This window comes from Pseudomonas sp. BF-RE-25 (assembly GCF_019956105.1).
In the GTDB taxonomy this organism is placed as follows: Bacteria; Pseudomonadota; Gammaproteobacteria; order Pseudomonadales; family Pseudomonadaceae; genus Aquipseudomonas; species Aquipseudomonas migulae.
Map to the genome: position 1 here is coordinate 1 of NZ_JAHBDB010000025.1, position 57,671 is coordinate 57,671.

At 59.4% G+C, this 57,671-nt stretch carries 50 protein-coding genes and 2 pseudogenes (1 of these 52 running past the window's edge); 25 read left to right on the forward strand and 27 right to left on the reverse strand.

Going from position 1 to position 57,671, the window contains the following annotated elements; translation table 11 throughout:
- Positions 1–13 precede the first annotated feature (13 nt).
- The 3 genes from fecA to KGB24_RS13225 form a co-directional block, all read right to left on the reverse strand.
- On the reverse strand, positions 14–2,347 hold the full coding sequence (fecA, locus tag KGB24_RS13215) for a TonB-dependent Fe(3+) dicitrate receptor FecA (RefSeq protein WP_223415069.1): 2,334 nt from the start codon (positions 2,345–2,347) through the stop codon (positions 14–16).
- A gap of 201 nt (positions 2,348–2,548) precedes the next feature.
- Positions 2,549–3,487, reverse strand: a complete 939-nt coding sequence (locus KGB24_RS13220; protein WP_223413687.1) for a FecR domain-containing protein — start codon at positions 3,485–3,487, stop codon at positions 2,549–2,551.
- Entirely contained in the window at positions 3,484–3,972 is a 489-nt protein-coding gene (locus KGB24_RS13225; protein ID WP_192227764.1) for a sigma-70 family RNA polymerase sigma factor, read from the reverse strand. Before KGB24_RS13225 ends, KGB24_RS13220 begins: the two co-directional genes overlap by 4 nt.
- Positions 3,973–4,154: 182 nt before the next feature.
- Here KGB24_RS13225 and KGB24_RS13230 point away from each other — a divergent pair, with 182 nt between their 5' ends.
- The 6 genes from KGB24_RS13230 (at position 4,155) to KGB24_RS13255 (ending at position 10,547) form a co-directional block, all read left to right on the forward strand.
- Positions 4,155–4,448, forward strand: a complete 294-nt coding sequence (locus KGB24_RS13230) for a DUF3649 domain-containing protein (RefSeq protein WP_223413688.1) — start codon at positions 4,155–4,157, stop codon at positions 4,446–4,448.
- A complete protein-coding gene (locus tag KGB24_RS13235; RefSeq protein WP_223413690.1) occupies positions 4,445–6,025 on the forward strand; it encodes a PepSY-associated TM helix domain-containing protein in 1,581 nt (526 codons plus the stop codon). Before KGB24_RS13230 ends, KGB24_RS13235 begins: the two co-directional genes overlap by 4 nt.
- Entirely contained in the window at positions 6,026–6,352 is a 327-nt protein-coding gene (locus KGB24_RS13240) for a DUF3325 domain-containing protein (RefSeq protein ID WP_223413692.1), read from the forward strand.
- 4 nt (positions 6,353–6,356) lie between these two features.
- Positions 6,357–6,920, forward strand: a complete 564-nt coding sequence (locus KGB24_RS13245) for an RNA polymerase sigma factor (RefSeq protein WP_223413693.1) — start codon at positions 6,357–6,359, stop codon at positions 6,918–6,920.
- Positions 6,917–7,903 (forward strand): FecR family protein, encoded by a 987-nt coding sequence (locus KGB24_RS13250; RefSeq protein ID WP_223413694.1) that lies wholly within the window; start codon positions 6,917–6,919, stop codon positions 7,901–7,903. Before KGB24_RS13245 ends, KGB24_RS13250 begins: the two co-directional genes overlap by 4 nt.
- 214 nt (positions 7,904–8,117) lie before the next feature.
- Complete coding sequence (locus KGB24_RS13255) at positions 8,118–10,547, forward strand: TonB-dependent siderophore receptor (protein WP_223413695.1); 2,430 nt, start codon at positions 8,118–8,120, stop codon at positions 10,545–10,547.
- A gap of 125 nt (positions 10,548–10,672) precedes the next feature.
- On the opposite strand, the gene KGB24_RS13260 is transcribed toward KGB24_RS13255, so the two are convergent.
- Positions 10,673–11,548: a helix-turn-helix domain-containing protein gene (locus KGB24_RS13260; RefSeq protein ID WP_008025337.1), complete on the reverse strand. Its 876-nt coding sequence runs from the start codon at positions 11,546–11,548 to the stop codon at positions 10,673–10,675.
- A 138-nt stretch (positions 11,549–11,686) separates the two neighbouring features.
- Here KGB24_RS13260 and KGB24_RS13265 point away from each other — a divergent pair, with 138 nt between their 5' ends.
- Positions 11,687–12,589 (forward strand): DMT family transporter, encoded by a 903-nt coding sequence (locus KGB24_RS13265; RefSeq protein WP_223413696.1) that lies wholly within the window; start codon positions 11,687–11,689, stop codon positions 12,587–12,589.
- A gap of 28 nt (positions 12,590–12,617) precedes the next feature.
- Here the strand turns inward: KGB24_RS13265 and KGB24_RS13270 are convergent, their stop codons facing one another.
- The 4 genes from KGB24_RS13270 to KGB24_RS13285 all read right to left on the reverse strand — a co-directional run bounded on the left by KGB24_RS13270 (position 12,618) and on the right by KGB24_RS13285 (position 16,334).
- On the reverse strand, positions 12,618–13,127 hold the full coding sequence (locus KGB24_RS13270) for a DUF2165 family protein (protein WP_223413697.1): 510 nt from the start codon (positions 13,125–13,127) through the stop codon (positions 12,618–12,620).
- 172 nt (positions 13,128–13,299) lie between these two features.
- Positions 13,300–14,274, reverse strand: coding sequence for a 2-hydroxyacid dehydrogenase (locus KGB24_RS13275; protein ID WP_223413698.1), 975 nt, complete (start codon positions 14,272–14,274; stop codon positions 13,300–13,302).
- 365 nt (positions 14,275–14,639) lie between these two features.
- Positions 14,640–14,945: a DUF6124 family protein gene (locus KGB24_RS13280; protein WP_192417328.1), complete on the reverse strand. Its 306-nt coding sequence runs from the start codon at positions 14,943–14,945 to the stop codon at positions 14,640–14,642.
- A gap of 420 nt (positions 14,946–15,365) precedes the next feature.
- Entirely contained in the window at positions 15,366–16,334 is a 969-nt protein-coding gene (locus KGB24_RS13285; protein ID WP_008025343.1) for a LysR family transcriptional regulator, read from the reverse strand.
- 263 nt (positions 16,335–16,597) lie between these two features.
- Here KGB24_RS13285 and KGB24_RS13290 point away from each other — a divergent pair, with 263 nt between their 5' ends.
- From KGB24_RS13290 to KGB24_RS13305, 4 genes are all read left to right on the forward strand, one after another.
- Positions 16,598–18,097 (forward strand): efflux transporter outer membrane subunit, encoded by a 1,500-nt coding sequence (locus KGB24_RS13290; RefSeq protein WP_223413604.1) that lies wholly within the window; start codon positions 16,598–16,600, stop codon positions 18,095–18,097.
- A 139-nt stretch (positions 18,098–18,236) separates the two neighbouring features.
- The gene (locus KGB24_RS13295; protein ID WP_223413603.1) at positions 18,237–20,429 is read left to right on the forward strand and encodes an FUSC family protein; all 2,193 of its coding nucleotides are present in this window, start codon (positions 18,237–18,239) and stop codon (positions 20,427–20,429) included.
- Positions 20,419–20,619, forward strand: coding sequence for a DUF1656 domain-containing protein (locus KGB24_RS13300; RefSeq protein WP_008025348.1), 201 nt, complete (start codon positions 20,419–20,421; stop codon positions 20,617–20,619). The genes KGB24_RS13295 and KGB24_RS13300 overlap by 11 nt, the downstream gene beginning before the upstream one ends.
- Before the next feature lie 25 nt (positions 20,620–20,644).
- On the forward strand, positions 20,645–21,493 hold the full coding sequence (locus KGB24_RS13305) for an HlyD family secretion protein (RefSeq protein WP_223413602.1): 849 nt from the start codon (positions 20,645–20,647) through the stop codon (positions 21,491–21,493).
- Positions 21,494–21,628: 135 nt separating this feature from the next.
- On the opposite strand, the gene KGB24_RS13310 is transcribed toward KGB24_RS13305, so the two are convergent.
- The 3 genes and pseudogenes from KGB24_RS13310 to KGB24_RS13320 form a co-directional block, all read right to left on the reverse strand.
- Positions 21,629–22,027: a DUF4440 domain-containing protein gene (locus KGB24_RS13310; RefSeq protein ID WP_223413601.1), complete on the reverse strand. Its 399-nt coding sequence runs from the start codon at positions 22,025–22,027 to the stop codon at positions 21,629–21,631.
- A 121-nt stretch (positions 22,028–22,148) separates the two neighbouring features.
- Entirely contained in the window at positions 22,149–22,973 is an 825-nt protein-coding gene (locus tag KGB24_RS13315; protein WP_223413600.1) for an SDR family oxidoreductase, read from the reverse strand.
- A 33-nt stretch (positions 22,974–23,006) separates the two neighbouring features.
- Positions 23,007–23,188, reverse strand: a pseudogene (locus tag KGB24_RS13320) (hypothetical protein).
- Between the two features lie 321 nt (positions 23,189–23,509).
- Here KGB24_RS13320 and KGB24_RS13325 point away from each other — a divergent pair.
- On the forward strand, positions 23,510–23,806 hold the full coding sequence (locus tag KGB24_RS13325; RefSeq protein WP_223413599.1) for a hypothetical protein: 297 nt from the start codon (positions 23,510–23,512) through the stop codon (positions 23,804–23,806).
- Between the two features lie 102 nt (positions 23,807–23,908).
- On the opposite strand, the pseudogene KGB24_RS13330 reads toward KGB24_RS13325, so the two are convergent.
- Positions 23,909–24,213: pseudogene (locus tag KGB24_RS13330) on the reverse strand (SDR family NAD(P)-dependent oxidoreductase); the annotation flags it as partial.
- Positions 24,214–24,244: 31 nt separating this feature from the next.
- On the reverse strand, positions 24,245–24,709 hold the full coding sequence (locus KGB24_RS13335) for a hypothetical protein (RefSeq protein WP_008025356.1): 465 nt from the start codon (positions 24,707–24,709) through the stop codon (positions 24,245–24,247).
- Positions 24,710–25,246: 537 nt separating this feature from the next.
- Here KGB24_RS13335 and KGB24_RS13340 point away from each other — a divergent pair.
- The gene (locus KGB24_RS13340; protein WP_223413598.1) at positions 25,247–25,870 is read left to right on the forward strand and encodes a hypothetical protein; all 624 of its coding nucleotides are present in this window, start codon (positions 25,247–25,249) and stop codon (positions 25,868–25,870) included.
- A gap of 95 nt (positions 25,871–25,965) precedes the next feature.
- On the opposite strand, the gene KGB24_RS13345 is transcribed toward KGB24_RS13340, so the two are convergent.
- The 13 genes from KGB24_RS13345 to yaaA form a co-directional block, all read right to left on the reverse strand.
- Positions 25,966–27,417 (reverse strand): mannose-1-phosphate guanylyltransferase/mannose-6-phosphate isomerase, encoded by a 1,452-nt coding sequence (locus tag KGB24_RS13345; RefSeq protein WP_008025357.1) that lies wholly within the window; start codon positions 27,415–27,417, stop codon positions 25,966–25,968.
- Positions 27,418–27,607: 190 nt separating this feature from the next.
- Positions 27,608–28,264, reverse strand: a complete 657-nt coding sequence (locus KGB24_RS13350; protein WP_008025358.1) for an alginate O-acetyltransferase AlgF — start codon at positions 28,262–28,264, stop codon at positions 27,608–27,610.
- A gap of 14 nt (positions 28,265–28,278) precedes the next feature.
- Complete coding sequence (locus KGB24_RS13355) at positions 28,279–29,454, reverse strand: alginate O-acetyltransferase (protein ID WP_008025360.1); 1,176 nt, start codon at positions 29,452–29,454, stop codon at positions 28,279–28,281.
- Between the two features lie 11 nt (positions 29,455–29,465).
- Complete coding sequence (locus tag KGB24_RS13360) at positions 29,466–31,031, reverse strand: MBOAT family O-acyltransferase (protein WP_008025362.1); 1,566 nt, start codon at positions 31,029–31,031, stop codon at positions 29,466–29,468.
- Positions 31,032–31,237: 206 nt separating this feature from the next.
- Complete coding sequence (locus tag KGB24_RS13365; RefSeq protein WP_223414592.1) at positions 31,238–32,359, reverse strand: mannuronate-specific alginate lyase; 1,122 nt, start codon at positions 32,357–32,359, stop codon at positions 31,238–31,240.
- A gap of 7 nt (positions 32,360–32,366) precedes the next feature.
- Positions 32,367–33,815 (reverse strand): alginate O-acetyltransferase, encoded by a 1,449-nt coding sequence (locus KGB24_RS13370; protein ID WP_192227782.1) that lies wholly within the window; start codon positions 33,813–33,815, stop codon positions 32,367–32,369.
- Between the two features lie 10 nt (positions 33,816–33,825).
- Positions 33,826–35,397 carry a mannuronan 5-epimerase AlgG gene (gene algG / locus KGB24_RS13375; protein ID WP_223414591.1) on the reverse strand — a complete coding sequence of 524 codons (1,572 nt, stop codon included), beginning with the start codon at positions 35,395–35,397 and terminating at the stop codon, positions 33,826–33,828.
- A 26-nt stretch (positions 35,398–35,423) separates the two neighbouring features.
- A complete protein-coding gene (locus KGB24_RS13380) occupies positions 35,424–36,908 on the reverse strand; it encodes an alginate export family protein (RefSeq protein WP_223414590.1) in 1,485 nt (494 codons plus the stop codon).
- Positions 36,905–38,410, reverse strand: a complete 1,506-nt coding sequence (gene algK / locus KGB24_RS13385; protein WP_223414589.1) for an alginate biosynthesis TPR repeat lipoprotein AlgK — start codon at positions 38,408–38,410, stop codon at positions 36,905–36,907. The genes KGB24_RS13380 and algK overlap by 4 nt, the downstream gene beginning before the upstream one ends.
- Before the next feature lie 9 nt (positions 38,411–38,419).
- Complete coding sequence (locus tag KGB24_RS13390) at positions 38,420–39,589, reverse strand: alginate biosynthesis protein Alg44 (protein WP_008025372.1); 1,170 nt, start codon at positions 39,587–39,589, stop codon at positions 38,420–38,422.
- Between the two features lie 36 nt (positions 39,590–39,625).
- Entirely contained in the window at positions 39,626–41,107 is a 1,482-nt protein-coding gene (alg8, locus tag KGB24_RS13395; RefSeq protein ID WP_392885477.1) for a mannuronan synthase, read from the reverse strand.
- A gap of 179 nt (positions 41,108–41,286) precedes the next feature.
- The gene (locus KGB24_RS13400; protein WP_223414588.1) at positions 41,287–42,603 is read right to left on the reverse strand and encodes a nucleotide sugar dehydrogenase; all 1,317 of its coding nucleotides are present in this window, start codon (positions 42,601–42,603) and stop codon (positions 41,287–41,289) included.
- Between the two features lie 823 nt (positions 42,604–43,426).
- Positions 43,427–44,206: a peroxide stress protein YaaA gene (yaaA, locus tag KGB24_RS13405; protein WP_223414587.1), complete on the reverse strand. Its 780-nt coding sequence runs from the start codon at positions 44,204–44,206 to the stop codon at positions 43,427–43,429.
- 265 nt (positions 44,207–44,471) lie between these two features.
- Between yaaA and KGB24_RS13410 the strand changes: the two genes are divergently transcribed.
- The 12 genes from KGB24_RS13410 to cyoE all read left to right on the forward strand — a co-directional run bounded on the left by KGB24_RS13410 (position 44,472) and on the right by cyoE (position 56,238).
- The gene (locus KGB24_RS13410; RefSeq protein WP_223414586.1) at positions 44,472–45,596 is read left to right on the forward strand and encodes a polysaccharide deacetylase family protein; all 1,125 of its coding nucleotides are present in this window, start codon (positions 44,472–44,474) and stop codon (positions 45,594–45,596) included.
- Positions 45,597–45,931: 335 nt separating this feature from the next.
- A complete protein-coding gene (locus KGB24_RS13415; RefSeq protein WP_008025381.1) occupies positions 45,932–47,326 on the forward strand; it encodes a PhoH family protein in 1,395 nt (464 codons plus the stop codon).
- 241 nt (positions 47,327–47,567) lie between these two features.
- A complete protein-coding gene (gene moaC / locus KGB24_RS13420) occupies positions 47,568–48,041 on the forward strand; it encodes a cyclic pyranopterin monophosphate synthase MoaC (protein WP_008044525.1) in 474 nt (157 codons plus the stop codon).
- Complete coding sequence (gene moaD / locus KGB24_RS13425; protein WP_008025385.1) at positions 48,038–48,280, forward strand: molybdopterin converting factor subunit 1; 243 nt, start codon at positions 48,038–48,040, stop codon at positions 48,278–48,280. The genes moaC and moaD overlap by 4 nt, the downstream gene beginning before the upstream one ends.
- Positions 48,281–48,283: 3 nt before the next feature.
- Complete coding sequence (gene moaE, locus KGB24_RS13430; protein ID WP_008025387.1) at positions 48,284–48,736, forward strand: molybdopterin synthase catalytic subunit MoaE; 453 nt, start codon at positions 48,284–48,286, stop codon at positions 48,734–48,736.
- A 308-nt stretch (positions 48,737–49,044) separates the two neighbouring features.
- Positions 49,045–49,821 carry an ABC transporter substrate-binding protein gene (locus KGB24_RS13435; RefSeq protein ID WP_008025389.1) on the forward strand — a complete coding sequence of 259 codons (777 nt, stop codon included), beginning with the start codon at positions 49,045–49,047 and terminating at the stop codon, positions 49,819–49,821.
- A 235-nt stretch (positions 49,822–50,056) separates the two neighbouring features.
- Entirely contained in the window at positions 50,057–50,566 is a 510-nt protein-coding gene (locus KGB24_RS13440) for a disulfide bond formation protein B (protein WP_032828589.1), read from the forward strand.
- 828 nt (positions 50,567–51,394) lie between these two features.
- Positions 51,395–52,339 carry a ubiquinol oxidase subunit II gene (gene cyoA, locus KGB24_RS13445; RefSeq protein ID WP_008025394.1) on the forward strand — a complete coding sequence of 315 codons (945 nt, stop codon included), beginning with the start codon at positions 51,395–51,397 and terminating at the stop codon, positions 52,337–52,339.
- Positions 52,340–52,342: 3 nt separating this feature from the next.
- The gene (gene cyoB / locus KGB24_RS13450; RefSeq protein WP_008025397.1) at positions 52,343–54,373 is read left to right on the forward strand and encodes a cytochrome o ubiquinol oxidase subunit I; all 2,031 of its coding nucleotides are present in this window, start codon (positions 52,343–52,345) and stop codon (positions 54,371–54,373) included.
- A 3-nt stretch (positions 54,374–54,376) separates the two neighbouring features.
- Positions 54,377–55,003, forward strand: coding sequence for a cytochrome o ubiquinol oxidase subunit III (locus KGB24_RS13455; RefSeq protein ID WP_008010573.1), 627 nt, complete (start codon positions 54,377–54,379; stop codon positions 55,001–55,003).
- Complete coding sequence (cyoD, locus tag KGB24_RS13460; RefSeq protein WP_008025399.1) at positions 55,004–55,339, forward strand: cytochrome o ubiquinol oxidase subunit IV; 336 nt, start codon at positions 55,004–55,006, stop codon at positions 55,337–55,339.
- An 11-nt stretch (positions 55,340–55,350) separates the two neighbouring features.
- Positions 55,351–56,238: a heme o synthase gene (cyoE, locus tag KGB24_RS13465; RefSeq protein ID WP_008025400.1), complete on the forward strand. Its 888-nt coding sequence runs from the start codon at positions 55,351–55,353 to the stop codon at positions 56,236–56,238.
- Positions 56,239–56,504: 266 nt separating this feature from the next.
- On the opposite strand, the gene KGB24_RS13470 is transcribed toward cyoE, so the two are convergent.
- On the reverse strand, positions 56,505–57,671 hold the 3' portion of the coding sequence (locus KGB24_RS13470) for a PLP-dependent aminotransferase family protein (protein ID WP_223414585.1). Its footprint extends 252 nt past the window's final position; the window shows 1,167 of its 1,419 coding nt (coding positions 253–1,419); the start codon falls outside the window, past its right edge; it ends in the stop codon at positions 56,505–56,507.

A 57,671-nucleotide genomic window follows, 5' to 3' on the forward strand; every position in this document is an offset into this window, starting at 1 on the left:
GAGCGGCTTCAGATCAGAACGCTACCGACGTCTGCACATACACCGTCCGCGGTTCCCCGACGTACTTGCCCTTGTTGTTGTCATCGAACGAGCGTGTGAAGTACTGGTGGTTGAAGATGTTTTTCACCCCCACCGCCACATTCAAATCCGACAACTTCGGCCCGAAGTCATACGCCGCGCGGCTGCTGAACAGCATGTAGCCAGGAATCGTGCCCGTGCTGCCGTCGGCACTTTCTTTCGACGTATTGGCGTTGTCGGCAAACTGGTCGCTCTGATAGCTGCTGTCCAGGTTCAACTTCCACGCGCCTTCGGTGTAACCGACGCCCACGGTGCCCTTGTGTTTTGAGGAGAACGGCACACGATTGCCCTTGTTCGGCCCGTCTTCGCGGATGGTCGCGTCCACATAGGCATAAGTGGCGTAGACATCGAAACCGGCCAATGCCGGGCTCACATCATCGAGTGCGTAGTTGACGCTGGTTTCGATGCCCTGATGGCGAGTCTCGCCCCGGGCGATCACCGAATCGTTGGTCTGATTACTTTCGTACTGATTGTCGAAGTTGATCAGGAACGCGCCGATTTCCGCGCGTAACGCACCGTTGTCGTAGCGGGTGCCCAGTTCCCAGGTGCGCGCCTTTTCCGGTTTGACTTCGCCGCTGGTCACGCGATTTGGCATCTGGCTGTATTGCACGCTGCCGAACGAGCCTTCGGTGTTGGCGTACAAGTTCCAGCTGTCGCTCAGGTGATAGAGCACGTTCAGCGCCGGCAGGGCGGTGTTGTAGTCGCCCTTGTATTTCTCGTTCGTCAGGTTGTTGGTCTGTTGCGATTCGATCATTTCGTAGCGGATGCCCGGCGTCACTGTCCATTTGCCGATGTCGATCCGGTCATCGACGAAGAACGCGTTGGCCTCGGTGCCGCCGCGCGTATCGCGGTCGTTGCGGCTGTTGGTGGTCGGGTATTGGTTGCTGGCAATCGGCGTGCGATAGCGCAGTTCGTGGCCGGCCTCGTTGATGTAGCGATAGCCGACACCGACTTCATGGCTGGTCGGGCCGACATCAAAACCCTGGGCGAAGCGGGTTTCCAGACCACGTACCCAGTATTCGCGCGGTGACAGCGACAGGAACGTGCCCTGATCCAGATAGCCGCTGCGCAGGGTTTTGGTGAAGAAGGTGTTGGCGGTGAATTCGCGGCGATCTTCCTGGTAGCGATAGCCGAAGTTGAACATCGTCCGGCGACCCCAGAACTGATCTTTCGGGCGGGTCGACTGGTACGGGTCGGCATCATAATTGGCGACGTTCAGGCCACCGGGCATGTCGGCCTTGCCTTCGTAATACTGGGCCATGGCGTTGAAGCTGTTGGCGCCGTCGAGCTGGTATTTGCCTTTGAGAATCAGGTCGTCGATCTCGGTGTCGCTGTGTTCACGCCAGTCGCCACCGCGTGTGCCGGAATACAACAACGCGCCGCCCAGGCCATTGTCGCCAGTGCCGCCGGCCAGCAGGTTGCCGGTGGTCTTGAAACCGTCGTGGCTGGAGGAGGGGCTGGTTTCGGTCTGGAAACCGCCTTTCACTGTGGGCTCATCGGGAATCGCGCGGGTCACGAAGTTGACCACGCCGCCGACGTTTTGCGGGCCGTAACGCACCGCGCCGCCGCCGCGCACCACGTCGACCGCGTCCATGTTGCCCATGCTGATCGGCGCGAACGACAACTGTGGCTGACCGTAAGGCGCGAAGGGCACCGGGATGCCATCCATCAACACCGTCGAGCGCGACGCCAGGCGCGGATTGAGACCACGAATCCCGAAGTTCAGCGCCATGTCATGGCTGCCGGTGCCGTTGTTGTCCGGCGCGTTGACGCCGGGGATGCGGTTGAGCACGTCCCTGGCCTGGGTTGCGCCCTGGCGTTCGAATTCCTCGCGGCGGATCACGTCACGCGCGCCGGGATGCTCGAAGACGTTGATTTGCTGCGCATCGCCGAGCCAGTCGCCGACCACTTTCGATGTGTCCAGCTCCAGCGCAGCATTGCCCACCGGTTGCAGGCTGAACGCATTGTTGCCTTCGGCGCGGGCCTGCAGGCCGGTGCCTTCGAGCAAGGCGTTCAAGCCCTGTTCGGCGGTGTAGTTGCCCTCCAGGCCACGACTCTGCACACCGCTGGTGACTTGCGAACCAAACGAAATCAACACGCCGGCTTCACGGCCGAACTGGTTGAGGGCGTTTTCCAGCGACGATGGCGCGATGTGGTACGGCTTGGCGTCGTCTGCGTGGACGAGTGGCAACGCGCCGAAGCTCAGGCTGGCGCCCAGCAAGAGTTGGCGCAAGGTGCGGGCCAGCGGGGTGAGGCGGGTGGGGTGCATGGAGGACGATCCTGAGAAGGTGGAATCAAGGTGGCTTTCCTTCTCTGTCACGCCAGATCTGAAAAACGGCTCACGTTTAACGAATATTTTTTATGACCCTGTAGGAGTGAGCCTGCTCGCGATAGCGGTGGATCAGTCAATACAAGTGTCTACAGATCCACCGCTATCGCGAGCAGGCTCACTCCTACAGGGGGTTGTGTTTCAGGCTTTGGCCTCGACGGTTACCCAATACCGCGTAAAGCGCTTCACCTTCACCGGCAAACTGATTTCCAGCAGATCCAGAATCCGCTCGCTGTCGTCCAGTGGATAAGTCCCGGATATCAACAAGTCCGCAACTTTCGCATCGCAGTTCAACTGCCCGCGACGATAGCGGCCAAGTTCCTCAAGGAAATCGCCAAGGCGCATGTGCGCAGCCACCAGCATGCCGTCGGCCCAGGCACCGCTGTTGGCATCCAGAGGCACGGTGTTGCCGATTCCGCGAGCATCAAAACTCAACTGCCGGGCGCTTTGCAGTACCCAGGGTGAACCGCCATCTGGCGTCAATTCAACACGGCCTTCAAACACCGCGACCTGGGTGCGATCCGCAAACTGCCGAACGTTCAGGCGCGCCCCTTCGGTTTTCAACAAGCCTTGTGCCGTGCGCACTTGAAACGCTTTGGACGCCGTCAGCAGCATCTCGCCTTCAAGCAAACGGATCAGCCGTTGCTGACCCTCGACCTGCACATCCGCCGAACTCGCGGTGTTGAGTTGCAATTGGCTGCCGTCTGCGAGCGCGATCTTGCGCCGCTGGCCAATGGGGCTGCGGTAGTCGGCCAGCAACGGTGGCAGCAGGTTGTGCTCGCGCATGCCCCAGGTGACGGCCGAACCGGCACCAAGAATCAGCAACAACTTCAGCGCCTGACGCCGGCTGCTGGACGTCGGTGCATTCAGGGCCGCATGCGCCAGCGGCGAAGACAAACCACGCAGGCGCTGGTTGACCCGCTGAATATGCTCCCACGCCCGTTGATGCTCGCTGTGCGCATCGAGCCATTGCTGCCAGGCGTTTTGCTGGCGCAGACTCAATGGTCCTTGCTGCATTTTCATCAACCACTGCACCGCCTGCTCGGCGACTTGCGGTGAAAAATCCGGGGTGCCGTTCATAGGGCGAAGTAGCAGCGCATCGCCGCTTTATTCAGGTGCCGCTTGACCGTGGCGATGGAAATTCCCAGCTCGGCGGCGATCTGTGGATACGTCAGGCCATCGACCTGGGCCAGCAGAAATGCGCGCTTGACCAGGCGCGGCAAACCGTCGAGCAACTGGTCCAGTTCCATCAGGGTTTGCAGGATGATCGCCCGTTCTTCTTCCGACGGCGCGACCCTTTCCGGCATCTGCGCCAAGGCATCGAGGTAGGCGCGCTCCAGATCCTGACGGCGGTAGTGGTTAAACAGCACGCGTTTGGCGAGGGTGGTGAGGAAGGCTCGCGGCTCGATGATCTGCGGCGTGTCTCGTGCGGTCAGCACCCGCATGAACGTGTCCTGGGCCAGATCCGCCGCGCTGTCCGGGCAGCCGAGCTTGCGCCGCAACCAACCGGTGAGCCAGTTGTGATGGGCGTGATAAAGGACTTCGACGGTGTGGGCTGGCTGCAACGGTAACTCCGAGCGCGGTTTAATGCGTTAGAGAACAAGAATTGTTCGCATTGTAGAGGCGCGAACCCGCTCCGGCAATCGGCGCTGATCGTATCTCTTTTGCGTATGAGAATATTTATCATTAATATTGCAGCCCTGGCCTCGTGATTTTCCCCTGGCCTCACCGGTTTCAAGGTCGAAACATGAAAGTAATCCCCGTGTCCTACCGATTGGCTGTCACCTCCCGGGTGCTGGCCGCCGTGCTGGGCGGCTACATCGTTGCGGCGCTGGCCAGTGTCAGCCTGACGCTGTTGGTACCCATGGCCCGCGCCGATGCCGTGGTGACCGGGATGATGACTTCGTTTCTGGCCTACCTCGGCGCGGTGATCTGGTGCTTCGCCTGCCGCAGCGCATGGCGGGCCTGGCTCGGGTTGATCGTGCCAAGCCTGGTGCTTGCGGCGATTTCGGGCCTCGCGTACTGGATGGGCCGCTCATGAAAGAGGGCTTTCGTCAGGCCATGGCCTGGTTGCACACCTGGGCCGGGTTGATCTTCGGCTGGTTGCTGTTTGCGATTTTCCTCACCGGCACACTCGCGTATTTCAAGGACGAGATCAGCCACTGGATGCAGCCGGAAATCCCTGCGCGTTCGGTGACCTCCGAAGCCAGCCTGACCGTGGCGCAAAACTACCTTCAGCAACACGCCGGCGGCGCCTCGCGCTGGCTCATCGACCTGCCCGATGCCCGCGAACCCGGCCTGTCGGTACGCTGGCAGCAAACCCCGGCCAAACGTGGCGAACGCGGCCAGTTCACAGAAAAACTCCTCGACCCGCAAACCGGCGCCGAAGTGCAGGGCCGGGCAACCACCGGCGGCGAGTTTTTCTACCGCTTCCACTTTCAGCTGCAAATGCCCTATCCGTGGGGCCGCTGGTTGTCGACCATCGCCGCCATGGTGATGTTCGTCGCGCTGATCAGCGGGATCATCACCCACAAGAAAATCTTCAAGGACTTCTTCACCTTCCGCCCGCGCAAGGGCCAGCGTTCCTGGCTCGACGGGCACAATGCGGTGGGTGTGCTGGTGCTGCCGTTTCACCTGATGATCACCTACAGCAGCCTGGTGATTTTCATGTCGATGGTGATGCCGGCGAGCATTCTTGCCGCGTACAACGGTGATGCGCGGGCGTTTTACGATGAGGTGTTCCCGGCTTCCACGGCACCGGAACGTGCGGACAAACCAGCGCAGTTGGCGCCGTTGGCACCGCTGCTGGAAAAGGCGCGCGAGCAGTGGTCGGGTGGGCGCGTCGGGCGGCTGACGGTGAACAATCCGGGCGATGCGAATGCCTCGGTGGTGCTCGTGCGTGACGGTGCCGACCGTGTAGTCCACGACTTCGGCAGCGCGGTGACCTTCAACGGCGTGACCGGGCAATTGCTCGGCACGACCCCGGAGCAATCGCTGCCGAGGGCGATTGCCGGCAGTTTCTATGGTTTGCACATGGGCCATTTCGCCGGCCCGGTGCTGCGCTGGTTGTACTTCATTTGCGGGTTGGCCGGCACGGCGATGATCGGCACCGGGCTGGTGATCTGGCTCGGCAAGCGTCAGCTCAAACACGCGAAAAGTGCGGTGATGCCGTTCGAACTGCGACTGGTGGAAGTGCTGAATATCGCCAGCATGTCCGGGTTGATGGTGGCGGTGGCGGCGTTCTTTTGGGCCAATCGGGTGTTGCCGGTCGACATGGCCGGACGTGCGGATTGGGAAGTGAACAGCTTCTTCATCGTCTGGGGTTTGAGTGTGCTGCATGCCATGGTCCGCCGGGGCCGCACGGCGTGGATCGAGCAATTGGCACTGGTGGCATTGCTGTTTGGCGCGATGCCGCTGCTGAACGCCATGACCACGCCGTATCATTTGGGCGTGACGTTGGCGCAGGGCGATTGGGCGATGGCCGGTTTCGATCTGACGTGCCTGGGCAGTGGTGTGTTTTTCGCCTGGGCTGCGTGGAAAATGCAGCGTTCGGGACAGGCCAGGATCGTCATCCGGCAGCGTGCACAACCGATCACCCTTGAGCGAGAGGCGAACTGAATGTTGCTGTCGCTGTTGCTCTGTTACGGCGGTTTCACCGCACTGTGTTTATCGATGGACCGGCATCATGCCGAACTGTTGGGCGGCAAGCCGACGACCCGTCGTCGCCGGTTATTGAAACTGGGTGGCTGGCTGTTGCTGGTCTTGTCTCTGTGGGCGGCGGTGTCTTCGACTGGCTGGGGACTTGGCCTGGTGGAATGGTGTGCGGTGTTGATGCTCAGCGCGTTGCTGCTGGTGCTGTTGATGCCGTATCGCCCGCGCCTGGCGCTGTCGATAGCTGCTTTGAGCCTGCTCGTCAGCCCCGTTGCCGCGTTTGCGCAGTACTGACCCGATGATGACTAGCCCTCCCGATTCCCATGACAACGAACCTCGCGGAGCACGTGCGCATTTCCTGCAAGTGTTCTTGTCCCAGCGTTCGCAGATGGAAGCGCTGGTGAACCGTCGCGTCGGCTGTCGGGCAACGGCGGCGGACCTGGTGCAGGATTTGTTTTTGCGCTTCTGGCGTCGGCCGCTGGTGCAGGTCGAAGAGCTCAGCACCTACCTGTTGCGTTGCGCGGGTAACATTGCCATCGACCACTTGCGCAGCGAAGGCACGCGGGTGCGGGTCACTGAAGGCTGGCAACCGGATCTACCGGACAGCCACGGCAGCGAGCCGCAAGCCGCGCTGGAGGCCGGCAACGATTTGCGCCATGTCGAAGCGGCGTTGCGTGCGTTGCCCGAGCGCACGCGGCAGATCTTTTTGCTCAATCGCATCCATGGCCGCAAATACGCCGAGATCGCCAAGGCCATGGGTTTGTCCCAAAGCGCCGTGGAAAAACATATGATGCGCGCCCTCGAAGCCTGCAAGGCCAGCCTGCGGGACCCCGAACCGCGCACGCCAGGGAAAGCACCGTGAATCACATCGAACGCGTCATCCCGACACCCGCTCAGGAACAGGCCGCTTTCGCCTGGCTGAGTCTGTTACATGACCAGCCGAGCAGCGGTGATCAGGCCACCTTCAGCCATTGGCTGCAGGCCGATCCCGCGCATGCCGAGGCCTATGCCCAGGCGCAAGTGGTGTGGGAATTGAGCGAAGGTCCGGCGCGGACGTTGGCCAACGAAGACGCGTTTGCCTTGCAGGGTTACCTCAATGCGATGAATCGCTCGCGGCGCAGCAGCGTTCGGCGCTGGTCCGGAGCGTTGGCAATGGCGGCGTGCCTGTTGTTGATGGTCAGCCTCGGTTCAGGCTGGCAGCCGATGCGCTGGGTGGATGATCTGGGTGCTGACTATGTGTCGGCACCGGGGGAAGTTCGCACCGTCACGTTGGCGGATCAATCCCAGGTCACGCTGGATGCCGACAGCGCCATCGCGGTGGATTTCAGTCGCGGTGAGCGTCACGTGCAGTTGCGTCGCGGCGCCGGATTTTTCAGCGTGACGCACACCGGCGAACCGTTTGTGGTTGAGGCTGAAAAGGGCCAGGCGCGGGTGCTGGGGACGCAGTTTGAAGTGAGTTTGCAACCACACGGCGCGCAAGTGACGGTGTTGTCCGGCCGGGTCGGCGTGACGGCGGACAAGCATGCCGAGCAGCAGGTTCTGACCGCCGGCCAGCAAGTGGCTTACGGCGACGGTACGGCGGAAAAACTGCATGCGGTGGACAGCGAAGCGCAGTTGGCGTGGCGTCAGGGCTGGCTCAATTACTACAAGGCGCCACTGGCCGACGTGGTGCAGGATTTGCGACGTTACTACCCGGGGCGGATTGTGCTGCTCAACGACGAGCTGGCGGCGCGGCGGGTCAGTGGCAGTTTTCCGAGCAAGGATCCGCAGGCGGTGTTGAGTTCGTTGCAGGGGGTGATGGGGTTTGAGCAGCATGCTGTGGGGCATTTGATTATTTTGCGTTGAGGCGTCCGGCCTCTTCGCGGGCAAGCCTCGCTCCTACAGGTTTCACGATCCCTGTAGGAGCGAGGCTTGCCCGCGAAGGCGTCAAATCAAACACCCCATCACTCAAATAAAAATATTTTCAAAATCTTGGTGAGGTAAACCCAAGCCCCATCCGTGTAGTGACTGAAACTGCGAGTCATTCGCATCCGTAGCGGTTCTACACAGGTCATGAGCAATGAAGTCCAGGGCAAAATCGGGTTCGGTCAAACAGTGGTTGGGTGCTTCGGCGCTGAGCATTTCGGCATTGGCATTGCTGCCATTGAGCGTGGCATTGGCCGCTGAAGCGGGCTCGACGCAGCAGCGCACGCAGTTCAGCTTCGCGATGGCCGCCAAACCGCTGCCCCAGGCCCTGAGCGACTTCAGCCGGATCACCGGCATCAGCGTGGTCTACACCGATGAAGCGCCGTACGGCATGACCGCGCCAGCGGTCAGCGGGCAGATGAGCGCCGAACAGGCGATCCAGCGTTTGCTCAGCGGTTCGGGTTTGACCTTCCGTCGTACCGATGCGCACACCATGGCGCTGGAACCGCAGCCCACCGAAGGCGCCTTGAACCTCGGCGCCACCACCATCACTTCGGTGATGGATCAATCCATGAGCTACCAGCCGCCGCCGACCAGTTCGGTGATGCGCTCCTCGGCCTTGCTCCAGGAAATCCCCCAGACCGTCAACGTCATCCCGGCCCAGGTCATTCGCGATCAGGCGCCGCGCAACCTCGATGATGCGCTGGCCAACGTGAGCGGCATCACCCAGGGCAACACGCTGGGCAGCACCCAGGATTCGGTGATGACCCGCGGCTTCGGCGACAACCGCAACGGCTCGATCATGCGCGACGGCATGCCGGTGGTGCAGGGCCGTGGCCTCAACGCCACAGTCGATCGGGTCGAAGTGCTCAAGGGCCCGGCTTCGTTGCTCTACGGCATCCAGGACCCGGGCGGCGTGGTCAACATGGTCAGCAAGAAACCTGAGCTGGAACAGTACAACGCGTTGACCGTGCGTGGCTCGACGTACGGCGACGGCAAAAACGGCAGCGGCGGCAGCTTCGACAGCACCGGCGCACTCGGTGATTCCGGGCTGGCCTACCGCATGGTGCTGGACCACGAAGACGAAGATTACTGGCGCAATTTCGGCACCCACCGCGAAACCCTGGTGGCGCCGTCCCTGGCCTGGTTCGGTGAAAGCACCAAGCTGTTGTTCGCCTACGAACACCGTGAATTCCTCACCCCGTTCGACCGTGGCACGCTGATCGACCCACGTGACAACCATCCGCTGGACATCTCCCGCGAGCGTCGCCTGGACGAGCCGTTCAACAACATGGAAGGGCGCTCGGACCTCTATCACTTCGAGGCCGACCACGAGCTCAACGACAACTGGAAAGCGCACTTTGGCTACAGCTGGAACCGTGAAACCTACGACGCCAGCCAAGTGCGCGTTACCGCCATCGACACCAAAAAAGGCACGCTGACCCGCAGCATGGACGGCACGCAAAACGCGATCAGCACCGACCGCTTCACCACGGCCAGCCTCGAAGGCAAAGTGAATGCGCTGGGCATGCAACATGACCTGGTGTTCGGCGTCGATGACGAGTACCGCAAGATCTACCGCGAAGACCTGATCCGCCAGAAAAGCCTGACCACCTTCAGCTACCTCAACCCGGTCTATGGCCGTGAAGTCGCCGGCACCACCGTCAGCCCGGCGGACAGCGCGCAGACCGATCTGCTGCGCAGCGATTCGCTGTTTCTGCAGGACTCGATCCACCTCACCGACCAGTGGATTCTGGTGGCCGGCGGCCGTTTCCAGGAGTACGACCAGTACGCCGGCAAAGGCGTGCCGTTCAAGGCCAACACCGACAGCAACGGCCAGAAATGGGTGCCGCGTGCCGGCCTTGTCTACAAGTACACCGACGCGTTGTCGTTCTACGGCAGCTACACCGAATCGTTCAAACCGAACTCGACCATCGCCCCGTTGAGCGGCAGCAGTACCGTGCTCGACGGCAGCATCGCGCCGGAAGAAGCCAAGTCCTGGGAAGTCGGCGCCAAGCTGGATATTCCGGGGCGTGTGACGGGTAACGTCGCCCTGTTCGACATCAAGAAACGCAACGTGCTGGTGGCCAACGCCGAAGGTCCGGTGACCCTTTACAGCGCCGCCGGCGAAGTGCGTTCCCGTGGGCTGGAAGTGGATCTGAGCGGTCAGCTCAGCGATCGCTGGAGCATGATCGGCAGCTATGCCTACACCGATGCCGAAGTCACCGAAGATCCGGACTACAAAGGCAAAAAACTGCAAAACGTGGCGAAGAACACCGGCTCGCTGTCGGCGGTCTATGACTTCGGCACCATTGTTGGTGGCGATCAATTGCGGGTCGGCGCGGGCGCGCGGTATGTCGGTGAGCGGGCGGGTAACGCGGTGAACGATTTTGATCTGCCGAGCTACACCGTGGCCGATGCATTCGCCACCTACGACACCAAGGTCGAGGGGCAGAAGGTCAAGTTCCAGCTCAACGTGAAAAACCTGTTTGACCGCACTTACTACACCTCGGCGGCGAGCCGGTTCTTTGTGTCGATGGGGGATTCGCGGCAGGTGTCGTTGTCCAGCACCTTGGAGTTCTGACGGTAGACCGCGTCATCGTTCATCGCCGGCAAGCCAGCTCCTACAGGAATCGTGTCGAGCCCAATTTTCGCGATCAACACACATCCCTGTAGGAGCGAGGCTTGCCCGCGAAGGCGGCTTCCGGGTCAGCGCAAAAACGCCTGCCGATACTCGCCAGGCGTCCCACCGAGAACCTGCCGAAACCGATTGGTGAAATGACTCGCACTGGCAAACCCGCACGCCAATGCAATCTCCCCCAACGGCTGCGATGTCGAACGCAACAACTCCCGCGCCCGGCTCAGCCGCCTTGCCAGCACATACTGATGCGGCGGCAAACCAAAGCTCTCTCGAAACATCCGCGCAAAGTGATACTCCGACAGCGCACACAACCCCGCCAACTGCCCGAGGCTGATGGCTTCGGCCAACTGATTGTCGATGAACTCGACCAGCTGTCGCCGCTGGTGCGCCGCCAATCCGCCCTTGAGCCGCAAGCCGTCGCGCATCCCGACCTGGCCGAGCAACACGTGGCTGAGCATTTCATGGGCCAGGCTGCTGGTCAGCAGGCGTTCGCCGGGTTCATCCCAGTTGAGCGTGAGCATCTGGCGAAAGCGCCGGGCTTGCTGCGGGTCGTCGAGAAAAGTCCCTTCGCGCAACTGCAATTCGCGAGGTTCGCGGTCCAGCAGCGTGACGCAACCGAGGGCGAATTGTTCAGGGCTGAAATACAGATGGGCCAGGCGAATGTCGCCATTGATCACCCAGCCTGACTGATGGTCGGCCGGCAGAATGCACAGTTTGTCCGGACCGCCCTTGGTGCCGGGCTGGTCGCGGCGAAAAGTGCCGGTGCCGCCCGCGATGTAACAGGACAAGGTGTGATGGCTCGGCGCTTCGTAGTCCTGGGCGTCGTGATGGTTGCTCCACAAGGCTGCAGCCATGCCGTCACCGAGCTCGGCGCTGTGCTCGAGGCGAGCATTGGGCGAGCGGTTGAGGGCTTGAAAGACTTGCAGTGATTCCAGTGCGGGCATGAGCGGTTCTCTCCAACGCTTTGCATCCTACTCCGTAGACGTTGGCCTGCCAGCCTCTGCGCCGACAAAAGCGCAAGTTTATGCAAGTGCGAAAAAGTTTGGCGCAGGACACTGGGCACCTATTGAGGAGCCTTCGCCATGAACCTTTCGCTGTATTTGCTGACCGTGCTGATCTGGGGCACCACCTGGATTGCCTTGAAATGGCAACTGGGCGTGGTGGCCATTCCGGCGTCGATCGTCTATCGCTTCGGCCTCGCCGCGCTGGTGCTGTTCGTGATGCTGTTGCTCAGCCGTAAGCTGCAAGTGATGAACCGTCGCGGGCACCTGATCTGCCTGGCGCAGGGCCTGTGCCTGTTTTGCATCAACTTCATGTGCTTCCTGACGGCCAGCCAATGGATCCCCAGTGGCCTGGTAGCCGTGGTGTTTTCCACTGCCACGCTGTGGAATGCCCTGAATGCGCGGGTGTTCTTCGGCCAGAGAATCGCCCGCAACGTCCTGTTGGGTGGCGCGCTCGGTTTGTTCGGGCTGGGTTTGCTGTTCTGGCCGGAGCTGGCCGGCCACACCGCCAGCCCGGAAACCTTGCTGGGCCTGGGCCTGGCCTTGTTGGGCACGCTGTGCTTCTCGGCGGGCAACATGCTGTCTAGCCTGCAACAGAAGGCCGGGCTCAAGCCGCTGACAACCAATGCCTGGGGCATGGCCTATGGCGCGGCGATGCTGTCGGTGTGGTGCCTGGTCAAAGGCATTCCGTTCGAGATGGAATGGAATGCGCGTTACATCGGCTCGCTCCTGTACCTGGTCATTCCGGGTTCGGTGATCGGCTTCACCGCCTACCTGACGCTGGTCGGGCGCATGGGCCCGGAGCGCGCAGCCTATTGCACGGTGCTGTTCCCGGTGGTGGCGCTCAATGTGTCGGCGTTTGCCGAAGGCTACCAATGGACCGCGCCGGCGCTGATGGGCCTGGTGTTGGTGATGCTGGGCAACGTGCTGGTGTTTCGCAAACCCAAGGCACCGATGGTGCAGGGGAGCGGCAAGCTGGCTTGAAGATGTTACGGATCGGGTGCGTGTGCACTCAGCGCTCGATCCGGATGGCCACATAGATCATTAACGGCATGATGAAATCAACGATATGTCGGGCCCAGTCTTTATAGTTCCACTGTTGTGATTCATCCATGTTGAACCATTCGACACCCACCACCTGAAAACACACGTAGTAGATAAATACGGCAATCAGTAAGCCAATCAGTGCATATTTCTTTGCCTCATGAAACTTTTTGGCGCTGGTGTTTATATTTTTGAATAGTTGGTAAGTACCCATCATGCAAAAAGCGGTGAAGAGGACTTCGAGTGTAATGATCAGCCAGTAAATCCTGTGATGGGCCATGGGTGAGTTAATGGCGCGATAACTGTACTTCTCGCCCTCGCGGGTGGTGTCCATGCTGAGGATGTGGGCGATGTATTCGTAGTTGGTAGGGTAGTCGGTGAAGTTGCTAAACAGTATTAAAAAACCAAAGAAGCTTATAAACAGCATCAGTGTGGCTTTGCTGATTCTAATTGTTTGATCGGTCGTCAAGTGGTTCAAGGTAATAGTTCTCCAGAACGGGTTCCCGTCAGGGCGGGTAAGTAATGAGAGTCTATAGCGAAGTGTATTTGTTGAGGGGTGGACTAAATTACAAGTTGTGTATTTGTTGTCTTGTAACGTGTGAGGCTTAGTTGTAAACGGGCAGGCGCTTTAATCGCCTGCCCGTTTTTTTTCAGCCTTTCCAGACTTGCGGGTTCACCAGGTCCTGCGGTCGTTCACCCAACAAGGCGCTGCGCAGGTTGGCCAAGGCGCGATTGGCCATCGCTTCACGGGTTTCATGGGTGGCGGAGCCGATGTGCGGCAAAGTCACTGCGTTTTTCAATTGGAACAGCGGCGATTCGGCCAGCGGTTCTTTCTCGTAGACATCCAGCCCGGCGCCACGGATCTGGTTGTTTTGCAGCGCTTCGATCAGCGCGGGCTCGTCCACCACCGGGCCGCGGGCGATGTTGATCAGAATCGCGTCCGACTTCATCAGCGCCAGTTCACGGCGGCTGATCAGGTGTTTGGTCTTTTCGCTGAGCGGCACTACCAGGCAAACGAAATCGGCTTCGGCCAGCAACTCATCGAGGCTACGGAACTGCGCACCGAGCTCTTGCTCAAGTGCAGTTTTGCGGCTGTTGCCACTGTAGATAATCGGCATGTTGAAACCGAGCCGACCGCGCCGGGCGATGGCAGCGCCGATGTTACCCATGCCGACGATGCCCAGGGTCTTGCCATAGACATCGGTGCCGAACAGCGGGGCGCCGACGGTGGCTTGCCATTGACCTGCCTTGGTCCAGGCATCGAGTTCGGCGACGCGGCGGGCGCTGCTCATGATCAGGGAGAAGGCCAGGTCGGCGGTGCTTTCGGTCAGCACATCCGGCGTGTTGGTCAGCATGATCCCGCGCTCGTTGAAATACACGACGTCGTAGTTGTCGTAACCCACCGAGACGCTGGACACCACCTCCAGGCTGCTCGCGTTCTCCAGTTGTGCGCGACCGAGCTTGCGACCCACGCCAATCAAACCGTGGGCATGGGGCAGGGCCTCGTTGAATTGGGCGTTGATGTCGCCTTTTTTCGGGTCAGGCACGATGACGTCGAAATCCTGCTGGAGGCGTTCGATCATGGCGGGAGTGACGCGGCTGAAAGCGAGGACGGTCTTTTTCATGGGAGGCGGGCTCGTCGGGCGTGGAGAATGCCAAGCACGCTAACATTCTTCCGCGCTTTTGTGCGAGTGCCCGGATGGTTCGGATGCACGCATTTCCCCCCTGTTGGATGGGTGATGCGCAAAAGGTACTTCGTACACGAATTTGTAGGAGCCGGCTTGCTGGCGATCCAGGCATCTCGGTCTGCCTGATGCACCGCGTCGCATGGATCGCCAGCAAGCCGGCTCCTACAGGTGATGGGTGATGCGCAAAGGGTGCTTCGTACTCGAACTTGTAGGAGCTGGCTTGCCGGCGATGGCGGTGGGTCAGGCACACCGTGTTGTAGCGATCGCCAGCAAGCCGGCTCCTACAGATTGCGGGTGACGGCCTAATCCTGCGGGTCGATGTTATCCAGCGCGCGGTTGACGGCCAGTTCACCGAGCATGATGACTTGTTGAATGCCTAGCAGGGTGTTGCGGTGGGGGCCGTCGAGAAATCCGGCGAGGTCGCTGGCCATGACGCTGGCCGAGGCGAGGGATTCGCTGGCGTGGACCAAGAGGGTTTCGGTGTTGATGTCGGGGACGACGGTGAATAGATGGCTTGGGGTGTGAGGCGGGATCAAGGCTTTCAGGGTGAATGAGTTTTGGGGGGAGGTGATATCCGCATCTGGCGGATTGGGTGAGGGCTTTTTCATGAGGGTGTCGCTCCATGCTGGGATTAAGGAGCTGCCAATTTCGTTTCCAGGCGAAAGGTGGCAGCTGTGCGCAGGCTGGAAAACCGGTCAATCCCACCAAAACCCGGCAGACCCGAAGGTCTCCCGCGCACAGCCGCCATAACATTGCGGGCAGAAAAAAGCGCCGCAGTATGACATGTGCAGAGGAGGGATTAATCAGGTTTCCAGGCCCGACCGCTGATTCGTCAGCGACTTCAGAGCCTATCCATTTAACGTCTTACCCGACAACCGACAGAACGCGTCAGAACCATCCTAGGACACCACGCTTTTTGTAGGAGCGAGCCTGCTCGCGAAAAACCTGAGAACACCGCGGGGTATCTGGATCACAGCGTTATCGTTCACGACCATCGCGAGCAGGCTCGCTCCTACAGTAATTGGTGGTCAGTTTGCCAATCGCGCCCCACCCAGGCTCCCGCTCAACTCATACGCCGCCAGTTCCGCCTGATGCGCCGCCAATATCTCCGGCAACGACCCGCGCAAATACTCGACCCAGGTTTTGATCTTCGCATCCAGATACTGCCGCGATGGATAGATCGCATACAGATTCAGTTCCTGCGAGCGGTAGTTCGGCATCACCCGCACCAGCGTGCCGTTGCGCAAGCCTTCGATCGCCGCATACACCGGCAACACGCCGACGCCCATGCCGCTGATGATCGCGGTTTTCATCGCATCGGCGGAGTTCACCAGAAACGGCGAGCTGTTGATGGTGACCATTTCCTGGCCTTCCGGGCCGTCGAAATTCCATTTTTCCAACGGAATCACAGGGCTCACCAGGCGCAGGCACGCATGGTTCAGCAAATCGCTGGGCTTGTGTGCGCAGCCGTTGGCTTTCACGTAGGCCGGGGAGGCGCAAACGATGCTGTAGGTGATGCCCAGGCGCTGGGAGACGAAGCCCGAGTCCGGTAGTTCGCTGGCAAGGACGATGGACACGTCGTAACCCTCGTCGAGCAAGTCCGGCACACGGTTGGCCATGGTCAGGTCGAAGGTCACGTCGGGATGGGTCTTGCGGTAGCGGGCGATGGCGTCGATCACGAAGTGCTGACCGATGCCGGTCATGGTGTGCACCTTGAGTTGCCCGGCCGGGCGCGCGTGGGCATCGCTGGCCTCGGCTTCGGCCTCTTCGACGTAAGCCAGGATCTGCTCGCAGCGCAACAGATAACGCTTGCCGGCCTCGGTCAGGGCGATGCGACGAGTGGTGCGGTTGAGCAGGCGGGTTTGCAGGTGGGCTTCCAGGTTGGAGACCGCGCGCGAGACGTTGGCCGTGGTGGTGTCGAGTTGCACGGCGGCGGCGGTGAAGCTGCCGGCCTCGGCCACGTAGCTGAAGGCGCGCATGTTTTGCAAAGTGTCCATGGGGTGCTCTCGGGTGCGATGGCAAATTGTGACACGAAGTTTCAGAGTCTGAGACCCCGACCAAGGGATTATCGCGTTAACGGTAACAAAGATTCACAGGAATCCCAGCTTATCGCCATCAAACCCGCCCCCTAGAATTACCCGGACTTGTAGGAGCCGGCTTGCCGGCGATGGCATCACCGCGGTCTGTCAGATAGACCGCGACGATGCCATCGCCGGCAAGCCGGCTCCTACAACCGCCTCTCATTCAGGAATTTTCAGCAGTGCCGCGTCGCATCAGCAGAGCGCTTCAGACGCTCAGTGTTTTGGCTTTAACCCTGGCAATCAGCGGCTGCATCGGAACCGCAGGTATTGCCCCGCAGGGCAAGGCACTGGAGGCCAATTCACTGGCCACCGACGACGCCATCCAGAGCGCCGCGCAGGACGCTCACTGGCCCACCGCACAATGGTGGCAGGCGTATGGCGACCCGCAACTGAACCGCTGGATCGACCTCGCTCTGCAAGGCAGCCCGACCATGGCCATGGCGGCGGCGCGGGTGCGTCAGGCCAAATCCATGGCGGGCATCGCCGAGTCTGCCGAGTCGCTGCAGATCAATGGCGGGTCCACCCTCAAGCGCCACAACTGGCCCACCGATCAGTTCTACGGGCCGGGCGAGCTGGCCAACGCGACGACGTGGGACAACAACGCCGCGCTGGGCTTCAGCTACGCCCTCGACCTCTGGGGCCGTGAAAGCAACGCCACCGAGCGCGCCGTCGACATGGCGCACATGAGCGCCGCCGAAGCGCGTCTGGCCCAGCTCGAACTGCAGAACAACATCGTTCGCGCCTACATCGAACTGTCGCTGCATTACGCGCAACGGGACATCGTCGCCGCGACCCTGCAACAACAGCAGCAAATTCTCGACCTCGCGCAGAAACGCCTGAGCGGCGGCATCGGCACCCACTTCGAAGTCAGTCAGGCTGAAACGCCGCTGCCGGAAACCCACCGCCAGCTCGATGCGCTGGACGAAGAAATCGCCCTCAGCCGCAACCAGCTTGCCGCACTCGCAGGCAAAGGCCCGGGCGACGGTGCACAGTTACAGCGACCGACGTTGGCATTGGGCACAGCGCTGAATCTGCCATCGTCGCTGCCGGCGCAATTGCTCGGCCAGCGTCCCGACGTGGTCGCCAGCCGCTGGCAAGTGGCGGCTCAGGCGCGGGGCATCGATGTGGCTCACGCGGGTTTTTACCCCAACGTCGATCTGGTCGGCAGCCTCGGCTACATGGCCACCGGCGGTGGTGCGCTGGAGTTTTTGACCGGCAAGAAACTCAACTACAGCGTCGGCCCGGCGATCACGTTGCCGATCTTCGACGGTGGCCGGTTGCGCGCCGAGTTGGGGGAAGCCTCGGCCGGTTATGACATCGCCGTGGCCAAGTACAACCAGACGCTGGTCAATGCGCTGAAAAACATCTCCGACCAGTTGATCCGCCGCGAATCCATGGACAAGCAGCAAACCTTCGCCGCCGAATCCGTGGCCACCGCGCAGAAGACTTACGACATCGCGATGATCGCTTATCAACGCGGGCTCACCGATTACCTCAACGTGCTCAATGCCCAGACCTTGCTGTTCAAACAGCAGCAGGTTCAGCAACAGGTTCAGGCCGCGCGGCTGAGTGCTCACGCCGAATTGGTGACGGCGCTCGGTGGTGGACTTGGTGCGGGTAATGACGTGCCGAATGCTGAGAAAACCCAGCCCCCGAAAACCCCGGTTCTTTTGCGTTGAACACAAAACCTGTAGGAGTGAGCCTGCTCGCGATGAGGGAGTGTCAGCCAATGATGATGTCGCCTGACACACCGCTATCGCGAGCAGGCTCGCTCCCACAGGTTCTGTGTGTTAACCGAATCTCACTGAGCAGGATTTCATGACTCCCTTGCCCGCACCGCTGCGCTGGCTGTATTCCCTTGAATGGCGCCGTGGTTTCTTTGACTGGGCACGCAGCGACGGCGTGACCTGGGTCTACATTTTCAAGGTGTTGTTCGCCGCGTTCCTGACCCTGTGGCTGGCCATGCGTCTGGAATTGCCGCAACCGCGCACGGCGATGATCACCGTGTTCATTGTCATGCAGCCGCAAAGCGGCCAGGTGTTCGCCAAGAGTTTTTATCGTTTCCTTGGCACGCTGACCGGGTCGGCGGTGATGGTCGCGCTGATTGCCTTGTTCGCACAGAACACCGAGTTGTTCCTCGGTTCGCTGGCGATCTGGGTCGGCATCTGCTCGGCCGGTGCGGCGCGTTCTCGCAACTTCCGCGCCTACGGTTTTGTGCTGGCCGGGTACACCGCCGCGATGGTCGGCTTGCCGGCCCTGGCGCACCCGGAGGGCGCGTTCATGGCAGCGGTTTGGCGCGTGCTGGAAATCTCGTTGGGGATTCTCTGCGCCACGCTGGTCAGCGCAGCCATCCTGCCGCAAACCGCCAGCGCGGCGATGCGCAACGCCTTGTATCAGCGCTTTGTTGTGTTCGCCTTGTTTGTCACCGATGGCTTGCGCGGTCGCAGCAAACGGGACGCTTTTGAAGCGAGCAACGTGCGCTTCATCGCCGAGGCGGTCGGCCTGGAAGGGCTGCGCAGCGTCACCGTGTTCGAAGACCCGCACATGCGTCGGCGCAACGGTCGGCTCAGTCGCTTGAACAGCGAGTTCATGGGCATCACCACCCGGTTCAATGCCCTGCACCAACTGCTCGAACGCTTGCGCAGCAGTGACGCCGATCATGTGGTCGCGGCAATCAAGCCGGGCTTGCAGGACCTCGCGGAAGTGCTCGACGGTTTCAGTGGTCGCGCGTTGACCAGCCCTGACGCCGCACGTTTGGTGATTGCGCTGAGTGCCTACAAGGAAGCGCTGCCGGCGCGTGTCCGCAGCCTGCGCGCGACGTTTCAGGAGAGCGAGCCAAGCGACGCCGAGCAGCTCGATTTCCATACCGCGTATGAGTTGCTCTATCGCTTCGTCGACGACCTGCACGGTTATGCACAGACCCACGCGTCCCTGGCTGATCACAGTCATGAACGGGAGCAGTGGGACGAGCCTTTCACCCCACAAACCAACTGGATGGCGTCCGCCGCTTCGGGGATTCGCGCGGCGTTTATTCTGGTGGTGTTGGGCAGTTATTGGGTCGCCACCGCGTGGCCGAGCGGGGCGATGATGACCCTGATTGCCGCCGCCACCGTGGGCCTTTCGGCGGCAACGCCGAACCCGAAACGCATGGCATTCCAGATGGCCTGCGGCACATTCCTGGGTGCGCTGATCGGCTTCGTCGAGATGTTTTTCATCTTCCCGTGGATCGATGGTTTTCCGTTGCTGTGCGTGATGCTCGCGCCGGTGATCGTGCTCGGTTCGTTCCTGACCTCGCGCCCGCAATACGCCGGTGTCGGCCTCGGTTTGCTGATCTTTTTCAGCACCGGTTCGGTGCCGGACAACCTCACCATCTACAACCCTTACACCTTCATCAACGACTACATCGCCATGGTGCTCGGCATGCTGGTATGCGCCGCTGCGGGGGCGATCATCCTGCCGCCGAACAGTCGCTGGTTATGGCGCCGGTTGGAGCAGGACCTGCGCGGGCAAGTGGTGTATGCGATCAGCGGCAAACTGAAGGGCCTGGCGTCGAGTTTCGAAAGCCGCACGCGGGACTTGCTGCACCAGGCTTATGGCCTCGCCGCCGGTCAGCCGCAGGTGCAACGGGACTTGCTGCGCTGGATGTTCGTGGTGCTGGAAGTCGGTCACGCGATCATCGAGTTGCGCAAGGAACAGGCGATTTTGCCGGTGCACCCGGCGTACGCCGAATCGCAGCCGTGGCGCCAGGCCATCCGTGTGATGGGCCGTTCGCTGGTGCGGCTGTTTCTGCAACCGGGCCAGAGCAATCTGCAGCGCTGCCTGATCGCGGTCGATCATGCGATCAGCCGCGTGCAAGCCACCGACGAGCCCTTCGCGCCGCACTTCGACACCTCGGCGTTGCGCCGGGTGAAGAGCTACCTGCATTTCATCCGCACCTCATTACTCGACCCGCAATCACCGCTTGCCGCCTACGCAATGACCACGCCCCAAGGACTTGAACATGCCTCGTGAAATCGCCTTCCACGGCGTGTACATGCCAACCATGACGCTGATGTTTTTCATCGCCGCGGTGCTGGCCTGGGCGCTGGACCGGTTCCTGTCCGGGTTCGATCTGTACCGTTTTTTCTGGCACCCGGCGCTGCTGCGCCTGAGTTTGTTTACCTGTCTGTTTGGTGCTTTGGCGCTGACTGTCTACCACTGACTCTCTATCTCTGAAGAAGGCTCTGATGAAAAAGCTTTTCAGCCTGCTCGCCACTCTGCTGGTGCTGGCCCTCGCGCTATGGATTGGCCGAACCCTGTGGGTGCATTACATGAACACGCCGTGGACCCGCGACGGCCGGGTGCGCGCCGACATCATCAACGTCGCCGCCGACGTCACCGGTGAAGTGGTGGAAGTGCCGGTGCGCGACAACCAACAGGTGAAGAAGGGCGATCTGCTGATGCGCATCGACCCCGAGCACTACCGCATCGCGGTCAAACAGGCGCAGGCACTGGTGGCTTCACGCAAGTCGACGTGGGAGATGCGCAAGGTCAACGCCCATCGCCGCGCCGACATGGATGCCTTGGTGATCTCTAGGGAAAACCGCGACGACGCCAGCAATATCGCAGACTCGGCCCTCGCCGATTACCAGCACGCGCAAGCGCAACTGGAAGCCGCCGAACTGAACCTCAAACGCACCGAAGTGCGCGCGGCGGTGGACGGTTACGTGACCAACCTCAACGTGCATCCCGGCGACTACGCACGCATCGGCGAAGCGAAAATGGCCGTGGTCGATATGAACTCGTTCTGGGTCTATGGCTTCTTCGAAGAAACCAAACTGCCGCACGTGCGAGTGGGCGATAAGGCCGACATGCAGCTGATGAGCGGCGAAGTGCTCAAGGGGCATGTGGAGAGTATTTCTCGCGGGATCTACGACCGCGATAACCCGGAAAGCCGTGAGCTGATTGCGGACGTGAACCCGACGTTCAACTGGGTGCGCCTGGCACAGCGAGTGCCGGTGCGGATTCACATTGATGAAGTGCCGGAAGGGGTGTTGTTGGCGGCGGGGATTACGTGCACGGTGGTCGTTAACTAACTTTTAGACCGAGTCGCGCCCATCGCGAGCAGGCTCACTCCCACAGTAGATTGGCGGTGTTGCACGAATCAGCGTTCGAACGCGGTCAATGTGGGAGTGAGCCTGCTCGCGATGCAGGCGCCTCGGTCTTACAGTTCACTCCTTGCAAAACGTCTCATGCAAATGCCGCCAAACCACCTTGCCACCGGCCTGCTTCTCAAACACCACCGTCGAACGCCGGTCCGTCTGCTGGCCGGTCGCATCGGTCTGCTGCTCGCGATAACTCACGGTCGCACCGTTGTCGGACAGCGCAATGCCACGCAACTCGCTGAGCTCAATCCTGAACCCGAGCTTCTTCCCGCCCGCCATCCGGAACAACTCGCCAAGCGCGTCGAAATCCAGCACCCGGCCCAACGGCGAGACCATGGAAAACTGCGGTGAAAAACGGGCGAGCAATTGTTCAAGTTCGGTGGCGTTTCGTTCTTCGGCCAGCCATTGCTCGATGGCGACGTGGGCCTGGATCACTTCGTCGAAGTATTCGGTGTAGTCGGTCATTTTACTTCCTGAAGATTTTGCAGAGGCTGTTCTGACGCTTTCGCGGGCAAGCCTCGCTCCTACAAGGCTCGCGCAATACCTGTAGGAGCGAGGCTTGCCCGCGAAGAACGATAACTCGGTCTCAAAGCTGCCCGCGCAACCCGAACCGCTTCATCAACCCCGACTCCAGCAACCCTTTGGGCAGCAACCCCGCCAACAACGGCAACGCCCGGCTGCCATTGCCCAAGCGAATCAGTCGCGGCGGTTTGTCCTGCTGCACCGCCTTGAGCAAACCGACGGCAAACTCACTGGCCGGCGTCGGGTTGTCCTGGGACGCCTTGGCCCGCGCACGAATGCCTTCGCGCAGCGGAAACCACGGTGACTGTTCGCTGATCAACTGTTCCGCCTCGGCCCCGGCATTCTTGGCAAAACTGGACGCAATGGCGCCCGGTTGCACCTCCATCACCCGCACGCCAAACGGTGCGAGTTCCATGCGCAGTGCATCGCTCAAGGCATGCACTGCGGCTTTCGAGGCGCAGTAAGCACCGGCAAATGGCGTGACCAGAACCCCGGAAACGCTGCCGATGTTTACCACTATCCCTTTGGCCCGGCGCAGCACCGGGAAGAGCGCGCGTGTCACACCGACAATCGCAAACACATTGGTTTCAAACTGCCGCTGCATGGCCGGCACACCACCGTCGAGCAGCGGCCCCATGGCGCCATAACCGGCGTTGTTGATCAGCACATCGAGGCCGCCATGTTGCTGGTTGATCTGCCCGGCCAACGCTTCAAGTGCCACGCCATCGTTGACGTCCAGTTGCACGGCGGTGAAACCGGCCGCCGTCAACGCGGCGACGTCTTCAGCCTTGCGGGCGCTGGCCCAGACTTTATAACCGGCACCTTTAAAGGCATCCGCCAGAGCGCGGCCAATGCCGCTGGAACAACCGGTAATCAACGCAACGGGCATGGCGCGGTCCTTGTGCAAAGGGAAGAGTGGGGATCAGTCGGAGAAACTACCCTGCAAACGCTCGGCGCGAAACTCCAGGGTTTGCGGGCGATAACCGGGACGCAGCGGCACGATGCCCAAGCCTGCGGCAGCCGCCAGGGAAACCGGCAAGGCTTGGGTGGGGTAGCGCTGCAACAGGCCAGCCAAGTAATGATCAGCAGGACTCCGTTAAACATGAAGCGAAATCTCGGGGGAGAGACGGTTATCGTACCTAAGCTGAGGTGAGATTAGCCATGGGCGAATATGTGATTGTTTTTGCCGGTTCGGCGAGCTTAATGAAAATACTAAATCCGTTAGGAGTGGAAAAAACATTAGTCATGATTAAGCGGAGAATTAATGAAGGCTATAAGCGTGCTTGTTGGTGTTCAGGGTAAGTGGTCTATGTCAACTAGCAGTTCTGATAGGTTGACGTTTCGTTTGGGGGGGTTAAATCTGGTGGTGTCACATGTGCCGAATAATCACACGCTTTCTCAAACGAAATACAAGTGAGGTGAATCATGGGTGTTGATGAACTAATTTTTCGGGGTGGCTCTGAAGGCTATCAAACATCGGCTATCGATCCTGGCAAGAGTATTGTGGCGGGTGCAGTAGTGCCTTTTCATGCGTTTTTTTCCAATTACGACGGGGCAGTATCCTGGTATGTTTATTCGTATGATGATGAACCTGCCGGGCACATTACACCGGATGGTGTGTATACGGCTCCGCTTGCTGGCGAAGCGTTAAGAGTTACTTTGCTCGCCAGAACCGATGATAAGCGTGAAGTTGCGACAGTGGTTACTATCGAGCCGAGATAACGAGCGTAAGCGTCTTTTAATCCTCGGCGATAGCGGATGTAGTCTGTGGTCGCCGAGGGTTATCTTTATTCTAAAAAGTAATCGCTGCGCGTTGGTTTTTTACGCGAAAACCATTGTTTCGAACTGGCGCTGCATCGCTGGCACACCACCGTCGAGCAACGGTCTCATGGCGCCATAACCGGCGTTGTTGATCAGCACATCGAGGTCGCCATGTTGCTGGTTGATCCGTTCGTTCAATTGTTCAAGCGCACACCGCCATTGGTGTTCAGTTGCACGGCGGTGATACCGGCAGCGGTCAATAGCGCCACGACTCAAGCCTTGCGCGCACTGGACCAGGCTTCGTATCCGGCCTGTTTGAACACATCGGCCAAGGCGCGGCCAATGCCGCCGGAACAACCGGTAATCAACGCAACGCTTGTGTAGAAGAGACAAGGGTAATCAGTCGGAGAAACTACCCTGCAAACGTTCGGCGCGAAACTCCAGGGTTTGCGGGCGATAACCGGGACGCAGCGGCGGCATGGGCAGGCAATCTTCCCAGTTCGCCCCGGCTTGCAGTTCGCCTGGGCCGCGATAACGCGGCGCGGCGTATTGATTGTCGGCGAGGTTGACCGTATCGCCCGGCGCGTAGGCAGCAACGCGCCAGCGCAGTTCGGTCAGCGGCACGTCGTTGCCGTTGTTCATCTTCAATAGCAAAGGGCGATCCGCCGGGCAGTGCTCCGGCGCGTAAGTGATGCGCAACTCAAGGCGCGCCAATTGCTTGACCTCGCGATTGTCCAGCCAGACCACCCAAGTGGCCACCAGCCCCAGTCCGATGGCGGCCGCGACTGAAACCGGCAGCGCCTTGGCGGGATATCGCAGCAGCAGGATGAGCCAGGTGATGACCAGCAGGACGCCGATGAACATGACGCGAAACCTCGGAGGAGAGAAGGTCATCCTACCTAAGCGTGGGAGGGGTTGGCGATGGGCTTTATTTCTGCGGTGAATTAACGGGCCTCATCGCGGGCAAGCCCGCTCCCACAATTGAAATGCATTCCCCTGTGTGAGCGAGCCTGCTCGCGATAAGGCCGGTCGAGGCGACACAAAACCCAGGCAAAAACCGCCCCAACCTGCGGCGGACAGGTCATGCAAAGGGCTTGGCAGAGGTTTCTTGTTTTACTTACTCAATCACTGCGCGGTGGCATTACAGCAATACGCCGCTTGTGAACGAGTTGCAGTGGTGGGGAGGATTTTTAAAACACTCGATACATTGGCCTCAGGGGGGCGCAGTATAAGTTGTTGGTTTGTATTGAGTTTTTACGTCATTTATAGCGCTATTTAGATCTGACTTGGCTGTTTGTCAACTAACAGTTCTGCTAGTTGACCAATTGAGTGTTGAGCTTGTTAATGATCGTGGACGAAGTGATGTGTATGTGAATTGTAATGGTTTAATAGGAGGTGTTTATGGAAAGCGTAGCTGGAAGTAATACAGAAATTTCCGAAAGTGACAGTTTGTTGTTCATTGGGTCTTTCCCCCAGATCGTTCATCCAGGAGGGAAAATAGATTTTACAGCATTGGGTAGTTTAGTTTCTGAGACTGATGTCACTTGGTCGTTGGAGTCAATCACGGGTCCGGTTCGTGGTGAGATTGGAGCGGATGGAGTTTATAGAGCGCCTATAGATGTGCCTGTTGGAGCATATTTTTATGTTGTTGCTAAGTCTAAAGATAGCAGTAGGTCCACTGCAGTTCACGTGCAGCTGACTGCAGGAGATGCAACTACTCATCCTGAGAATGTGCCCGATTTTACAGATTTCCTAGCGGTAGATTCACATACCTATATTAATGCTGGTGGGACGATGGGGTTTAATGTTGTAGGTAAGAATGGCGGATCAACTCCTATGCGCTGGTCCGTACATTATATTGGCGGACCGTCAAAACCAGATGATATTGGCAGTGTTAATGGTCATGGGATTTATCGAGCACCATCGGTTGTTGGTTTTGATATGGTGGTGGCAGTTGTAGGTGCACCTCTCTTTGGTGGTGGAGCACCTACGGGTGGGGTGGTAAGAGTTAAGCCTACTATGTAATGAACATCTGAACTGGCATGAAAAAAGCCCCCGACCAACCCGCTGCGGATGGGGACGCAGCGGACTGGACGGGGGCTTCTCGTTTTACTGAACGCTTACTGCGCGATGGTTTTCACCGAAACACCGCGCTCGATCGGCGTAGACCGACCATAGATATCTTCAAACCGCTCGATATCGTCCTCACCCAGATAGCTGCCCGATTGCACTTCAATAATCTCAAGTGGAATCTTGCCCGGGTTGCGCAAACGGTGAACCGAAGCGATCGGAATGTAGGTCGACTGGTTCTCGCACAGCAGGAACACGTTCTCGTCGCAGGTCACTTCAGCGGTGCCGCTGACCACGATCCAGTGTTCGGCGCGGTGGTGGTGCATTTGCAGTGACAGGCACGCGCCCGGTTTGACCGAGATGTGCTTGACCTGGAAGCGACCGCCCATGTCGACCGAGTCGTAGGAACCCCACGGACGATAGACTTCGCAGTGGTTCTGGGTTTCGGTGCGGCCCTGTTCGTTGAGGGTGTTGACCATCTGTTTCACGCCTTGGACCTTGTCCTTGTGGGCGATCATCATGGCGTCCTTTGTTTCGACGACCACGATGTTTTCCAGGCCGATCACCGACACCAGTTTGCCATTGCCGTGGATCATGCAGTTTTTGCTGTCCTGAATGACCACATCGCCTTTGGTGACGTTGCCGTTGGCGTCTTTCTCGTTTACTTCCCACAGCGACGACCAGCAACCGACATCGCTCCAGCCGGCAGTCAGCGGTACGACGCAGGCGCGCTGGGTTTTTTCCATGACCGAGTAATCGATGGAATTGTCCGGACAGCAGGCGAAGGTGGCTTCGTCGATGGTGACGGTGTCGGCGTCCTGTTGGCTGCGTTCCAGGGTCAGCAGGCAGGTGTCGTAGATGTCCGGATCGTGCTTTTTCAGCTCTTCCAGGAAGCGGCTGGCGCGGAACAGGAACATGCCGCTGTTCCAGAAGTAACCGCCAGACTGGACGAACTCGGTGGCGCGTTTCACGTCCGGTTTTTCAACGAAGTGCGAGACGCGGCTGACGCCTTCCGGCAGCAGCGAGTCGTTGGTCGACTTGATGTAGCCGTAGCCGGTTTCCGGTTTGGTGGCCGGGACGCCGAACAGCACCATTTCGCCGTTTTCGGCGGCGACGGTGGCCAGGGCCAGGGCGCGTTGCAGGGCTTTCTGGTCTTCCAGTACGTGGTCCGCCGGCAGCACCAGCATCAGCTCGTCACGACCTTCGTTGACCAGCATCATCGCGGTCAGGGCCACGGCCGGCGCGGTGTTGCGGCCGAACGGCTCCATCAGGATGCGCTGGGTTTCCAGCTTACGGTTGCTCAATTGCTCGTTGACGATGAAGCGGTGGTCTTTGTTGCAGACCACGATCGGGGTGTCCATGCCTTCGAACACCAGGCGTTCCAGAGTTTGCTGGAACAGCGTGTGTTCGCCGGTCAGGGCCAGGAATTGTTTAGGAAACTGCTTACGGGAAAGCGGCCAAAGACGTGAGCCACTACCACCTGACAAGATCACCGGAATCATGTTGTTACTCCTTGAAAATCGTATGGGTCAGAGCTACTGCGTTCTGTCGTTTCACTCTTGTTTTTGTTTCGTGTCCCGACTGACACCTCGGTCCCTTGTAGGAGCATGGCTTGCCAGCGAAGGCGGTCTCGAGGGCCTCTTCGCCGGCAAGCCGTGCTCCTACAGGGCACGGGTCAACCGGGCAAATGTATTAGCGCGTCGAAACCGGGCGTTTTACCCAGACTGGCGACAGGCTGCTGCCGTTGCCGGTGACGTACAGCACCGCCGCTTCACCGCGTTCCAGGGCAACCGGTTTCACGTCGCCCACTTTTGTGGCGCCATCGTATAGCGCCAGGCTGACTTTGACCGGGTTGATTTCACGCTCGCCACGGCCCTTGGCGGCCACGGACGGGACCACTTCGGTCTTGCCGTCGGCGGTTTTCAGGGTCAGGGCCTTGTCGCTCAGGTTCTGTACGCGAACCAGGGATTTCTGCTTGTTCTTGAACGGCGGCTCTTCGATCAGTTGCGGCGCGCCGCTGGCGTTGTTGACCAGGGTGTAATAGTGATCGCCGGCCAGTTTCACCGGCAGGGTCTGGCTGCCGACCTTGGCGCTGTAGTCGCCGCCCGGCATGAAGCTGAAGTCAGTACTGGACAGCGGCGCAACGTCGCTCAGGCTGGTGCTGCCGACGGTGGCGCTGACTTCAGCGTTGCCGGCGTTATAGACCCGTACGAAGCTCGAACCTTTAGGCGCGGTCGGACCGTAGAGGGCCGAGTCACCGGCGGCGAAGGCGTTCATGGACAGCACGCTGAAGGTTGCGGCCAGAGCAAAGGTCTTGGCGAGACGGCGAGGAGTAGTAGTGAAAGTCATGGTGTACCTCTCTTTCAGTTTTGCGCCCGGTCGGGCGTCTCGGATTTAGTGTTTACGGCTACGTTTTGTTGGCGAGCGCCGGCTTCTTTGAGCGCTGCGACCCACTGCGGGTCGGCGTCGCCGATTTCGTTGTTTACAGGCAGATAACGTTCAGGAAACTCCCAGATCAGCACCTGTGGCGGGCTGTTCTTGAAGGCATCGCTTTTCAGGTAGCTGAGCATCGGCAGAATCGGGCCGTGGCCGTCTTCGGCGTAATTGACCACGTCGCTGTTCAGCGCCTCTTTCAGCGCGCCGACGAAGTTCCAGTTCGGGTTGGCGCTGTAGCTGGTGCCGATCAGGGCCACCGGCACTTCGGTATTGGCGAACAGCGCGTCATCACCGCCAGCCTGATCGTCGGCCACCACGGTGTTGCGCTTCTGCAACGGCTCGGTCGCCGGCATCAGGTTTTCGAACAGTGGGTCGAGCGGCAGGAACAAACGCAGGTCACCCTTGTGGGTCACTTTCTCTGCCGGCTCGGTGACGAAGCGTTGAGGCTCGCCGCTGAGCGGGGTTTTCTCGGCGATGGTCTTGGCCAGGGTCTGGGCGGCGATTTGCGCGCCTTCCGGGGTCCAGTGGGTGTCGGTGCGCAGGAACACTTGCTGACCGTCGAGCTTGGCCTTCAGCAGGGGGCCGTACAGGTCGGGTGCGAGGATCTTGTTGGCCGCCAGACGAGCGTGGAAGTCCTCATAAAGATTGGCGTGAATGCTCGAAGGCTTCACTTCGCCCAGGTGTTCCGGATACAGGCGAGTCTTGGCCGGCACGATCGCCATCACCAGTTTCACGCCTTTCTCTTTCAATTCCTGGCGCACGCCTTCGACCAGCGCGTAGTTGCCTTGCAGGTTCAACTCTTCGTTGACGATCGGGTTGAATTCTTCGTCGCTGTACAACCACTGATCGCGACCGAGCACGACGCCCGGACGACCTTCGTTGAACAGTTTGAAATCCAGCGCGGCCCAGAGGTTGGTGCCCAGGCGCTTGATCGGGAACTCGTCGTCGTAGTGCGTTTCGACAGCCTTGGCCCAGCGGCCATTGAGCACTGTCGCATCGGCGTTGGTGCTGAAGCCGAAGAAGCTGCGCGTCGACCACAGGCCCAGGACCAGCAGGGTCACCAGGAACAGGGCGATGTAGAAGATGCGTAATGAGCGGGTCATGGTCAGATCCCTCAGAACTGGAAGTAAAGGAACGGCGAGAAGCTTTGCGCCGAGAGTTTGAAAATCGAGGCAATGAACAGCACCAGTACCAGCGTGCGCATCACGTAACGCGACCAGTCCGCGGTCCAGTAAGCCGGCTGCACGGTGGCTTCAACGCCAACGGTGTAGCCCGGTTGGTGGATGCTGGCCGGGTTGTCGCCCGGTACGGCTTTGATCATTCCTGGTGTCGCACCGGCAGGGCCATCGGCCTCGACGTTGACCGCAGGTTTGGTCTTGACCGGTGGCTGGTTGCTGTAGAAATCACGAATGCCGAAGAACGCCAGGGTTGCGTACGCCACCACCAGAGTCGCCACTTGCAGACCGGTGAGGTTGGCCTCGTTGAGTTCCGACAGCGACCACTCGCCGAAGCTGAACATCGCGCCGTACATGCGGCCTGCGACGTGCAGGTTTTCGGCGCGGAAGATCACCCAGCCCATCACTACCAGCAGGAAGGTCAGCGCCCAGCGGATCGGGTTGATGCTGCGCGGCGAAGTGTTCAGGCCCAGGGCCTTTTCAATCGCCAGCCACATTCCGTGCCACGCACCCCACACGATGTAGGTGATGTTCGCGCCGTGCCACAGACCACCGAGCAGCATGGTCAGGAACAGGTTGCGATAGGTCATCAGCGTGCCTTTACGGTTACCGCCCAGCGTGATGTACAGGTAGTCACGCAGCCAGGTGGACAGGCTGATGTGCCAGCGACGCCAGAACTCGGTGATCGACTGGCTGATGTACGGCTGCTTGAAGTTTTCCATGAAGCGGAAACCCATCATCAAGCCCAGGCCGATGGCCATGTCGCTGTAACCGGAGAAGTCGAAATACAACTGCGCGGTGTACGCCAGCGCGCCAAGCCAGGCATCGCCCGTGGTCGGGTTCTGCAAGGCGAAGCAATGGTCGGCCACCACCGCGAGGGTATCGGCGATGAAGACCTTCTTGATGAAACCCTGCATGAACCGCGTGCAGCCCTCGGAGAACTTGTCGAGGGTGTGGGTGCGGTTGTTGAACTGGTCGGCCAGGTCGCGGAAACGCAACACCGGGCCGGCAATCAAGTGCGGGAAGATCGCCACGAACGCCGCAAAGTCGATCAGGTTGCGCGTTGCCGGGGTGTCACCACGGTAGACGTCGATGATGTAGCTGATGGACTCGAAGATGTAGAACGAGATCCCGATCGGCAACAGCACGTGGGTCAGGATGAACGGCGACAGACCTACCGACGTCATCATCGCGTTGATGCTGTCGACACCGAAGTTGGCGTACTTGAAGTAGCCGAGAATGCACAGGTCGACGGCCACGCCGAGCAGCAGCCAGCGCTGGGCCGGTTTGGTCCGAACGCCTGCGGCGCCGACTTTGAGGCCGATCCAGTAGTTCCACAGCGTGACGGCGGCGAACAACGCCAGGAAGTCCACGCGCCACCAGGCATAGAACACATAGCTGGCGATCAGCAGCAGCAGGTTGCGATAGCGTATTCCGCTCAAGTAGTACATGCCGAGAAAGATCGGCAGGAACAAAAACAGGAACACGTTGGATGAAAATACCATCCCGGTCTCTCCATGTTTAACCAACAGTCAAGGGCCGCAGCCCCCCCAAACCCCCCCACCAAAAACCTGGGGAGATGCATTGCATTCAAACCACCGCGAACCTTGTAGGAGCGAGGCTTGCCCGCGAAGGCGGTGTGTCAGTCGACATCATTGGTGAATGTCCGACCGTCTTCGCGGGCAAGCCTCGCTCCTACAAGGGTTATGCGTTAAGAACCTTTGCCTTTTTCGTTCGCCGGGTCGTAGACCTTGGTCAGGTCACCCCCGAGGCGGAAGGTCTTGAACGGTTGCATCTCGTGCTTTTTCTCAAGCACATCCGGCGAGCAGGTGTAGAGCGTGCAGAACGGTTCGAGCCAGGCGAATTTCGAGTCGACCTTGAGGTCGGTCATGTCCTGTTCCTTGCCGTTCTTGTTCTCGAAGATGTCGGGGTCATTAACCCCGGCGAGAACTCGATCACCCAAACGTTTCAACGCGCCGTTGTTTTCCTGACGCAGATCCACACCGTTGACCTGAGCGAAACTGGCGATCATCGCCAACGGCGGCAGGGCGTAGTTGTGATAGGCGAGGGCGCGTTGCTGGCGCTTGAGTTCGTTGGGCAAGAAGCCTTGGGCGTCGACCTGATTGGCGCCGACCTTGTATTCCTTCACGGCCCAGTCGAACAGGTCGCGGCGGTTGGTGGCGACGGACGTTGCCATCACCGACCACGCGGCCCAGTACGAGTGGTTGTTGGTTTGTTCCAGCGGCAGGTTGTCCCAATCGCTGACCACCTGATCGGCCATTTTGCTGAACCAGGCTTCAATCAACTGCGACTCTTGCTGATGGTTCGCCAACGGGTGCGAGTCGGAGAATTTCAGGCGGATGTACGAAGACGCCATGCTGCCCAACGCCCATTTGCGCATCGATTTGCCGGTGTGGTTGAAGTCTTTGGACATCAACGCATCGGCCTTGGCCCAGGCGGTCAACCAGTTCAGCGTGCATTCAAGCTGTTCCGGGCGACCGTCACGCATGAACTGCATCACGCGCTTGCTGGTGCCGCGCTCGATCTTGGTGATGTCGGCGGTGGTGTCGCGGAAGGCTTTTTCCGATACCTCGTTCAGGGTCGAACGGGCCTTGTCGGAACCTTCGTATTTGCTGCGAAATTGCAGCGCGCCGGTGTACGGCGTCGGCATCGCGTCACAGCCTTCTTTGCTGTCGCCGGTTTTGACTTTTTCAATCGGCGCGAAGTAACCCTGTGGCGGACGCAGCGGCGCGGCGGCCTGGGTGGCGCCAGCGAACATCGCCAGCGTCAGCAGGGAGGGCGCGAGTAGTTTTTTCAAAGTTCGGGTTTGCATGATTGCCTCATTGCCCGACCGAAGCAGTACGCTGCTCGGCACTCGGGAACACGTTGCGTTTGCAGATTTTCGCTTCGACTTTCTGCTGCGCGGCACCTGCTTCAGGACCCTGGATTTCGACGGCCAGCAGATTCTGCGAGGCCCAGTCTTCGTCCGTGCGCAACTCAAAGGCGAAACGCCCGTCGGTGTCGGAGGTTTCCGGTTTTTCGATCTTTATGTCCTCGTGGCGACCGTTCATGTACCAGAGGGTGGCTTGCAGGGTTTTCACCGACGGATCGGCGAAACGGATGTCGACCTGGTGACTGCTGTTTTGCAGGTTCAGGTTCTTGCTGTTGACCATCAATTCGTTCTTGCCCGGTTTCAACGTGGTGCTGCCGGACATCTGTGCATCCTTGCCTTCGCAACCGTTGTCCAGCAGCGCCATCATCTGGCGGTAGATGGTTTCCTGGTCGAGGCGATAGAGCGGCGAAAATTCCCAGATCAGAATCTTCGGCGGCTTGGTCTGGAACTCTTCGCTGCCCAGGTACTGCAGCATCGAACCTTCCAGGCCACCGCCGGGGAACGCCACGTTGAGGATGTCGGCGCCGATGGCCTCTTCGAGGAAACCGGCGAAGTTGTAGTTCTTGCCACTGTGGCTGGTGCCGACCAAGGTGATTTCCGGGTTGCCGGAATCACTGAACAGATCGCCATCCGCTGCTTCGCCTTTTGGCTCGGTAGTGAATTGATCCATGTACTGGATCGCGTAGCTGGTGCCACAGAGTTGACCGGCCATGTTGTGCAACGTTCCGGTCTTGCCCATGCGACCCGACTTGTGGCTCTCGAATTCACGCTTGGGAATGCCGGCAAACTCAGGCAGTTGCTTGATTTTCTCGCCGACGATTTTTGCCGTGCGCTGGGCGCCATACGGCGTCCAGTGCTGGTCGCCACGGAAGTAGAAGTCGTGGGCGGGCAGGGTATCGGGCAGCGACTCGTTGGTCAGCGGCGACAGGTCCGGCACCACGTAACCCATGGCGGCAAAGCGGCCGAGCATGGTCTTGTAGTTCCTCAGCGCCTTGTCGAAATCGAACCTGGCCTTGTCTTCCGGATTGAGCTTGTTGCGGTTCACCAGGCCACGAGTGGGTTGGTAAACAATCACCAGCTCCACGCCTTTGCTCTTGAACGCATCGTGCAGTTCTTTCATGCGTTTGTAGCCGGCGGGGGTGGTGTCGAATTCGGTGCGCAAGTCTTCTTGCGTACGGAACAACCAGTCACCCTGAGCCTGCACCAGCGTGGTGAAGTTCTGCTGGTAACGCGTGGTGTAGTTCTTCGCGTCGTGGGCTTCGGGGCACAGGTTGCAGCACGGTTCGGCGCTGAATGTCGGCGCTTTGGCTTCATCTGCACGAACGCCGCCGCTGGCCGCGAGAATGCCGGCGGTCAGGGCCGACAAGCTGAGTAATTTGATCAAGTGTGGGTGCATAAAATTATCCTCAGTCCCGCATTTCGGTCTGGCGTTCGACAGGGTCGATCAGCACGGCTTTCTGCTGGCGTACCAGCAGGTCGAGAATTTCATCCTGACGCTCGCCGAGAATCCCGCTGAAGCTGATGCCGCTGGATTTGGTCGGGGCAAGCATGGACACGCGATACAGCTCGACGCTCAGCGGCGAGTCGATGGACAGCGGGCCACTGCCGTTGCCGGCCAGTTCACCGCCGACAACGATCAGCGACACCTGGGCGTCGAACGGGTCGAGCTTGATGTCCCGGTCGGTGTCGCTCAGGTCCTTGATGTGGCCGTAGACGCCGGTCAGGCCGTTGGCCATGGACAGGTTTTCATACAGGCGAATGTTCACGCTGTTACGAATGCGGATGCCGTGGCGACGGTTGCTGATCACCTTGTTCGCCCACAGCAGGTTGTCAGCACTCTCGTAGAGGGTGATGCCGTCGGTGTGGTTCTTGTAGATCTCGTTGTAGGCGATGATGTTGTTGACGCTGTTCCGGTCGATCACCAGGCCCGACAACTTGTTGTCGTAGCTGCGGTTGTTGAAGATGAAGCTGTCGTTGACCTCACGGGAAATAATGATCCCGTGCTTCTTCTTGGTCCCGTAAACGGTGTTGTCGGCGATGATCAGACCGTGTGAACGGTCATGCGGGTCGATGCCGTAGACGATGTTGTCTTTGTAGGTGTTGCCCTTGACCACGAAGTCGCGGGTTTCGTAGCAGTAGAAGCCGTACCACATGTCCGAGAACTCGGAACCGATGATCCAGCCGGTCGGTTCAGGACGCTTGAGCACCTTGGCCATGTTCGGCGTGTACTGGGAAATACTCACGCCATACGACTTACTGTTGGCGTAGCCGAAACTGGCCATTTTGCTGTTGGCGATGTACGTCTGGGTGCCGCCCCAGGCCAGCAGGAACGGACGGAATTCCTTCGGCGACTTGAACGTCGCCGGGCCGTTGTCCTTCTCGCGCCAGCCAGTGATTTTGGTGTCGCGCACAAACAGCTGGCCGTCGTTGACCAGGAATGAACCGGCCTCTTGGGACAGGCGCAATTCCTGGGTCTGCTTGTCGATTTCGAGGATGCCTTTCTCACCGACCACAATCGGCAACTTCGCCAGGAAAACGCCGGGCGAGGTTTCGCTGAAGTACTGCTTGGGCAGCTTCGTCGCCAGGTCCTTGAGGTTCATGTAGCCGTCGTCGATGAAGATCGCCTGCGGGATACCGTGCTGACGCACCACCCATTCGGCCATCTTGTTGTCGCCGCCGATGAAGTCCTTCAGCGCGTTCTCTTGCATCATCCGACGCACGCTGATTTTGCCGGCCTTGGTGCGCACGATTTTCGCGGCGATGGCGTCGGCGGTGTAGCCGGCGGTGTCTGGCAGCGTCGGCTTTTCCAGTTCCAGCGGCGCGGTCGGGGCGCTGCTGACGGTGTAGGTCTTGGCCTGTTGCAGTTCCTTGGCCATGGTTACCGGCTTGGTCGGTTCCACGTTGGCGAAGGCGGCCGAGCTTGCCAGCAGCATCGCGCCGGCCAGCAAGGTCAACGAGCCTCTCTTCGGACTGTTCATGTCAGGAACTCCCTTAGCGGTTCGCATCAGAAGCGCCAGATCACGTCGATGAACGCGCGGTGCATGTACGAGTCGACTTCTTTGCCATAGGCATCGCCCGGCTTGAACACGCCGCCACGCAAGCGCACCAGGGCCGACGGTTCGTCGATCGACTGGCTCAGCGCGGCAGGCAACAGGCCTTGCTTGAAGTACTTGGTGACCACAAGGTCCATTTCCTGGCCGAGGTCTTTGTTGCCATCTTCCAGCGGCAGGGACGTGCTGGAGAGAATCGCGCCGGTTGGATCGGTGTCGTTCTCGACGGCGTTGATGCCGTTGCTGCCGACCGGCTTGTTGCCGTCAACGCGCCAGAATTTGTGGTAGATCACGCTGGCGTCGTACTCGTCGTTGAGCATCCACGAACCGAACAACGTAGCGGTTTGCATGTTGTTCATTTCGCCGCGGAACGCTTCGCCGAAACGGTGAACCCGCGAGCGCGTACCGGTGTAGTTCGAGCGGTTGCTTTCCAGGCCGTTCTGTTCGTAATCGGCACTGGCGCGGGCATAGGCTGCACCGACTTGCCATTGCGGATCGAGGCGCAGGCGCACGCCGATATCGGTGGCCCAGCCGTTGAGGTCTTCACCGCGCTTGGCTTCCGTCGGGCGGGAGCCGTCGGCGTTGAGCTGATTCACCGTGTCGGTGTCGCCGCTCATGCCGGTGACGCTGCCCCAGTAATTGACGGTGTTGGTGTTGCGGTAGTTGTAGGCGTCGCTGTCAGCGGTGAGGCCGAGCCAGCTGATGTCGCCGTTCTGTTTCTTGTCCAGCGAGTCGCCGGGCACGCCCGGCTCCGGGTAGTCGAGCTTGCCGTCGTCGTGAGTGTGATGACCGCGAATGCCGACCCAGTTGCCCGGTGTCCATTGATACGCCGTGTCGGCGTAAACGTGCAGGCGATCCTTGTCTTTCGGCGCCAACTCTTTGAGGTCGGTGCGGTATTCGCTGAAGCGTTCGGCGACGCCGACGTTGGCGCGCAACAGCGTGGTGTCGAAGGTCCAGTTCAGGGCTTCGATGTTGGTGTCGCGCCATTGGCCGTCGTCGTTGCGCAGGCGTTGACGACCGAGTTTCAACTGCTCGCCCGGATACGGCGTCAGGCCGCTGTAGCCGACCCAGAATTCGCGCATGGCCAGGTAGTTTTTCTTGGTCTTGCGATCACCGTTGTCGGTGGTCTGGGTGCCGTCGCTGTCGGACTGCTGCAAGGTGTCGGTTTCGATGATGTCGGTGGACGTTACGGCCTGACCCATGGCGTAGGCGCTCCACGCGCCGCTTTCGCCGTAGACCCAGGGACGCAGGTCGAGACCGACGCCATTGACGTCGCCGCCGCTGGCAGTGCCGAGGTCACGGTCGTCTTCGGACTGGCCGGTGATTTTTACGTCCAGACCGAAATTTTTGGTTTCGGTGATTGCCGCCAGGGTCGGGCAAGACCAGATCAGCGCAAACGTCAGACCGATGCCGGCCTTCATGAATGGATTCAACTTCATAGGGATTCCTCGCCGTCTTCTTCTTGCAGGGCATGCAGTTCCAGCGTGTTCTGGCTCAAGGCACCACGAACGGCCTGTTCTTGTTTCAACAGGCGTTGGGCCTCGGCCAGCTGGGCAGGCGGCAGTTGGGCTTCGAGAGTTTGCGCAAGCTCGGTGGCCTGCGGAGTGTTCTGGGCCTTGGCCAATTGGCTGAAGACATAAGCGTTAAGCGGGTCGGGCTTGGTGCCCTTGCCTTGGGAAAACAGTTGGGCGATGGCGAAGTCGGCGCTGTTCTGGCCGTTGCGTGCAGCGGTCAGCAAGTGGTCCAGTGCCTTCTGCGAATAGACCTTGCCCAGGTAACCGCGACGGTAGATCTGGCCGAGGTAGTAATCGGCGGCGACTTCTTTGCCGACGGCTTTCTGGAAATGTGCTTCGGCGACTTTCGCGTCCGCCGGCACCCATTTGCCTTCGTAGTAGAGCTTGCCGAGCAACAGTTCGGCGCGTGGCTGGTCAGCGGCGCGGCCGTTGTCCAGGTACTTCATCATCGTGTCGACGTCGCCGAGTTCCGGGAAGTCGTAGAGCAATTGCGCCAGGCTGACCCACGAAGCGGGGTAGGCGGGGGCGATGTCTTCGAGCAGCGCCTGAGCGGTTTTTTCGTCGGTCTTGCCCAGGCTTGCATCACCAAGCACACGAGCGACGCTGTCCACGCGCTGAGCGGAAACGGTGCCACGGGTATGTGCCGCTTGCATCTGTTTGATCAGCTCGGCTTGCTGTTCCGGTTTGCCTTGTTTCTGGTAAACCGTGGCCAGCTCGACGTAGCAGATGTCGGTGGTGTTCAACGCCGCTTTGCAGATCGTTGCGACTTCGTCCAGGTGCTGGTCGTAAGTGCCTTGGGTGCGATAGAGCAGCACCTGGGCCAGGCCGGCTTCCGGTTTGCCTTCGGCGCGCCATTGGCTGATCTGCTGTTGCGCGTTGACGTTGGGGAAACTGTGCGGGTATTGCAGGTACAGCATCGCCAGCGGGATCAGCGTGTTGCCTTCGCCATTGGCCGAAGCCTTTTTCAACAGGGCTTCAGCTTCGTGCTGTTCGGCTTCGGTGGAGCCGGGTTTGGCCACCAGCAAGCGACCCAGGCGAGCCTGCGCTCGCGGCGAAACGTCGGCCGCCGCGCGGTAAGTCGCCTCGGCCTGTTTGAGCTGCGTCGGGTCGCGGCTGTCGACCTGGATATCGGCGAGGCCTACTTGAGCCTCGCTGTAGCCCAGGTCGGCCAGTTGCTTGTAGTTCTGCTGAGCCAGCGCGGTGTCGCCGCGCTTGAGCGCTTCATTGGCCAGACGCTGATCCGGCAGACCGGCGCAACCGGCCAGGCTGACGGCCAATGCCAAGGCACACACTGTTCCAATGTGGGAGCCAGCCTGCTGGCGATTCAGGCAGCGCGGTGCATCAGTTGAACCGCGTTGATCCCATCGCGAGCAGGCTCGCTCCCACAGGGTCTGCGGTGTGTTCAAGGTAGGAGTCGTCACAGGCATGTCCTCGACTTAAAGACCGGAAGCCATGGCTTTATCGATCAGCCAGTTCAGGTTCGGGCCACGGTCGCTGTTCACTTCAACCGGGCGACCGGCGAACTTGCTGTCCAGCGGTTCGTCCGGCTGGATCAGCACGCGGATGTCGGACGACAGGTCGGCGCTTTTCAGGCTGGTGCTGCTGACGATCTTGCCGGTGCGGGTCTTGTCTTCGCCGGCAATCTGGAAGTTGACGTTGGTACCTGGGCGCACGTCGCTGAACTGGCGATAGGAGAAGCGCGCTTCAACGTTGGCTTCGCTGTTACGCGGCACCAGTTGGAAGATCACGTCGCCCTTGCTGGCGTACTGACCGTCGGCGACCAATTGCTGGGCCACGGTGCAATCGCATGGCGAGGTCAGGGTGCCGGTCATTTGCTTGCCGAACAGTTCTTCAACCTTGGCCGGTTGCAGTTGATTGTCGTCAAGATGGCCTTTGAGCACGTCGAGCATGCTGGTGCTGAACGTCGCCAGTGGCGCGCCTTTGGCGGCAACGCCATCGGCCTTGATCAGGCTTTGCACGGTGCCGTCACGGGGCATGGTGATGCTCATGCCCGGCACGCTGACCAGACCGGCCTGCGCGTGGCTGACGAAGTACATGCCGTACACCGATTTGAAAATGAAACCGAACGCCGCCAGACCGACGAGGAAAATCCCCAGGCTGAAGGTCACGGCGCGCAGGCGACCGAACGCGGTCATGCCGTGGCCGCCATCCTTGACCTTGCGCGCTTTGGTGAAGTTGTCGCGCTGCAGGGTCGCCAGCACTTCACCCATGCTGACGATGTCGCCGGCCAGGTGCGAAGTGATCAGGTGGCGCAGGGTCGAGATGTCTTGCGGTTCCAGGTTCTGGAACTGGCAACCGGCACGGCCGGTCTGGCGGTCGAAGGAGCGCACTTGCATCTCTACGTCCATGGCCAGGCCGAGGTTATCGATGACGAACTGCAGGCGAGCCTTGTGCACATCGCCGACCTTCAACGGCAGCTGACCGGCGTTGAACGCCAGGCCGCCGGCGGAGAGGTCGAGGACCCGGGCTTCAACCGGCGTGCGGTCCGGGCCGAAGAAACGCAGCTTGGCCGGAATTTTCACTCGGGCGTGTTGGCGCTGGGCTTCGGATTCATGCACTACATTGGCGTTGACGGCGGTATTCATAGGGGCGATTTCCTGGTTAATTCAATAAGGGGGCGGTCAGACCATCATCAGCAGCACGGCGACAAAAATGCTGCCGGCGGAGAAGGTCATGGTCCGAGACGACCAGGTGTTGAACCAACGTTGAAAGCTGGCGAGATCACGGGTCAGGGAAGTGGGCTGGCGAGTCCAGGACTGTTGGTCGAGGCGGAAGAACACGTAGATTTTCACCAGCGCGCCGACGATCTGGTTGTAATAGAGAATCGCCGGGTAAGCCGGGCCGATCCGGTGACCGGAGCAGGACAGCAGCAGGGTCAGGATCAGGCGGGTGATGCCGATCCACAGCAGGTAAACGAGGATGAACGCGGTGCCGTACTTGAACGACGCGATGAGCGCGACGGTCAGGCCCAGCAAGGACGTCCACATCGATACACGCTGATCGAACAGCACCACCGAGGTGAACAGGCCGAGGCGCTTCATCCCCAGGCCCAGGGCGCGGGAGTTCTGGCGCAGGTTGTTGCCGTACCAGCGGAACATCAGTTTGCGGCTGGCCTTGATGAAGCTTTTTTCCGGCGGGTGTTCCACGGTGTGGATCGCCGCGTCGGGCACGTAGAACGTGTCGTAACCCAGGCGCATCAGGCTGAACCAGCTCGACTTGTCGTCACCGGTGAGGAACTTGAAGCGGCCCAGGCGCCAGTGTTGCAGCGAGTCGCTTTCCACGTCGGCGATGAAGTCCGGGTTGGTGACCACGGTGGCGCGGAACACCGACATGCGGCCGGTCATGGTCAGCACGCGCTTGGACAAGGCCATCGAGCACATGTTGATGTGGCGTTGGGCGAAGCGCAGTTTGTGCCACTCGCTCATGATGTAGCCACCGCGCACTTCGCAGAATTCGTTGGTGGTCAGGCCGCCGACATTGCCGAATAGCTGGAACCACGGCACGGTCTTGAGCACGACGCCTTCGGCGAGCACGGTGTCGCCATCGATCACGGCCACCACGGCGCGGTCGTCCGGCAGGTGACGGGAGATGGCGCGGAAACCGTAGGCCAGGCCATCACGCTTGCCGGTGCCGGGAATGCGCACGAAGTCGAGCTTGACGCGCTCCGGTGGATTCATCTTGGTCCACAGGCTTTTCACCAGCTTCTCATCGGACATTTCCACGATGGAGCAGACCATGGTGGTCGGCAGGCCGCAGTCGATCGCTTCGCGGATCACCGAGGCGTAGACCTGGGCGGTGGTCAGCGCGTCGATACGGAAACTGGTGACCATCAAAAACACATGGGACGGGTCTGCCGCTTTACCCAGCTTGCGCACTTTGCGCCGCAGGTGCGGGTAGACCACGTACAGAAACAGCATGCCGCGCAGAAAGTGCGTGGCACCCATCGAGTAGCGCCAGATACCGACGATACCGATCAGGAAAATGAAGTCCTTCGACTCGGAGTCGAACGTGGACACAGGCAACGCCATGGCGATGCCCATCAAAATACTTAAGTAAAACAGCCAACCGGCGGCCTGAAGTAGGCCGTGCTTTAGCCTGTGCATAATCTGCATCCGTCTCGATCTCGGGCGAGCCTGTGGGGTGGCCCGATGGGGTTAAGGCAGGCGTAAATGCCAAGCGGTCTCATCAGACCTGTAGGAGCGAGGCTTGCCCGCGAAGGCGGCGTACCTGACACACCGTGGCGCCTGGTTCGCCGGCAAGCCTGGCTCCTACAGAGGCTGTGTTACCAGCAGATGCCTTCGGTGCGGCCACTCACGCTGGTGGCTTTCGACATGAAGCCGACTAGGTCGATCACTTGCTTGCCGTGCGGAGCGTTCTGCGCCAGGGCGCGGAATTTTTCGTCACGGTTGCCGAGGATGATCACGTCGGAGTTGTTGATCACTTCGTCGAAGTCGGCATTGAGCAAGGAAGAAACGTGAGGAATCTTCGACTCGATGTAGTCCTTGTTCGCACCGTGAACGCGGGCGTATTCGACGTTGGCGTCGTAGATGCTCAGGTCGTAGCCTTTGCCGATCAGCATTTCTGCCAGATCAACCAGCGGGCTTTCGCGCAGGTCGTCGGTGCCGGCCTTGAAGCTCAGGCCCAGCAGGGCGACTTTGCGTTTGTCGTGGCTGGAAACGATGTCGAAGGCGTTCTGCACCTGGGATTCGTTGCTGCGCATCAGCGAGTTCAGCAGCGGCGATTCCACGTCCAGGGCGCCGGCGCGGTAGGTCAGGGCGCGCACGTCTTTGGGCAGGCACGAACCGCCGAAGGCGAAACCAGGGCGCATGTAGTACTGGGACAGGTTCAGTGTCTTGTCCTGGCAGACCACTTCCATCACTTCACGACCATCGACGCCGCACGCCTTGGCGATGTTGCCGATCTCGTTGGCGAAGGTCACCTTGGTGGCGTGCCACACGTTGCAGGTGTACTTGATCATCTCGGCAACGGCGATGTCCTTGCGGATGATCGGCGCGTCGAGTTCTTCGTACAGCGATTGCAGAACGTCGCCGGACGCCTTGTCGAATTCGCCGATGACGGTCATCGGTGGCAGGTCGTAGTCGGCGATCGCGGTGCTTTCGCGCAGGAACTCAGGGTTCACCGCCACACCGAAATCAACACCGGCTTTCTTGCCGGAGCAGTCTTCGAGGATCGGGATGACAACGTTTGCGACAGTGCCCGGCAAAACGGTGCTGCGAACTACGATGGTGTGGCGGGTGGTCTTGTCACGCAGGACAAAACCGATCTCGCGGCACACGGCTTCGATGTAGTTCAGTTCCAGGTCGCCGTTCTTCTTGCTCGGCGTGCCGACGCAGATCATCGACAGGTCGGTGTCGCGAATCGCTTCCGCGAAGTTGGTCGTACCGCGCAGCCGACCGGTCTCGATACCCTTGGCCAGCAGTTCGCCCAAACCTGGTTCAACAATCGGTGATTTACCGGCGTTGATCATATCGATCTTGTCTTTGGCGACATCGACGCCAACGACGTCATGGCCCCGTGCAGACAGGCAACCGGCACATACTGCACCGACGTAACCCAAACCAAATATGCTGATGCGCATCGCATTTACCTCTCGTTAACAAGACTGTGTTCAACAAGCCATTACATGGCCGGAATTAAGTGTGTTCAGCAGTTGTAGTGCGCTCGGAAGTGCGGCAGTCAGGCGCCACAATGCCGTGTACAGGCATACTAAGTTCCGAGTGTCTAAATAAGTGCACTCAAGGTGTGCGTAACCAGGCCTTATTGTTATGACTTGCCCTGTTATGCAGCCGAGTCCTCTGGTCGAGGTCCTTCGTGCAAAGGTCTTGCGCGCTCAATGCCAGGCCGAAAGCCCGTAAATCAAGCGGTTTGGTGCTCAGGTGAGCACGTTTATAGGGGCGCTGCCTTGGCCGTGTAGGGGATAGTAGTGATGCGTTATCTCCTTTCCTTCAGATGTTGCCCAAATCAGGGATTATGTAGCCGAAGTTATTGTGACAACTTCGCTACGTGAATCTCTTCTCTGCGTAAGTTATCTCGTACATGTTCAGAGATAATGGTTACCGGTGGTATGAGCTACGCATTTGGACATAGTTCCAGTCCACCCATCGCGAATTCTGAAATTTCTTGAAATATTGAAAAAGATGGCACTGCTTTCATATTGATAGCAACGGCTGTTTCACCCTTGATACATAGGGTCGTCGTTGGATTAGATAGTTTTATGCCACTACTGATAATTTTTTTTAGTGCCACTACTGAAAAAAATCACGAAAGTCGAGTGAAACTAAAGTTAGGATTTTGATTGCTTGAAAAATGGCGCCAAATAACTGGCGGAAAAGGCGGGGGATTGTTTGGAGATTTGAAGGCGGTGCACGACGCTTTTGCGGTCGTGCACCGACCGGGTGCATTTACTCGGGGGCGTGATCGCGCAGGAACACCAGATTGTCCGGTTTAGACTGCTCGGCACTGTACCGATAGCCCTGCACGTCAAACTGCTTGAGTGCGGCGGGGTCGTTGATGCGTTCTTCGATGACGAAGCGGCTCATCATGCCTCGGGCCTTTTTCGCGTAGAAGCTGATGATCTTGTACTGACCGTTTTTCAGGTCCTTGAACTCGGTATTGATGATGCGGGCATTCAGGGCGCTGCGTTTGACCGCCGAGAAATACTCGTTGGACGCCAGGTTCAGCAGCACATCATCGCCCTGATCGGCCAGGGCTTCGTTCAACCATTCGCTGATGCGCGTGCCCCAGAAGGCATACAGGTCCTTGCCACGGACATTGGGCAATTTGGTGCCCATTTCCAGACGGTACGGTTGCATCAGGTCCAGTGGACGCAACAGGCCATACAGACCGGACAGCATGCGCAGATGCTGTTGGGCGTAATCGAAATCGGCTTCGCTGAAGGTTTGCGCGTTGAGACCGGTATAAACGTCACCCTTGAACGCCAGCAGGGCCTGTTTGGCGTTTTCAGGCGTGAACGCCGGCGTCCAGCTGCCGAAACGCGCGGCGTTGAGCCCGCCGATCTTGTCGGAGACATGCATCAGCTCGCTGATCTGCGCCGGCGTCAGGTCGCGCAATTGCAGGATCAGCTCCTGGGAATGGTCGAGGTATTGCGGCTGGGTGAAACGCTGGGTGGCCGGCGGTGTTTCGTAATCGAGGGTCTTGGCGGGGGAAATCACCATCAGCATGAAGTCGTCTCCTTTAATCGTGGGGCGATTCTAGGGGGTTGTCCGTGTTGACTCCAGCTATCAAGTCCATAGGTGATCGACGGCTTTGCGCAATCCCCTGTAGGAGCGAGGCTTGCCCGCGAAAGCGGTATATCAGTTTGAACATCAGTGGCTGAAACACCGCCTTCGCGGGCAAGCCTCGCTCCTACAGGTGTTTGGCGGCGCTGCGGGAATAGGGGCCGGATCAGCTATAGTGCCGCGCGGGTTTTGTTATGGAGACATCCCATTGCGTATCGTTTTTCTTTTTTCGGCGTGGCTGTTGAGTTTCGGTGCCATGGCGGCGCCGGGCGATGTGGCGACGCTCGATCGCAGCACCTGGCCTGAACAGCTCAGCAACCCGACGCTGTTCGATGTCGCCTCGCGGGCAGAGATTCTGATGTTCGCGCGCGTGCTGCTGGCCAGCGAATCGCTGGATGACGCGAGCCTGGCCCAGCGCCTGGGCTTGCGCACCATCAACCTGGACTCGGTCAACCGCCTGCGGCAGCGCATGTGGCAACAGTTGCTGACCAACTACAACTTCGCCCAGCAGAGTTGTGATCAGGACGCTTCCTGGTGTTATCTGGTGGAGGACATGGCCACCTTGCGTGAGCAAGCCGCCAAGTTTCAGGTCAGTGCCGACAGCTACTACATCAAGTGGTCCGAGCCGAGCCGACTGTTCCATGCGCAGTACCTCGACGAGCAGTTGCGCAAGGCCGCACTGTTTCCGCAAACAAGCAGTGAAGTCGATCGTTTTGGCGACTACGAGCGCAACGGCGAGCAGATGCATGACCGGTTGTTCCTGTTGACCTTCGACAGTGCCGCCAACGCCGCGCCGGACAACACGGCGTGGGTCACCGAGTACCTGCGCAAGTCCAACATGACGGGCACGTTTTTCGTCCTTGGCAAGGACATTCAGGCGCGTCTGAGCGATCGTTCCGTCGCCAACCTGCAAGCCACTTACTCGGCGCAGTGCATCGGCGTGCAAGGCTGGGAGTTCCGCTCCCACAGCCATTGGCAGGACTGGCAGGACTCGGTGCGGCGCAGCGCCGAACTGGTCAAAAGCAAATTGCCGGAGAACTACGTGCCGTTGTTTCGTCCGCCCGATGGTCAGCGCCGTTCAGACGCGCAAGGCTTCTTCAGATCCCAGGGCCTGCAAGTGGCGCTGTGGGACATCGATGCCCAGGACGGCGCCGGCAAACTCAAGGCCAGTCAGAGCGCGCAGCGCGTGCTGACCCTGATGCTGTTGTGGCGGCATGGGGTGATCAATTTCAACATTAAACAGGATGGCGTGAAAACGGCGATGCCCTGGCTTGTCACGCAAACGGCGCTCAGCGGGATCGGTTGGGAAGATTGTCAGGATGCGTTTCGCTGAAAGTGGGAAAGCCCGTAAACATTGGGGCTAAGGCGATTCTGGAAGGAAATTCAGTGCAGGCGGACTTCCGACTTTAACGGCACATTGCCTGCACGCCAAGGGCTATTCGTCACTCTGAAAAATAAACTTCAAAAAAGCGTCAAAGTGCTTTTTTCTGTCACATGTTTTGGAGTATTACGAAGACAGACCGCCGAAACCTGCAACACAGGTGGCGTCTCCCAAGACCCATTTTGTGAGCAGTTCACTTGAATCATCACAGGTGAATTCGGCAGTCACTTCGAGGCGCAGCACCGCCAAGGTATTGCGTCGAATGGCTCCCACAAAGGTGACCGAGTATGGATGATCACGGACGTAGTTCTTCCTCCAACCAGCCAATCCTTTATGTACTCGATACCAACGTATTGATTCACGATCCAAACGCCCTGCTGAACTTCGAAGAACACCACGTCGCGATTCCGATGACCGTGCTTGAGGAGCTGGACAAGCTCAAGAGCGGGCATCACAGCGTGGCTGCGGAATGCCGTCAGGCGATTCGCCTGATCGACAAGACCCTGGGCGAAGCCAGCCCAGAAGACGTTGAGCTGGGGGTGCCGATCCAGCGTGGCAAAAGTGGGCCCAAGGGTTTGCTGTCAATTCTGATGAGCAAACGTGCCGAACCGAACATCATTCTTCCCGAACACCTGAATGACAACATCATCATCAACCAGTTGATCGACCTGCACGCGCGCGCGCCAAAGCTGCCCGTGGTGTTGGTCACCAAAGACATCAACATGCGCCTCAAGGCCCGTGCCTGCGGGATCGCGGCCGAGGATTACAGCACCGACCAACTGGTTGACGACGTTTCGTTGCTGCCCAATGGTTATCACAACATGGACGGCTCCTTCTGGGATCGCGTGAGTAATGTCGAAACCCGTCAGGACCACGGCCGCACCTGGCACCAGGTGAAGCTGACCGACAACCTGCCGGCGGTGCACATCAACGAGTTCATCATCGATGAGCAGGGCTTTGTCGGCTGGATCAAGGAGATCGACGAAGACAAACTGCTGATTCTCGATCTGCATCAGGAACCCCTGTTGCACCAGGAAGCCTGGGGCCTGAAACCGCGTGACATCTATCAGAGCCTGGCGCTGTACGCCTTGCTTGATCCGGATATTCACCTGGTCAACCTGTCGGGTGCGGCCGGTTCCGGCAAAACCATCCTGGCACTGGCGGCGGCGATCGAGCAGACCATGGTCAGCAAACGCTATCGCCGGATCATCGCGACGCGCAGCGTTCAGGGCCTGGACCAGGAGATCGGTTTCCTGCCCGGCACCGAAGCGGAAAAAATGGAGCCGTGGCTGGGCGCCATCACCGACAACCTCGAAGCCTTGCACATGGATGACGAAAACACCCATGGCAGCGTTGATTACATCCTCAGCAAAGTGCCGTTGCAGTTCAAATCCCTCAACTACATCCGGGGTCGCAGCTTCCAGCAGAGCCTGATTTTGATCGACGAATGCCAGAACCTCACGCCGCACCAGATGAAAACCATCATCACCCGTGCCGGCGCCGGTTCCAAAGTGGTGTGCCTGGGCAACCTGGCGCAGATCGACACCCCTTACCTGTCCGCGACCAGCTCCGGGCTGACCTACCTGACTGAACGTTTCAAGGATTTCCCCAACGGTGTGCACATCACCCTGCAAGGGGTGCCTCGTTCGATTCTGGCCGAATACGCCGAATCGCATCTGTAACCCTCACCAAATAAACCGGGCGGCCCTCGCGGGTCGCCCGGTTTTTTATGCCCAACACAAATCCCCCTGTAGGAGCGAGGCTTGCCCGCGAAGGGTACGACGCAGTCTGTCAGGCACACCGCGTTATCGTTTTTCGCGGGCAAGCCTCGCTCCTACAAGGGATTGTCGTGATTCCATAATCAAACGTGCGGAAGATTGACCCACGGGTTTACAATCGAGGCTCTTGATCAGGAGTAACCCTGTGCTGACTCATCTCGATTCCCAAGGTCGCGCCAACATGGTCGACGTCACTGAAAAAGACGTAACGTTCCGTGAAGCCACCGCTCAAGCGCGGGTGCGCATGCTGCCCGAAACCCTGCAAATGATCGTCAGCGGCGGTCACCCCAAGGGTGATGTGTTCGCCGTAGCGCGCATCGCCGGCATTCAGGCGGCGAAGAAAACCAGCGATCTGATTCCTCTGTGCCATCCGTTGCTGCTCACCGGCGTCAAGGTCGAACTGAGTGCCGAAGGCGACGACACCGTGCGCATCGTCGCGAGCTGCAAGTTGTCCGGGCAGACCGGTGTCGAAATGGAAGCGCTGACCGCAGCCAGTGTCGCGGCGCTGACGATTTATGACATGTGCAAGGCCGTGGATCGTGGCATGACCATCGAGAGCGTGCGGTTGCTGGAGAAACTCGGGGGCAAGAGCGGTCATTACCAGGCGGATCAGTCATGAACCTCACCGTGAAGTTTTTCGCTCGTTATAGAGAAGCACTGGGCGTCGACTCAGTGAAAGTTGAAGGTGATTTCGCCACCGTCGATGACGTTCGCGCGCTGCTGGCCAAGCGTGACGGCGCCGATGTGTTGAGCGAGCAGAACCTGATGTGCGCCCGCAACGAAGACCTCTGCCAACTCGACGAGCCGGTAAGTGATGGCGATGAAGTGGCGTTCTTTCCGACCGTGACCGGGGGCTGAACCATGGCGATTCGCGTGCAGTCCACGGCGTTCGATCCGGGTGCGGAAGTCAACGCCATGCACGCCGCCAATGTTGGCGTCGGTGCGGTGGTGAGTTTTGTCGGTTACGTGCGCGACTTCAATGACGGGCTCGACGTGGCCGGGATGTTCCTGGAGCACTATCCGGGCATGACCGAAAAGGCTCTCGGCAAGATCGCCATCGAGGCCGAACAACGCTGGCCGTTGCTCAAGCTGGAAGTGCTGCACCGCATCGGCGCCCTGGAACCGGGTGAGCCGATCGTCTTCGTCGGCGCCGCCAGCGCCCACCGCCAGGCCGCGTTCGATGCCTGCGCCTTTGTCATGGACTACCTGAAAACCCGCGCACCGTTCTGGAAAAAAGAGAACACCCGTGATGGCGCGCGTTGGGTGGAAGGGCGTGACAGTGATCATGCAGCGGCGGATCGCTGGAAGCAGTAACCCCTGCGGCGCCTTTGAGTACGCCTTCGCGGGCAAGCCTCGCTCCTACAGGGTTTTGTGTCATACGCATATTATGTGAACGACACAAAACCCTGTAGGAGCGAGGCTTGCCCGCGAAGAGGCCATCTGCATCACCCAATACCTTCCTGACTCACCGCCCGACCACCGGCCGGCACATCCGCGTTCCCCCCAATTGACGGTTCATACATAAAAGTCCAGTATGGAATTATAAGTACAAAAAAGGCGTGCCCCGTTTCTGCTCTTTCTTCTGTCTTGCCAAACCAACAACAACCCGCGAGAGAACGAACATGAAGAAATTCCCCCTCATCACCGGTCTGGCCCTGAGCCTGTTGGCGTGCAGCACTCTGTTTGCCGCCGAGAAAACCCTGCGCATCGGCATCGAGGCGGCTTACCCACCGTTCGCGTCGAAAACCGACAAAGGTGAAATCGTCGGTTTCGACTACGACATCGGCAATGCCCTCTGCGCGCAGATGCAGGTCAAGTGCGTCTGGGTCGAAGGTGAGTTCGACGGTCTGATTCCTTCCCTGAAAGTGAAGAAAATCGACATGGCGCTGTCGTCCATGACCATCAACGAAGACCGCAAGAAGTCGGTGGACTTCACCCACAAGTACTACTTCACCTCATCGCGACTGGTGATGAAGGAAGGCGCGGTGGTGGATGATCAGTACGCCAGCCTCAAAGGCAAGACCGTCGGCGTGCAACGTGCGACCACCACGGACCGTTATGCCACCGAGGTGTTTGAACCCAAGGGCATCACTGTCAAGCGTTACGGCAACAACGAAGAGATCTACATGGACCTGGCGGCCGGTCGCCTCGACGCCATTTTCGCCGACACCATCCCGCTGAATGACTTCCTGTCGATGCCGCGCGGCAAGGGTTACGCCTTCGTCGGGCCAGAGCTCAAGGATCCGAAATACGTGGGCGAGGGCGCCGGGATTGCGGTGCGCAAGGGCAACGCCGAGTTGGTCAGCCAACTGAACACGGCCATCGACGGTATTCGCGCCAGCGGTGAGTACCAGAAGATTTCCGAGAAGTACTTCAAGTCCGATATCTACGGTGACTGAGCAGCCGCATCGCCAGCAGGCTGGCTCCCACAGTTGAATGCATTCAAAAGTGGGAGCCAGCCTGCTGGCGATGCGGTCGTGGGATCATGCAAATCTCTGGAAAGTGATCGAATTTAATCCCTTCTTAACCACCTTATCGTTTATTCCCCGACATCTATTCCACACGCCCCGGGCTCTCCAAGGTCCGGGCCAGCGTGTAGACTTCCGGTCAATCGATATCTAGAAGGGAAACGCAATGAGCGAGGAAACGATGCGGTTGGGCCGTGAGCGGCGCTACCTGGTGTTGCTGGGCATCATCTGTCTGGCGCTGATTGGCGGCGCGCTGTACATGCAGATCGTGTTGGGTGAGGCGCCGTGCCCGCTGTGCATCCTGCAACGTTATGCCTTGTTGCTGATCGCGATCTTCGCGTTCATCGGCGCGGCAATGCGCACCCGCCGCAGCATCACGGTGTTTGAAACCCTGGTGGTGATCTGCGCCCTGGCAGGCGTCGGCGTCGCCGGGCATCACGTCTATACCCAGTTCTATCCGGCAGTCAGCTGCGGCATCGATGTGTTGCAACCGATAGTCGATGGTCTGCCGCTGGCGAAGATCTTCCCACTGGGGTTCCAGGTCGACGGTTTCTGCTCCACGCCGTACCCGCCGATCCTCGGTCTGTCGCTGGCGCAGTGGGCGTTGATCGCCTTTGTCCTGGTGGTGGTGCTGGTGCCATTGCTCACTTCGCGCAACCGCAAGGCACTGCGCTGAGGTCATTCGCGGCATCGCTGCGTAACACATGAAAACGCCCCGGCCCTCGTTGAGAGGGCCGGGGCGTTTTGCCATTCAGGGCTCGGGTAAAAAGACCTTGATGCGCGACAAGAACGGGTGCGGCGCATGTGCGACATGTTGTCACAGCGCGAGTGTCGCAAGGCGTTTCAGCGTGTCGGATTGGTATGCGTAGACGTAATGAAAATGGTCTTCTGATTTCGCAGCAGGCTTTAGCGCTCTCAACCTGGAACAGGCAGTTTTAACAGGCCTTGGCAAATTGCCAGAGCCCTTGTCACATGGGGGCTTAGGCAGGGTAGAGGGCAGAGGTAGAGCTTTCGATACTGTCTGAACTGCGCGTGGTAGCCCTACTTATTTTGGTGTTTTTGTTGAGAATGAATTTCGATAAGATGCCGCACTTTTGCGAAAACCGTTAATGATTGTTGCTGGAATGGATAAAAATTATTTCGGGATGAGACATGGTTTATGAATCGTTACATATCTACAATCGCCCGCACTGAATTCCCGGCACTGCTCACCCTGCTTCAGGTGCTTGAGCAGCAATAGGACGTCGAGGGGCCGGATGGCTTCATGCGACTCCTCTGGTGTCGGTGCCTTCCAACTATCCGCACCAAATGGAATTGGTCTGTAACAAGGCCTTTGACCACGAATTCGAATAAGAACTCACCGCTTGCCCAGGAATTGTCGAGCAGCGTCTGACGCGCGACGGGCGGCCCTTATTCAATCCAAGAAAATGCCAACCCTTGGCAGGGTGAAGTGTTGGCGATCAAAACCCAACTGCATTGCGCAAGCTGCTTTAGAGGTCGTGAGATGAGTAAAAACAGGTACCCCAGACTACTAGGCTTATTGCCGCTGATCGGCACGTTGTTGCTGTCAGGCTGCAACATGACCTTGCTCGATCCCAAGGGCCAGGTTGGCCTGGACGAGCGAAACCTGATCATCACCGCAACGCTGCTGATGCTGTTGGTCGTGGTTCCGGTCATTGTCATGACCTTCCTGTTCGCCTGGAAATACCGCGCGTCCAACACCGACGCCGTGTACACGCCGAAGTGGTCGCACTCCACCAAGATCGAAATCGCGGTGTGGGCTGTTCCAGTGCTGATCATCATTGCCCTGGGTTATGTCACTTACAAGTCGACCCACGCACTGGACCCTTACAAACCGCTGGTCTCCGACGTCAAGCCAATCACCATTGAAGTGGTCGCGCTGGACTGGAAGTGGATGTTCATCTATCCGGAGCAAGGCATCGCCACCGTCAACAAGATCGTGTTCCCGGCACACACGCCGATCAACTTCAAGGTGACTTCGGACTCCGTGATGAACTCGTTCTTCATCCCGGCGCTGGGTGGCCAGATCTACGCGATGGCCGGCATGCAGACCAAACTGCACCTGATCGCCAACCAGAACGCTGAAATGGACGGTATCTCCGCCAACTACAGCGGCGCGGGTTTCACCGGCATGAAGTTCAAAGCTATCGCCACTTCCCAGGAAGATTTCGACGCCTGGGTCAGCGAAGTCAAAAAGGCACCTAAACAGCTTGAAAAAGCTGAATACGAAGCCCTTTCCAAGCCAAGCCAGAACAACCCAGTCGAGCTCTACTCCTCGGTCACGCCGAACCTGTTCCAGATCATCGTCGACAAGTACGAAGGCATGAAACCAGGCAAGCCGATGCACCACGAGAAGAAAGAGCACGAAGTGGCCGCCATGGAAGGGATGGACATGAGTTCGCATTCAGCTGCCGGGGCAGAGGAGTAAACGATGTTTGGTAAATTAAGTTGGGAAGCGGTCCCGTTCCACGAGCCGATCGTGATGGTGACCATCGCCATGATCGCGCTCGGTGGTCTGGCGCTGTTCGCTGCAATCACCTACTTCAAGAAGTGGACTTACTTGTGGACCGAGTGGCTGACGTCGGTCGACCACAAGAAAATCGGCGTGATGTACATCATCGTTGCCATGGTCATGCTGCTGCGCGGCTTTGCCGACGCCATCATGATGCGTACCCAGCTGGCCATGGCCACCGAGGGTTCGCCTGGCTACCTGCCGCCTGAACACTATGACCAGATCTTCACCGCTCACGGTGTGATCATGATCATCTTCATGGCGATGCCATTCTTCACCGGCCTGATGAACCTTGCAGTGCCGCTGCAGATCGGCGCGCGTGACGTTGCCTACCCGTTCCTGAACTCCCTGAGCTTCTGGTTGCTGGTATCCGGCGTAGTGCTGATCAACCTGTCCCTAGGCGTCGGCGAATTCGCCAAGACCGGCTGGGTTGCCTATCCACCGCTGTCGGGCCTGCAATACAGCCCTGGCGTGGGGATGGACTACTACATCTGGGCGCTACAGCTATCGGGTCTGGGTACGACGCTGACCGGGGTTAACTTCCTGGCGACCGTGCTGAAAATGCGTACCCCTGGCATGAAGCTGATGGACATGCCGATCTTCACCTGGACCTGCACCTGGGCCAACGTCCTGATCGTGGCTTCGTTCCCGATCCTGACCGCTACCCTGGCACTGCTGACGCTTGACCGTTACATGGATTTCCACATTTTCACCAATGAACTTGGTGGCAATCCGATGATGTACGTCAACCTGTTCTGGGCTTGGGGTCACCCCGAGGTTTACATCCTGATTCTGCCGGCGTTCGGGATCTTCTCCGAAGTCATCTCGACCTTCTCCGGCAAGCGTCTGTTCGGCCACCACTCGATGATCTACGCCTCGGGCGCGATCTCGATCCTGGGCTTCATGGTCTGGCTGCACCACTTCTTCACCATGGGTTCGGGTGCCAGCGTCAACGCCTTCTTCGGTCTGGCGACGATGCTGATTTCGATCCCGACGGGGGTGAAGCTATTCAACTGGCTGTTCACCATCTACCAGGGCCGTCTGCGTTTCACCAGCCAGGTTCTGTGGACCCTGGGCTTCATGGTGACCTTCGCCATCGGCGGCATGACCGGCGTATTGCTGGCCATCCCGGGTGCCGACTTCGTTCTGCACAACAGCCTGTTCGTGATCGCGCACTTCCACAACGTGATCATCGGCGGCGCGGTATTCGGTTACATCGCAGGCTTCGGCTTCTACTTCCCTAAAGCGTTCGGCTTCAAGCTGCACGAAGGTTGGGGCAAGGCAGCGTTCTGGTTCTGGATCACCGGCTTCTTCGTCGCGTTCATGCCGCTCTATGTACTGGGCTTCATGGGCATGACCCGTCGTCTGAACGCCACCACCAACCCTGAGTGGGTGCCGTACCTGTACGTCGCCATGTTCGGTGCGGTGATGATCGCCGTCGGCATCGCTTGCCAGCTGATTCAGCTGTACGTCAGTGTGCGTGATCGCAACAAGCCAGAAAACATGTGCGAACACGGCGACCCGTGGAATGCACACACCCTGGAATGGTCGACCTCGTCGCCACCACCGTTCTACAACTTCGCGGTCCTGCCAAAAGCGGAAACCATCGATCCGTTCACCGAAGCCAAGGAAAACGGTACTGCGTACAAGGCTCCGGCCAAGTACGAGCCGATCCACATGCCAAACAACACCGCGACCGGTGTGGTCATGGGTGCTCTGTTGACCGTGTTCGGTTTCGCGATGATCTGGCACATCTGGTGGTTGGCTGCATTCGGCCTGATCGGCACCGTGGTGTACTTCGTGATCCACGCTGCACGTGATGATCAAGGCTATATGGTGCCGGTCGACGTGATCGAGCGCATCGAAGCCGAGCAGCACAAGCGTCTGGTAGCGGCCGGGAAAGTTCCAGCCACCGCCACCCGTGTTGAAACCTCGTTGGAACAGGCTTAAACCATGTCGAACTTAGTGACCAATGCTGGACACACCCATGTCGATGGACATGGGCACGATGACCATCACCACGACTCGGGCGAGATGACCGTATTCGGTTTCTGGCTCTACCTGATGACCGACTGCATCCTGTTTGCATCGATCTTCGCGGCGTACGCGGTACTGGTTAACAACGTAGCGGGTGGCCCGTCGGGCCACGACATCTTCGAACTGCCTTACGTACTGGGCGAAACCGCTCTGCTGCTGTTCAGTTCGATCACCTACGGCTTCGCCATGCTGGCGTTGTTCAAGGGCAAGAAGAACCAGGTCCTGGGCTGGCTGGCCATGACCTTCCTGTTCGGTGCCGGCTTCATCGGCATGGAAATCAACGAGTTCCACATGTTGATCTCCGAGGGCTTCGGTCCTAGCCGCAGCGGCTTCCTGTCCGGGTTCTTCACCCTGGTCGGCACCCACGGTCTGCACGTGACCAGCGGTCTGATCTGGATGGCGATCATGATGTACCAGGTGCAGAAAAACGGCCTGACGGCGACCAACAAGACCCGTCTGAGCTGCCTGAGCCTGTTCTGGCACTTCCTGGACGTGGTGTGGATCTGCGTATTCACCGTTGTTTATCTGATGGGGACTATGTAAATGGCTAACGCTCATTCCCACGATAGCCACGACGCCGGCCACGGCAGCGTCAAGTCCTACGCTATCGGTTTCATCCTGTCGGTCATCCTGACAGTCATTCCTTTCGGCCTGGTGATGTACCCATCGCTGCCGAAAGCCTTGACCCTGTGGATCGTACTGGCCTTCGCAGTGATCCAGGTGCTGGTGCACCTGGTGTACTTCCTCCACCTGGACCGTTCGGCCGCGCAGCGTAACAACGTGATTGCGTTTGTGTTCGCCGCGATCGTGATCGTCCTGCTGGTTGGCCTGTCGCTGTGGATCATGTTCAGCATCCACACCAACATGATGGCGCACTGAGGTAAATCCGGATGTCCTTGAAGCACTTTATCCAAATCACCAAACCGGGGATCATTTTCGGTAACGTGCTTTCAGTGGCAGGCGGATTTTTCCTGGCCTCGAAAGGGCATGTCGATCTGGCCATCTTCCTGGCCGCCATGATCGGCACGTCCCTGGTGGTGGCATCCGGTTGCGTGTTCAACAACTGCATCGACCGCGACATCGACATCAAGATGGAACGCACCAAGAACCGGGCGCTGGTGCAGGGCTTTGTCTCCCTGAAACTGGCCCTGGCCTTCGCGACCGTCCTGGGTGTTGCCGGCGTTGCGTTGCTGTACAAGGTGGCCAATCCGTTGGCTGCGCTGTTCGCCGTAATCGGCTTCGTCATCTACGTCGGCTTCTACAGCCTGTACCTCAAGCGCAAGTCGGTTCACGGCACGCTGGTGGGCAGTCTGTCGGGCGCGATGCCGCCGGTGATCGGCTATGTCGCGGTGAGCAACACCTTCGACATGGCTGCACTGACGCTGCTGGTGATGTTCAGCCTGTGGCAGATGCCGCATTCCTACGCCATCGCGATCTTCCGCTTCAACGATTACCTGGCTGCATCGATTCCGGTGTTGCCAGTGAAGCGCGGGATTCAAGTGGCCAAGAAGCACATCCTGATCTACATCCTGGCCTTCCTCGTGGCGACCTTGATGCTGACCTTCAGCGGCTATGCCGGCATGAGCTACCTCGCCGTCGCCGCGGCCATGGGCATGTACTGGTTGTACATGGCCTGGACCGGCTACAAGGCAGTGGATGACACGGTCTGGGCACGCAAGCTGTTCGTATTCTCGATCTTCACCATTACCGCGTTGAGCGTGATGATGTCCCTGGACTTCAAAGTGCCGACCGAGCTGTTGCTGACGTACGCGCCTTAAGCGTCGGATGCTGTAAAGAAAAACCCCGCCCTTTGAGAGAAGGAGCGGGGTTTTTTGTTGCCCGTATTCTGGTGGACCGAGTTGCCTGCATCGCGAGCAAGCTTGCTCCTACAATGGATCGGCGTTGCACCAAATACAGACCCTTGTAGGAGCGAGGCTTGCCCGCGAAGAACGATAACGCGGTCTGGCTGATACACAGCGTTATCGTTCTTCGCGGGCAAGTCGGGTCGCCGCACCGCTCGCTCCTACAGGATGGCGACGGTCAGTTATTTACTGGGTGTGTCTAGCAACCGAAAGAACCGCTCCCGCACCTGAACGTTGTCGCTATGCGCCACGTTGAAGCGCAGAAAGTGACTGGCATCCGGTGCTTTGCTGAGCAAGGTGCCGGGCGCCAGCACCAGGTCGATGTCCAGGCCTTTCCTCGCCAGCGTTTCGGCATGATGCCCTTCGGGCAATCGCGTCCAGATAAACAACCCTTCATGGGGCAGCGATGACACCGAGCAACCGGCTTCCATCAGCCAACTGCTCACCCGACTGCTCGCCTCGTAAAGCCGATCCACCGTGCGCCGGGTGTGTTTGGCGTAGCTGCCGTCGCTGAGCATCGTGCAGATAATCTGCTCCGCCAGTTCCGAGGTCATGCCTCCGCAGGCCATTTTCAGGGTAACCATCCGCGCCGCCAGTTGCGGCGAAAGTACCGCATAGCTGACCCGACTGTTCGCCGTCAGGGTCTTGGAGAAACCGGAGACGTAACTGACATTGTCCAGCCCGCCCGCTGCCAGGCGTGGGGTCGTTCGTTGCTGCATGTCGCAATACAAATCGTCTTCGAGGATGTGAAAACCGTAACGGTGGCTCAGCTCCAGCAAGCGATAGACCTGCGCCGGGGAGAACGAGTGTCCGGTCGGATTGTGCAGGGTGTTATTGGTCATGTAGAGCACGGGCCGATGGACAATCAGCAATTGCTCGAAGGCGTCCAGGTCCATGCCGTCCGCGCCACGGGGGATGGTGATGACCCGGGCGCCATGCAGGGCCAGGTTGGTGTGCATGGTGAAGTAACACGGATCGTCGAGCAGCACCGTATCGCCGGGTTTGACCAGCAGGCGCATCAGCATGTCGATGGCCTGCACGGTGTTGGCCGTGGTGATGATCTGGTCCACCGGAACTTCGATGCCCAGGGTCGCCAGTTTGACTCGCAACGCTTCGCGCAGCGGCAGGTAACCGGCGGCGACGCCGTATTCGCCCATGCGCAGGGACGTTGCGCGCAGGGTACCGCGCACGGCTTTGAGCAGTTCGTCCGCCGGTAGCCACGAGGACGGCAGAAAACCCGCACCGGGGCGCAGCGAGCCGTTGTCCTGCAGCACCGCGCGGCGGACCACGCTGAGGGTGTCTTGAGGTTGCAGGTCCGGGCCGGCATCGGTCTTGAGCGTGGTGCTGGA

Coding starts and splice junctions, on each gene's coding strand:
- fecA (WP_223415069.1), bottom strand. CDS start 2,347: ATGCACCCCACCCGCCTCACCCCGCTGGCCCGCACCTTGCGCCAACTC.
- KGB24_RS13220 (WP_223413687.1), bottom strand. CDS start 3,487: ATGAACGGCACCCCGGATTTTTCACCGCAAGTCGCCGAGCAGGCGGTG.
- KGB24_RS13230 (WP_223413688.1), top strand. CDS start 4,155: ATGAAAGTAATCCCCGTGTCCTACCGATTGGCTGTCACCTCCCGGGTG.
- KGB24_RS13235 (WP_223413690.1), top strand. CDS start 4,445: ATGAAAGAGGGCTTTCGTCAGGCCATGGCCTGGTTGCACACCTGGGCC.
- KGB24_RS13240 (WP_223413692.1), top strand. CDS start 6,026: ATGTTGCTGTCGCTGTTGCTCTGTTACGGCGGTTTCACCGCACTGTGT.
- KGB24_RS13245 (WP_223413693.1), top strand. CDS start 6,357: ATGATGACTAGCCCTCCCGATTCCCATGACAACGAACCTCGCGGAGCA.
- KGB24_RS13255 (WP_223413695.1), top strand. CDS start 8,118: ATGAAGTCCAGGGCAAAATCGGGTTCGGTCAAACAGTGGTTGGGTGCT.
- KGB24_RS13260 (WP_008025337.1), bottom strand. CDS start 11,548: ATGCCCGCACTGGAATCACTGCAAGTCTTTCAAGCCCTCAACCGCTCG.
- KGB24_RS13265 (WP_223413696.1), top strand. CDS start 11,687: ATGAACCTTTCGCTGTATTTGCTGACCGTGCTGATCTGGGGCACCACC.
- KGB24_RS13275 (WP_223413698.1), bottom strand. CDS start 14,274: ATGAAAAAGACCGTCCTCGCTTTCAGCCGCGTCACTCCCGCCATGATC.
- KGB24_RS13280 (WP_192417328.1), bottom strand. CDS start 14,945: ATGAAAAAGCCCTCACCCAATCCGCCAGATGCGGATATCACCTCCCCC.
- KGB24_RS13285 (WP_008025343.1), bottom strand. CDS start 16,334: ATGGACACTTTGCAAAACATGCGCGCCTTCAGCTACGTGGCCGAGGCC.
- KGB24_RS13295 (WP_223413603.1), top strand. CDS start 18,237: ATGACTCCCTTGCCCGCACCGCTGCGCTGGCTGTATTCCCTTGAATGG.
- KGB24_RS13300 (WP_008025348.1), top strand. CDS start 20,419: ATGCCTCGTGAAATCGCCTTCCACGGCGTGTACATGCCAACCATGACG.
- KGB24_RS13305 (WP_223413602.1), top strand. CDS start 20,645: ATGAAAAAGCTTTTCAGCCTGCTCGCCACTCTGCTGGTGCTGGCCCTC.
- KGB24_RS13310 (WP_223413601.1), bottom strand. CDS start 22,027: ATGACCGACTACACCGAATACTTCGACGAAGTGATCCAGGCCCACGTC.
- KGB24_RS13315 (WP_223413600.1), bottom strand. CDS start 22,973: ATGCCCGTTGCGTTGATTACCGGTTGTTCCAGCGGCATTGGCCGCGCT.
- KGB24_RS13325 (WP_223413599.1), top strand. CDS start 23,510: ATGGGTGTTGATGAACTAATTTTTCGGGGTGGCTCTGAAGGCTATCAA.
- KGB24_RS13335 (WP_008025356.1), bottom strand. CDS start 24,709: ATGTTCATCGGCGTCCTGCTGGTCATCACCTGGCTCATCCTGCTGCTG.
- KGB24_RS13340 (WP_223413598.1), top strand. CDS start 25,247: ATGGAAAGCGTAGCTGGAAGTAATACAGAAATTTCCGAAAGTGACAGT.
- KGB24_RS13345 (WP_008025357.1), bottom strand. CDS start 27,417: ATGATTCCGGTGATCTTGTCAGGTGGTAGTGGCTCACGTCTTTGGCCG.
- KGB24_RS13350 (WP_008025358.1), bottom strand. CDS start 28,264: ATGACTTTCACTACTACTCCTCGCCGTCTCGCCAAGACCTTTGCTCTG.
- KGB24_RS13355 (WP_008025360.1), bottom strand. CDS start 29,454: ATGACCCGCTCATTACGCATCTTCTACATCGCCCTGTTCCTGGTGACC.
- KGB24_RS13360 (WP_008025362.1), bottom strand. CDS start 31,031: ATGGTATTTTCATCCAACGTGTTCCTGTTTTTGTTCCTGCCGATCTTT.
- KGB24_RS13365 (WP_223414592.1), bottom strand. CDS start 32,359: ATGCAAACCCGAACTTTGAAAAAACTACTCGCGCCCTCCCTGCTGACG.
- KGB24_RS13370 (WP_192227782.1), bottom strand. CDS start 33,815: ATGCACCCACACTTGATCAAATTACTCAGCTTGTCGGCCCTGACCGCC.
- algG (WP_223414591.1), bottom strand. CDS start 35,397: ATGAACAGTCCGAAGAGAGGCTCGTTGACCTTGCTGGCCGGCGCGATG.
- KGB24_RS13380 (WP_223414590.1), bottom strand. CDS start 36,908: ATGAAGTTGAATCCATTCATGAAGGCCGGCATCGGTCTGACGTTTGCG.
- algK (WP_223414589.1), bottom strand. CDS start 38,410: ATGCCTGTGACGACTCCTACCTTGAACACACCGCAGACCCTGTGGGAG.
- KGB24_RS13390 (WP_008025372.1), bottom strand. CDS start 39,589: ATGAATACCGCCGTCAACGCCAATGTAGTGCATGAATCCGAAGCCCAG.
- alg8 (WP_392885477.1), bottom strand. CDS start 41,107: ATGCACAGGCTAAAGCACGGCCTACTTCAGGCCGCCGGTTGGCTGTTT.
- KGB24_RS13400 (WP_223414588.1), bottom strand. CDS start 42,603: ATGCGCATCAGCATATTTGGTTTGGGTTACGTCGGTGCAGTATGTGCC.
- yaaA (WP_223414587.1), bottom strand. CDS start 44,206: ATGCTGATGGTGATTTCCCCCGCCAAGACCCTCGATTACGAAACACCG.
- KGB24_RS13415 (WP_008025381.1), top strand. CDS start 45,932: ATGGATGATCACGGACGTAGTTCTTCCTCCAACCAGCCAATCCTTTAT.
- moaD (WP_008025385.1), top strand. CDS start 48,038: ATGAACCTCACCGTGAAGTTTTTCGCTCGTTATAGAGAAGCACTGGGC.
- moaE (WP_008025387.1), top strand. CDS start 48,284: ATGGCGATTCGCGTGCAGTCCACGGCGTTCGATCCGGGTGCGGAAGTC.
- KGB24_RS13435 (WP_008025389.1), top strand. CDS start 49,045: ATGAAGAAATTCCCCCTCATCACCGGTCTGGCCCTGAGCCTGTTGGCG.
- KGB24_RS13440 (WP_032828589.1), top strand. CDS start 50,057: ATGAGCGAGGAAACGATGCGGTTGGGCCGTGAGCGGCGCTACCTGGTG.
- cyoA (WP_008025394.1), top strand. CDS start 51,395: ATGAGTAAAAACAGGTACCCCAGACTACTAGGCTTATTGCCGCTGATC.
- cyoB (WP_008025397.1), top strand. CDS start 52,343: ATGTTTGGTAAATTAAGTTGGGAAGCGGTCCCGTTCCACGAGCCGATC.
- KGB24_RS13455 (WP_008010573.1), top strand. CDS start 54,377: ATGTCGAACTTAGTGACCAATGCTGGACACACCCATGTCGATGGACAT.
- cyoD (WP_008025399.1), top strand. CDS start 55,004: ATGGCTAACGCTCATTCCCACGATAGCCACGACGCCGGCCACGGCAGC.
- cyoE (WP_008025400.1), top strand. CDS start 55,351: ATGTCCTTGAAGCACTTTATCCAAATCACCAAACCGGGGATCATTTTC.